The sequence below is a fragment of the Bacteroides sp. 14(A) genome (assembly GCF_000526555.1).
GTDB classification, from domain to species: domain Bacteria; phylum Bacteroidota; class Bacteroidia; order Bacteroidales; family Bacteroidaceae; genus Bacteroides; species Bacteroides cellulosilyticus.
Genome location: NZ_JAGH01000002.1, coordinates 1,384,113 through 1,441,783, shown reverse-complemented (window position 1 = coordinate 1,441,783; position 57,671 = coordinate 1,384,113). Strand labels below are relative to the sequence as shown.

The window sequence follows — 57,671 nt, the reverse complement described above, 5'->3', positions numbered from 1 at the left end:
GTACCATCAATCTGGCTCTGAACAACCGGAACGTTCCGGAACTGCGTATGAGCCGTGATTTCACCGAGATGGTGGAAGAGCATACCAAAAACAGGGCTAACCAGTCGAAAGAGTCGAAAGAAGCCATGATGTTCCTGAAGCAGAAGATGGATGCAGCACAAGGCTTTATTGATGCCGTGAAGCAACGCCAGAATACATTAATGACTACCATGCAAGCCATTATCGACCTGCAACGCCCGTTCTTCCTCGAAGGAGACGAATCATTGTTGCGCCCTATGATATTGAAGGATGTTGCCGAACGTACCGGATTAGACATTTCAACCATCTCCCGCGTCAGCAACAGCAAATATGTGCAAACCAACTATGGCATCTATTCACTGAAATTCTTCTTCAGTGATGGATACGTCACCGAAGACGGTGAGGAAATGTCTGTACGTGAGATTCGTAAGATATTGAAAGAATGCATTGACAATGAAGATAAAAAGAAACCTTATACAGATGATGAACTGACGGATATACTGAAAGAAAAAGGATATCCTATAGCACGCCGCACGGTAGCCAAGTACAGGCAACAGTTGAACATACCGGTGGCAAGACTGAGGAAGTAATTATTAATTTGAGAACTCTATTCATGGAAGAACAACATATTGTAGCAGACAGGACCTTAATCCGGACAGCCCGGGTGATATCGGCTATATTCACGCCGTTTTCCATTCCATTCCTGGCGTTTCTGATTCTGTTCCTTTTCTCGTACCTGCGCATCATGCCTATACAGTATAAGCTGATTGTGCTTGGAGTAGTGTACTGCTTCACTATTCTTATGCCTACGCTCACCATCTTCCTGTTCCGTAAAATCAATGGTTTCAGTCCCGAAGACTTGGGTGAACGTAAGCGGCGCTTTATGCCATTCTTGCTTACTATTACTTCATACGTATTCTGCCTGGTGATGATGCACCGCCTGAATATCCCTTGGTACATGACGGGGATTATTCTTGCTGCATTGATCATGATGGTTATCTGCATTGTTGTCAATCTGAAATGGAAGTTAAGCGAGCACATGGCAGGTGTAGGGGCTATTGTAGGAGGGCTGGTATCTTTCAGTGCCTTGTTCGGATACAATCCGGTATGGTGGCTATGCCTGTTCATCCTGATTGCAGGTGTCCTGGGCACAGCACGTATTATTTTACAGCATCATACATTGGGAGAGGTACTGGTAGGTTTTGCCGTAGGATTAATTTGCTCTTTATTAGTGCTTCATCCACTGAGTAATATCCTGTTCCGTATTTTCCTCTTTTAAGAGAAGTAAAAAGGGCTCACATTGTAATTTATAATTAGTAATTTGTAATTATATAAGTATTAACCTTTAAAAATAATGATCATGAATTTCCCAGAAAATGTAAAGTACACCAAAGAACACGAGTGGATACGCCTTGAAGGCGATGTAGCTTATGTAGGTATCACCGATTACGCCCAGGCACAATTGGGCGATATCGTATTCGTAGATATCCAAGCAGAGGGTGAAACATTGGCAGCCGACGAAGTATTCGGGACCATTGAAGTAGTGAAAACCATTTCTGATCTTTTCTTGCCCGTAGGCGGAGAAATCCTGGAACAAAACGAGGCTCTTGCTGACCAACCGGAACTGGTTAACAAAGATCCGTACGGTGAAGGCTGGCTCATCAAAATGAAACCGGATGCTGATGCAGATTTCGATTCATTACTGGATGCTGCTGCCTACAAAGCGTTGATTAACGATTAACTATTAGTGGTTAGTGATTAGCATTGATATTGAGAAGTTTGCTAATCACTAATCACTAAACACTAATAACTAAATAATTATGTCTCCATTAGTAAGCATCATCATGGGCAGCACCTCCGACCTTCCTGTTATGGAAAAGGCCGCTCAACTGCTGAATGATTTACATGTACCGTTCGAAATGAACGCTCTTTCTGCACACCGCACTCCGGAAGCTGTAGAGGATTTTGCAAAGAACGCCCGCGGACGCGGCGTTAAAGTGATAATCGCAGCCGCCGGCATGGCTGCCGCTCTGCCCGGAGTCATCGCTGCTAACACTACACTACCTGTCATCGGAGTTCCCGTTAAAGGTTCTGTGCTGGATGGCGTAGATGCTCTCTACTCTATCATTCAGATGCCTCCCGGAATCCCTGTAGCCACAGTTGCCATCAATGGCGCCATGAACGCTGCCATTCTTGCTATACAAATGCTAGCTTTAAGCGATGCCGATCTCGCTGAAACTTTTGCAGCCTACAAAGAAGGGCTGAAAAAGAAAATCGTAAAGGCGAACGAGGAGCTGAAAGAAGTAAAGTACGAGTATAAAACGAATTAAAAAGGAGTAATTAGTGGATTTATTCAACTATTCCCGTCGGGAAACATCAGAAGTAAATATTGGAGCCACCCCTATGGGCGGCTCCAATCCTATACGCATACAGAGTATGACAAACACCGCCACACAGGATACAGAAGCCAGCGTGGCACAGGCTAAACGTATTGTAGATGCCGGAGGTGAATATGTACGTCTGACAGCACAAGGCATTAAAGAAGCGGAAAACCTGATGAACATCAATGCCGGTTTGCGCCGGGACGGATATATGGTTCCACTGGTTGCCGACATCCACTTCAACCCAAAGGTAGCAGATGTAGCAGCACAGTATGTCGAGAAAGTGCGTATCAATCCGGGAAACTATGTAGATGCCGCACGCACCTTCAAGCATCTGGAATATACAGACGAAGAGTATGCACAAGAGTTGCAGAAGATACATGACCGATTCGTTCCTTTCCTGAATATCTGCAAGGAGAATCATACAGCTATCCGCATCGGTGTAAATCATGGCTCACTGTCCGACCGCATTATGTCTCGCTACGGCGATACACCGGAAGGTATGGTGGAATCATGCATGGAGTTCCTGCGCATCTGTGTAAAAGAAGACTTTACAGATGTTGTTATCTCCATCAAAGCCTCCAATACAGTAGTAATGGTAAAAACGGTTCGCTTGTTAGCTGCTGTAATGGAAAAGGAAGGAATGCAATTCCCGTTGCACCTTGGCGTTACAGAAGCCGGGGATGGTGAGGACGGACGTATCAAGTCTGCATTGGGCATCGGTGCATTGCTAGCCGACGGCCTGGGTGATACCATCCGCGTTTCTTTGAGCGAAGCTCCGGAAGCAGAAATACCTGTAGCACGAAAGTTGGTGGATTACATCATGCAGCACCAGGATCACCCTTACATACCCGGAGTGGAAGCAGAAGGTTTCAACTATCTTTCTCCGGTACGACGTGAGACAACTGCCGTACGCAACATAGGTGGGAATCACCTGCCTGTAGTCATTGCCGAACGCATGGACGGAAAATTTGATACGAACCCGCAATTCATTCCGGATTATATCTACGCCGGACGTGCCTTACCGGAAACTCGTGAAGAAGGAGTGGAATACATCCTGGATGCGGATGTATGGGAAGAAGAGCCTGGAACCTATCCGGCTTTCAATTACCAGCAGATGCCACTTATGGGCAATTGCCAAGCCGATTTGAAATTCATGTTTATGCCTTACATGGCACAAACGGAAGAAGTGATTGCTTGTCTGAAATATCATCCTGAAGTAGTCATTATATCACAGAGCAACCATCCTAACCGACTTGGGGAACATCGTGCTTTAGTTCACCAGTTGATGCAGGAAGGACTGAAAAATCCGGTTGTATTCTTCCAGCACTATGCTGAAAATGAAGCAGAGGACTTGCAGATAAAATCTGCTGCCGACATGGGAGCACTTATCTTCGACGGTCTTTGCGATGGTATTTTCCTGTTCAACCAGGGAAATCTCACTCATGCCGTAGTAGATGCCACAGCCTTTGGTATTCTGCAAGCAGGACGTATACGCACCAGCAAAACGGAATATATCTCCTGCCCCGGATGCGGACGTACCCTGTTCGACCTTCAAAGCACCATAGCACGTGTAAAAGCCGCTACTTCACACCTGAAAGGATTGAAAATAGGTATTATGGGCTGCATCGTCAATGGTCCCGGAGAAATGGCTGATGCTGACTATGGCTACGTAGGTGCCGGACGTGGGAAAATCAGTCTGTATAAGAAGAAAGAATGCATTGAAAAGAATATTCCCGAAGAAGAAGCTGTAGAAAAGCTGATTGAGCTGATTAAAGCTAACGGGGATTATGAAGAAAAATAGTTTAAAGAAAAATGGCAAGCAGGATAAATCTACTTGCCATTTTTCTTTAAACTATTTCTTCTGACTGAACAGCCAACTCATAAAGTCGGGATAATTGAAAGCCGGATTCCAGCTACCATGATTACATCCCGGAAACTCAATGTATTCCACATCAGCACCTTCCTTCTTCAAAGTCCTGTATGCCGCACGCGAACCTTCAGGTGTAACCACATTGTCAGCATCACCGTGGAAAATACGAAACTTTACAGACTTGACAGCTTTCAGGCGCGCCACATTTACTGTACCGCAAATAGGCACAGCAGCAGCAAATATCTCCGGGAAACGGACAACCATGTCAAAGGTTCCCATTCCTCCCATAGAAAGTCCAATGATATAAATACGCGATTTATCAACCTGAGGCATTGCCAGATAAGTATCCAGCAAATCCTTCACTGTCTGAAAAATCGGAGTTATCGGTTCGTTCAACGGCATCTCATTCGGCAAAAATGATTCAGGACGTGCCGAGTATGCCCAATAGCCCGTTTCGGGACACTGTGGTGCGAGCACGAATGCCGGGTATTTCTCCCGGTTCACCGGATTCAAAAACATCTGTCCACCATGGGTCAATTGCCTCTCATTATCATTACCACGCTCCCCTGCACCATGCAGAAAGAGCACCAAAGGATACTTCTCACTCTTTTTCATGTTCTCCGGTTGCAGCAAGCGATACTGCAAGGTATCTCCCCGGGAGGAGATAAAGGTTTCTTTCTGGTAGGTTTCCTGAGCAGACAAAGGTAACAGGAAGAAAAGAACACAAATTGCACTGATTAATCGTTTCATAGCATTGTTATTTTACATGTTTCACTTCTGAACGTAAAGATACACCATTCTCATTAAATGCTTCCACACAGAAGTAATAATCCTGATCGGTGGTAAGAGATTTCATAAGTAATTCATTATTTCCATATACCATCCAAGAGCTATAAAGTTTATCGGGAGCAATACCCCATAACACATTATATCCCTGTGCACCTTTGACCGGTTCCCAACTGATAGTAATATCACGACGGTCCGCGTGGCGATCAAGGGTTAATTTCTTCGGCTGTTGCGGTGTTTTCCCCATATCCAATCCAAATACCCGAAGTTCAGAAATTGCCAAGTTCGGGGTCGGTACATCTATGTTCTTATAGCGGATATAACGCGCAGATTGGGATTGTCCGAGTTCAACATAATCATTCGGGGTATCTTTATAACTTTCTTTGCGGTCAACCAATATTTCCCAATTCTGTCCATCCAGTGAACCCTCAATCACATAGCGGTGGCGAAGCCCTTCATAACGACCATACATATCACTTTGGTAATCATGATAGTTGATCTGAATAGCAGATACAGCAGCCGGTTTTTCCAGATCAATCATTACCCATTGGCGTTCATCGTTAGCCTCAGCCAACCAGAATGTCTTAGTCAGTTCATCAGTCAATGCAGAAGGTTGGAACTCTCCTTTTACAGTAGAGGCGGTAACCGGCTTGCCGTAAGAGAGCAACATCCACCCTCGGAACTGTCCTGCCTTACCCGGCACGGCAGGAGCATAACGGGGATAATCTCCAAAACGGGTATCCACATACATAACACCATCTTTATCGAATCCGGCAGGAAACATACAGAGACGACGTTCCCAGTTCACATTGATGGAAAGAGACATCGAAGCAAAATGCCAATACCGTCCGCCGGGACCAAGCACAGTGCTTCCATGCCCGGCACCATTCATATAACCACCCGGTTTATAAGATACCGGATTATGTTTCTGATAGGTATAAGGTCCCATCGGATGATTTGCTATGTATACTCCGTCTGCATAAACATTGAATTCCGTACCCGGCGCACCATATTGCATATAGTATTTACCATTATATTTTGTCAACCAGGGTCCTTCAATGTAACCGCCCAATACTGTATCCGTATGATTCTCACCAAAACGCTCCCAACCATGTTTAGTCATATCCAGATTGAAAAGTTCTTTCGTCTCCCCTTTCTTTGTGAAACGGTGATTTTTATCCAATTCCATACCCCGGATAGGGTAAACATTGGAAGATCCCCAGAACATATAAGCTTTCCCATCGTCATCAATAAACAAATCAGGATCTTGCAGATTATGCAGAATGGCAGGCGTAGCTTCCCAATCACCGGAAGCAGGATCATCGGTATAAAGGATGCTCATAGAACCTGAAGGATCGCCTGCAACATAAAGCACAGAGTCCTTATAATTGTGTGCAGCCGGAGCATTGCATCCTTGAGGATACCAATTCTTACCGGGACTTACAAACTCCCAGTTCAATAAATCCCTGGAACGCCAATAGCCGTGCGAGCGCGTTACGAACATATAATATTCCCCGCGAAATTCCACTACTGCCGGATCGGCCCCCGAACGGTAAGAAATATCCCGGTCGGAATTATAAATCATATAGGTATAATCTATATTCAAGGGATTACAATATGTATCCTGACGCATATCCTGCGCCGGAAGAGTAGTCCACGCAATCAGGCAGACTATAGTCAATAACAGATGTTTCATTCTTTCGTTCTTTATATTACTTGCACAAATTCTGAGGAACTTCATATTGTTTTTGTAAACGTGCAAGTTCTGCCATTAGTTCAGCAGTTACTTTCTCCATTCCTTGCTTTCCGTACAGATTGTGCATTTCTGTCGGATCAGTTTTCAGATCATACAGTTCCCATTTGTCTTCCACATAGAAGTGCATTAATTTGTAGCGTTCCATCTTTACACCATAATGGGCACGGACACTATGAAATCCGGGAAATTCATAATAATGATAATAGAGCGATTTACGCCAATCACGCGGTTTCTTTCCCGTCTCTACCAACTTCCGGAACGATACGCCCTGCATATCCCGTGGCACTTCGATACCGCACATATCCAGAAAAGTAGGAGCAAAGTCTATGTTCTGCGTCAGTCCTGTTACCTGAGTTTCCGGCTTGATATGTCCGGGCCAGCGCATAACCATCGGCATGCCGAAAGATTCTTCGTACATGAAACGCTTATCAAACCAACCATGTTCTCCCAAGTAGAAGCCTTGATCAGTAGTATAGACTACAATCGTATTTTTATCCAGTCCGGTACGTTTCAGATAATCGAGAATTTCTCCCACACTTTCGTCTACACTCGCTACAACTCCCATATAATCTTGCAGGTAACGCTGATATTTCCATTCCGCGATTTCTTTGAATGAACGTTTTCTGGAGTGGAATTCATTATTTCTATCACGGTATGCATCAAGAAAGCGACGGCGTTCATCCGGTTCCATTGTCCCCAGAAAAGCATGCGGCCAAGGGTCGAACAGTAAACTGTCACTATCCATACCGGTAACCATCTTCAGATCGTGTCCTTCGTACATGTCACAATAGATATTCATCTTTTGCATCTGTGCCGCATAACGGCCCTCATAAACATCAAAATAATTATCAGGAAGTGGAAAAGTAGTATGCTCATACAGATGGTAATGTCTTTCTGCAGGTACCCAGTTTCTATGAACAGCTTTGTGATGCATCATCAGAAAGAAAGGTTTGTTCTTGTCTTTCCGTCCGTCGAGCCATTCTTCCGTGAATTTAGTAATCAAATCCGTCACATACCCCAAATGACGTGTGGTATCATTTTCAGTAATAAAATGCGGATTACAATATTCTCCCTGATCATCCAGAATCATCCAATGATCGAAACCTGTAGGCTTAGAAATAAGATGCCACTTACCAATAACAGCTGTCTCGTAACCATTTGCCTGCAATATCTTCGGAAGGGTTTGTTGCGTACCGTCAAAACCTTTCGCCCAGTTCTTCATGAAACCATTTTTATGGCTATGTTTACCCGTAAGTATGGCAGCACGGCTCGGCCCGGAAATAGAATTGCAACAATAGTTATTCTGGAAAACCGCTCCTTCATGCCCGATACGGTCAATATTCGGAGTCGGTGCCACTTTCCCTATAGGATGACCATAAATACTCATAGCCTGACGGGCATGGTCATCACTCATAATAAAAATGATATTGGGGCGTTCGTTACGGACTTCCTGCCCTTGACCTTGCACAATGGAGGAAGGCACAAAAGGTAAGGCGAAAAGCCCCAAGGATAATTTAGAAGTCATGGCACTATCGAATTGTCAGATTAGCCAGAATAGGTGCATGGTCGGATAAATAGCCATTGTCCAGCTTGTCTGCTATCACTCTGAATTTATTGGCTACCACCTGTCCATTGACAAAAATAAAGTCGATCAACTGGCGTTCTTCAACCGGGATGCGCCCAAAATTATGGAAACTCCACGCAGGACCATAAACTACGTCAGATGTGGAATAAGTATTCTGCATCCCCCCTTCCGTAAGAACAGAAATCGGGTCTGAATCAACAGTACCATTAAAATCTCCCATAATAACTACCGGTAAATCCGAAGCTATCTCACGTATCTTTGCAAGCAACAAAACTGCACTTTCACGACGGGCAACCTTACCAATATGGTCGAAATGTGTATTAAAAGCAGCCAATTCTTTACCACTGACTTTATCTTTAAGAACAGCCCACGTCACAATCCGTTCGCAAGCAGCATCCCAGCCTTTTATTCCAATAGAATCGGGTGTTTCACTCAAACCGAAATTTCCACTCTTCACAAGATCGAAACGATCGGTCTTATAGAACAGGGAACAGTATTCCCCTTTTTCTTTTCCATTGGCACGCCCCACACCTAAAGCCGTATATTGTGGAAGACGGTTCTTCAGGTCGTCCAACTGGTTCTTTAATACTTCCTGCATACCTACTACATCCGGAGCATAATAAGTGATCATTTGTGCCGCAGCATCTTTACGATACTTCCAGTTGTTCAAACTATCCGCTACATGGTCCAGACGAATATTGAATGACATCACATCAACCTTAGCTTCCGGCTGCTTGCTGCACGAAGCAACAAGCAGAACGAAAGCAACTAATACACTATTAAAAAACATGTTTTTCATAATTATGTAACCTTTTTAATTTAAGTATGGTGTTTTAAATCCTAACTTCTTCAATCCTTTTTGTACATCCGGATGACTCATAAACAATTTCCATATTAAACCTGTACGATAATTTTCTATCATAACAATAATAGGTCCCTGATCTATAGCCAGATAAGATGGCGCAAACCAGTCAGCAGTCAGGTTAAATGCATCCTTGAAACCATATTCTCCCCAAAGCTTATCGCCAAGCTCTTCATAGAAATAGCGCATGGCTTGCAACGAATATTCCGGTGCATAAGGAATAGACGACAAGGCAGCTGTTGGGGTAATAACACCGCGGTCATTACCAGGACAATGCGCAGAGTAACCTTTATCACCATCACTGGCTGTCAGTCCCCAGCACTGTTCTCCATACCCTTTATACCCCTTCGGATTATCTATGCAATAAGCACGATTAATCAGGGTATGTGCTTTCATCTGTTCTTCATAATCAGCATAATAATCTTTCAAACCACGCGGATCAAGTCCCATATAAGAATAATGGGTAAAGAACAAAGGTCCGCCATAATCACTTCCCAATGGCAAGGTTATGTCGTAATACTTCTTACCATTCTTGAAAACGATAGAATTAGCCCACCCTTTATGATATACCGACTCTGCAATGGGATAAGTGGGTGAAGAAGCAGCAAGTATATACGTAATATGACACTCATTATGCCCTTTTATCTGATGGTTCATCGACCAACCGTTATTGGGTGACCAATGCCAATAGAGTACATCCTCACCACCTTTAGTAAACCAATTCCATTCAGCCTGACGCCACAGGTCATTAATAAGAGCACGGATACGTCTTTCCACCTGATTATCTTTGTTGAAATACTGATGTGCAGCCAGCAACCCTTCGAACATGAAAGCAGACTCTACCAGATCGGCACCATCATCTTTCCGGCTGAAAGAAATGGTTTCTCCATTCTGCCCATTTATCCAGTGCGCCCAAATGCCATGGTAACTGTCCGTATTCTTATCATTCAGAAAGCTGACTATTTTCAGCATACGCTCTGCCGCTTGTTCACGCGTTACAAATCCACGTTCTGCACCGACAATAATAGCCATTACCCCAAAACCGGAACCACCAATGGTAACAATATCGTCATTACCGTTACTACGTTCGCGTGCCAAGCCCGAAACCGGATGTCCATAATCCCAGAAATAACGGAAAGTCTGTTTCTGCACGAGGGTCATCAGTTCTTCATCAGACAAGTTCTTCTCCTTCTTAGCACCAGAAGCTGCCGGCAGCAGGCTAAACGGGTAAAGCAGAAGCATCACATATATTATAAGTCTCATCATATATTCTATTTATCAGTTTAGTGCAGGGCTTTCAAAGCCTAACTTTTTCATTCCCTGCTGAATTTCCGGAATAGCCATGAATAAATTCCAAAGCATTCCTGTCCTATAATTTTCTATCATACAAATGATTGGTCCCTGGTCGATAGCTATACACTGGTTATCATACCAATTAGCTGTCAGGTTGAAAGCATCTACGAAACCATAATCTCTCCAGAGTTTATCACCCATCTTATAATAGTAGAAGTGCAATGCAGACATCGACTCTTCCGGAGTATAAGGAAATGCAGACAATGCAGCCGTAGGAGCAATCACTCCTTTATCATTTGTAGGTGAATGTGCCGAATAACCATTATCACCATCACTAGCTGTCAGCCCCCAACAAGAGGCTCCATAACCAGCATATCCCTTAGGATTCTCCTTACAATAATTATAATTGATCAGAGTATGGTTTTGATTCTGTTCCCAATAATCAGCATATTGATCTTTCAGTCCTTTCGGATTAATGCCCAAGAAGGAATATTGAGATAAAAATAACGGTCCACCCTTATCAGCTCCCAGCGGAAGCTTGTATCCATAGTAGGTATTACCATTCTTCAAACCGCCATTCCTTGCCCATCCAGCTTCATAAACCGCCTTATCGATAGGATGAGTAGGAGAAGAAGCTGCAAGCACATAAGTTATCAGGCACTCATTCCAACCTCTGATCGGAAGATTCTTCTCAAATCCATAGTTCGGGCTCCAATGCCAATACAGAACAGACTCTCCACTTTTCTGAAACCAAGTCCATTCAATAGCTTCCCACAGGCGGGTTATATCAGAACACAATTTACTCTCAGCTTCCGAACCGTCCTTGAAGTATGCACGTGCTGCAAGTAGTCCCTGGAAAAGTAAAGAGGTTTCTACCAGATCCGCACCATCATCTTTATCACCAAATGGCTTTGTCTCACCAGTTGCACCGTTAATCCAGTGTGCATAGGCTCCATGATAACTCGTACACTCTTTATCCAGGAAAGTTACAATCTTCTGCACTCTTTCAAGAGCTTCCTGTCGGGTTACAAATCCTCTTTCAGCCGCTACCAGCATCGCCATCACTCCAAATCCTGTTCCTCCGGTAGTAACAACATCACCGGAAGTTGTTCTTTCGCATGCCATACCGGAATGTGCATGACCGAAGTTCCAGAAATACTTAAAAGTTTGTTTCTGCACCAAAGTTAATAAATCCTCGTCAGGAATGCGATCAAACTTATCCGAATCATCCATCCCTGTACGGATTTCATAGACTTTGCCATTGGTAAGAGATACTCCGGAAGTGGATTTCACCCCCGGATTGATCACCAGTTTATATGAGGAAAAACTTTTAAAGCCACCTGTTGGAGTCAATGAGAGTTTATCCTTTCCCTGTAGTTTTGAATCATACGCCACCGCCTGATCATTCAGTTTCAATATGATATTACTCTGAATCGTAGCTTCATCCACTGCATCTGTGAATGTAAGCACAATACTGGCATTGGGAGCTACATTTTCAAAGGAACTCTGATCCTGTTTCTCACCAATGGATATACTTTGCAGTTCAAATTTTCCGGGTGCTTCCGAAGCATCATCTTTACTGCAAGAAATCAGCAATAAGGACAGTATGAAATAAACAGCTCTCATATTCACTCTATTTCTAACGGTCATCATTCTTTACCTGAATAAAGTTGCTTGATATCAGAAGCAGATATAGCTCTGTCATAGAAACGGAACTGGTCTAACTGTCCCGGAAAATTGGATGCCCAACTCTGTGCTCCTGCACCTTCTGTCAAACTGGGTTTTGTGCTAAACTGAAATGCTCCGATAGCAAATGTACCCAAATCTTTAAATTTAAGCTTTCCATAACCGGGCAGCTCTTTTGTAAATGCACTTTCACCATTCCGGTAAACTGTTACTGTCGAATTACTACCATCATAAACAAATGCCATATGAACCCATTCGGTACCAAAAACATTGTCTATCTTAGCTTCTACCCATCTCTCATCATTGTCCTTCACGGATGTACAGTTATACAGATGCATCTTGAAGAAAGCCTGGGTCTCACTACTTGTATTTTCCAGATAGATATCAAAGTTACCCCAGAAAGTCTTGGTATTAGGAATACTGAAGACACCATATGCGGAAGTATTTCTCGTTGTTTTCATCCAGAAAGCCACCGTACAACTTCCTAAATCGGGTATAGAATCGGTCAGATAAGAAGGAACACGGGCTAACAGATACGTATCTTTTGTACCTTGATAAGCTTGTCCGTTGATTCCATCAGTATAAGTAATATCCCCTCCGGCACTCATGAGGAAGGTGTAATTACCCTTATCACGCATATCATTCTCAAAAGGCAAGAACAATTTCATTGGTGAGAACACTTTGGGAGCAGAACTATCCGGATAATCAAAAGCCGGATGATCCATATCCTGAAAACAAGATTGCAAAGTGAGTGCTGACACACAAAATGCCAACAATAAATTAATATATCTTTTCATGGTCATTACTATATGAATTAATAATTAGGGTTTTGAACTAACACGCCATTTGATTTGTCAATTTCGTCCTGAGGCAAAGGCAACAATGCATGCTTATCCTGGTAACCGGTCTTTCCGGCTGCATGCAGTACTTCCTTCGCTATTCCCCAACGTACAAGATCATAGAAGCGATCGAATTCCATACCCAACTCAACACGGCGTTCATGACGAATAGCTTCCCGCAATTCACTCTGATTATCAGTGGTAACCTCCGGCAAGATATTAGCATTCGTACCACGGGCACGGGCACGTACCATCTCAAGATATCTTCTTGCACTTGTATTATCACCCAGTTCGCAAGCAGCTTCCGCAGCCATCAGTACGACATCCGAATAACGGATCAGACGAATATTCACCCAATACCCACTCTTCGTATACTTTTCACGCAAAGCCGGATCTGTATACACTTTCTTATTAAAGTACTTTGCTATCACATCGGCATTGGCAACCGGTTTTTCTCCATAAGGCTTATTTGCAGGAATGGTCGAAGGATCTTCTCCTGTTCTAATAAAATACAATAAAGTCTCATCCTTTCTCGGGTCACCTTCTTCGAATGCATCAGCCAATAATTGAGTAGGAGTATGTTGGCCCCAACCTAAATTCCATTCACCGGCCCCACGGCAGCCCTGTACCTGAGCATACTGGCTACCAATTTCGTTGGATCCCGGAAGAGCAGCAGTAGCAGTACATTGAAGTTCCAAAACAGACTCACCACAGTTTTCACCTTTCTCACGGAAAATATCTTCATAAGGTGTATTCAAATTATATAAACCGGAAGAAATAACGTCCTCTGCTGCCGCACGCATATTGTTCCAATCATTACGCATCATATAAGTACGGGCATGTAAGGCACGAGCCGCTCCCCAGCTAAGACGACCGACATATTGTGCTTCCCAAGTCCTCGGCAAGTAAGATTCTGCATTTGTCAGATCTTCATCAATCAAAGTATATATCTGATCTACAGAAGATTTGGGAATATTGGCATCTGCTACACTCCCTACTTTAAAATCAATCAAGGGCACTTCGCCAAAAGCACGTACCAAATTGAAATAACAGAAAGCACGCATCAATAAAGCCTCTCCCTTATTAACTAAGTCACCGCCTGTCAATGAAGGATTCGACTTCATCTCCTCCAATACATCATTTGCTTTATGAATCAAGGTATAATTAGCATTCCAGTAACTTTTTATCATGCCGTCACTTGCAGCATATTCAAAATCATCAAACATTTTTCCTGTTGCAGATCCGTCAGATAGTGTACTACCCTTTTCCGCATCTTCCGAACGCATACCATGAATAGCCAACGCCGTATTTCCGGAAACAATATGATAACCACGAAGCAAGGCATACATGTTAAAAATCTGTGTTTCATAAGTACCACCAGTCAGGTCATCTTCAGTCAATACTCCTTGCGGTTTCTGATCTAACAGGTCACTGCATGACATCTGGGAACATCCCAGTGCCAAAGCCATCACATAATAAAATATCTTTTTCATACTGATCGTTTTTCTTTTATTAGATTTCATGTTTAGAATGATAAGTTAAAGCCTAATGTATAAACTACAGGCATCGGATAACCTCCACCATCTACACCAAACGCTGTTGCACTACCACCAACTTCAGGAGTATATCCGGTATTGCGGCTCCATGTTTTAGGATTCTGCACATTACCATAGATACGTAAAGATTGCAGTTTAATGCGGTTCAACAAACGGGGATCAAAGGTATATCCCAACTCTATGTTACGGATACGGAAGAAACTTCCGTCTTCTACATAGTAAGAAGAAGCCTCCAGATTTACAGAACGGGATGGATCAAGAATCGGATCCCAGTTGGATGTTCCTTCACCATGCCAACGGTTCAAATGCCCTGTACGATAGTTGAATTGTGCATAAGCACTACTATCCCAGTTACGATAAACCTCATTTCCATAAACACCCATCATATCTACACTCAAATCAAAATTCTTGTAACCCAGATTTACGCTAAAACCATAAGTAAAATCCGGAGTAGGATTACCAATCATAGTACGGTCTTTCTCTGAGATAATACCGTCACCATTTACATCGGCAAACTTCAAATCGCCCGGCTTCACAGAAGCTACCTGGTTAGGTGCTGAAGTTTCGATATCGGTTTCATTCTGATAAACACCTGCCACTTTGTATCCATAGAAGTAGCCGATAGGATATCCTTCAGATACACGGGAAACGCCATTAATTATTGAATAATCCTTGCTTATCAATGATACGACCTCATTATCAATAGTCGTTAGATTGGCTGAAACACCATAACGCCAGTTTTCACCGATTTTATCGCTCCAGGATGCTGCCAACTCAAAACCACGGTTACGAATCTCTCCTGTATTCTGCAATGCAGGAACCGTACCTGAAAGACCGGGAACACTTGTCAGCAAGTCTTTGGTTGTCTTATTGTAATAAACAGGAGAAATCTGCATGCGACCATCCAACAGATGCATATCAAAACCAACTTCCCATGAATAGTTACGCTCCCAACCCAATGTCTGTGAAATCAGTTTATCCGGTCCCTTACCTGCAATAACATTATCACCAAAGACAGCAGAACCCGAACTTGTTATATTAGGGTAGGCCGGATAGTGGGAACCTCCTGTATTCTGGCTTCCCAAAACACCCCATGAACCTTTCAGCTTCAGATAATCGATTACATTCTGTTTCTTCATGAATGCCTCTTCACTCATAACCCAACCGGCACCGAATGAATAGAAATTATCCCATGTATTTCCTGTTCTCTTAAATACGGAAGAACCGTCACGACGATAAGAAGCATTCAGCAAATAACGATTTTTATAGTTATACAATGCACGGAACAGATAAGACATTGTAAAACGTTTGTATTGGGATCCACCATTAGTAGCTGATGTAGCATCATCAATCATAGTAATCCACCACTTATCTATATCTTCGCCAATGGAAACACCATAACCCGGCAATTGACTGCGGCCACCCGATAAATCGGAATATTCATTATAATTCGTAGTAAGACCGGCAGTCAGAGTTAAACCATGATCACCAAACTGATTAATATAAGTCAATACATAATCGGACTGTGCTGCCATTGATGTAGACTTCGACTGACTGATACTTTCTTTATCCGTCAATCTTTCTTTACCACCTTCTACATCCGGGTTATACACATAAATAAGCGGAGAATAAGAACGTGACTGGCTGGAAGCATAATCCAGGGAGAAAGTAGCCTTAAAGGTTAGATTCTTCATCAAATCAAGTTCTCCGTAGATATTTCCTGCCATACGATAATTTGCAGATTTATTATGAGCACCTCTCAACACGGGCTCAATCATAGGATTCCAAACCTGAGCACGCTGAAAATCAGGAAGAGTATGTAGAAGACCGCTTTCCGTATCATAAACAGGAGCAATCGGAGCTGCTTTCAAAGCAGAGCCTACACCTTTTGCATCAGGATATAATGCACGTACACCGTTCACCTGGAAACCAAAACGTAAGAAGTCGGTCACTTTATGTTCACTATGCAAATTCACAGTAAACTTATTCAGCTTTTCACTCTTGATGGAACCTTCTTCCATTACATATCCCAAGCCCAGATAAAACTTACTTCTATCTCCCGAAGCTGTAATGCTAACCGTATTGTTAGTAAGGAAACCTGTTTGGAACATCTCATCCTGCCAGTCAGTATCTGCATTCCATACGGTATAATCGTACGGATCGCCACCCTGATTCATGCGTTGTTCATTATAAAGCATTTTGAACTGCTCTGCATTAGTCAGGCTAACGCGGTCTGTAACCTTTTTCCAACCCACCGAACCATTAATACTGACCTGAGTCTTACCTTCTTTCGCCTTCTTAGTAGTAATGATAATAACACCATTAGCACCACGCACACCAAAAATAGCCAAGGAAGAAGGGTCTTTCAGGATTTCCATAGATTCAATATCCGCTGTATTCAGATAGTTGATGTTATCCGTAAACAGTCCGTCCACTACATATAAAGGAGTATAACCATTGATAGAGTTTGTACCGCGAACACGAATTTCCGGATCCTGCCCGGCACGTCCTGTATTGATAACCTGCACACCAGCGACCTTACCTTGAATAGAAGCCAAAGGATTGGTAGATGGTTTTGAAGCAATCTCGGCAGCTTTCACCGTTACAATAGAACCGGTCAAATCACGCTTCTTGGCGCTACCATAACCTACTACTACAACTTCTTCAATGAGCTGACTATCCTCTTCCATCATAAGATTCACTGTAGAACGCCCATTAAGCGCCACTTCCTGTTCCTTCATACCAATATAGCTGAATATTAAAGTGGCATTCGCCGGTACGCCAGGAATCTGGTATTTTCCGTCGATATCCGTAATAGTTCCCATATTCTCCTGTCCTTTTACCCGAACAGAAGCACCTATAACAGTTTCGCCTGTCTTATCTGTAACGACACCCGAAACTGTAATCTTGTTCTGCGCCATCGAAACGACAGCAAACAGTAACATCACACATGTAATTAATAGATTTCTTTTCATTTTGTATTGATTTAAAATTACTCTGCAAACGTATAGCAATAATTGATTTAAGTCAAAAAACAGACTACCACAAGAGTACCACGCCTAAACATGGTACTACTTTATAACTACTACATACTCGCAGAACTAATTAGTTATCAGACATTTATTTTTAATAAAGTTTCTGTATTCGTTCTTTATCTATCTACTACCAAGCAGATACTTATTGAAGCGAAAATAGGGCCTTATTCACATCACGGCTATCACCACCTATCATTACTTCAAAGTCGCCCGGTTCGCACACAAAATCCAGATTGTAATTGTAGAACTTCAACATATCAGCTGTTAACTTGAAAGACACTTGTTTGGATTCACCGGCTTTCAGGAAGATTTTTTCAAAGCCTTTCAGTTCTTTCACCGGACGTGTTACACTGCCTATAAGATCGCGGATATATAGCTGCACTACTTCCGAACCGTCATACTTACCTGTATTGGTTACCGTTACAGTTGCCGTAATCTCTCCATTGATATTCATGGACGATTTATCCAATGTAATATCGCTATAAGAGAAAGTAGTATAGCTCAAGCCATATCCAAACGGATAAAGCGGTTCGTTATCTACATCCAGATAATTGCTACGGAACTTCTGGAACCAAGCTCCTTGAGGCAAAGGACGACCGGTATTCTTATGATTATAGAACAAAGGAATCTGTCCTACACTCTTCGGGAAAGTAGCAGTAAGTTTACCACTCGGATTTACATTTCCAAACAGTACATCACCAATGGCAAGAGCAGCTTCACTACCACCAAACCACACATTCAGAATAGCAGGTACATTTTCCTGCTCCCAATTCAATACTAACGGACGACCGGTAAACAACACCAATACCACCGGTTTGCCGGTTTTCAACAATTCCTGCAAAAGTGCACGTTGCGTATCCGGCATTTCGAGATCTGTACGACAACTACTTTCACCGCTCATCTCGGAAGACTCACCCAAAGCAGCAACAATCACGTCAGACTTGGCAGCTACAGCAAGCGCCTCATCCAGCAGTTCCTTATCTGTACGATTGTCACGATGCAGGGTACGGCCAAACATAGTAGCACGTTCTTCGTATTCGGCATCACTCATCAGATTACTCCCTTTAGCCGTAAGAATTTTAGCCTTGCCTCCCACTACTTCTTTCAGACCTTCAATCAAAGAAGGATATTTGTTCATCACAGCAGCCACACTCCACGTGCCCGGCATATTGCTACGGCTATCAGCCAAAGGACCTACTACAGCAATGGTACCTTTCTTTGCCAGAGGGAGTACACTATTCTCATTCTTCAAGAGAACAAAGCTTTCCGAAGCTGTCTTACGGGCTATAGCACGGTGTTCTTTCGTAAAGATTTGTTTTTTAGGACGGGTTATATCACAATATTTATAGGGATTATCAAAAAGACCCAGCTTATACTTAGCTTCCAGAATACGGCGACAAGCAGCATCAACAGCCTTTACTGAAACTTTTCCTTCTTCCAAAGATTTCTTAAGTGTGCTTGTAAAAGCATCGCTTACCATATCCATATCAACACCTGCATTCAGAGCCAAGGCTGCAACTGTTTGTGTATCCCCCATACCATGATCGGTCATTTCAGTGATACCGGTATAGTCTGTCACAACAAACCCATCAAAGTTCCACTGCTTACGAAGTACATCGGTCATCAGCCACTTATTTCCGGTAGCCGGTACACCATCCACTTCATTGAATGAAGCCATCACACTACCCACACCTTCTTCCACGGCTGCTTGATAAGGTAACATATATTCGTTGAACATACGTTGATGACTCATATCCACTGTATTATAGTCGCGTCCTGCTTCTGATGCCCCATATAAAGCAAAGTGCTTTACGCAAGCCATAATCTCATCATTACTACTCATATCCTTCCCTTGATAACCACGTACCATAGCACGCGCAATCTCCGCTCCCAAGAAAGGATCTTCACCATTCCCTTCGGAAACTCGTCCCCAACGGGGATCACGGGAAACATCCACCATCGGACTGAATGTCCAGCAAATACCATCAGCACTGGCTTCGATAGCAGCAATACGTGCAGATTCTTCAATAGCTTTCATGTTCCAGGTACAGGATAATCCCAGAGGAATAGGGAATACAGTTTCGTATCCATGAATTACATCCATACCAAATAAAAGAGGAATACCCAGACGACTTTCTTCTACTGCCTGTTTCTGAACGTCACGAATACGCTCCACGCCTTTCAAGTTAAAGAGTCCGCCCACTTCACCGGCACGGATACGCTTAGCCACATTACTACTCTTGGCTTGCCCGGTGGTTATTTCACCCGTAACAGGTAAGTTCAACTGGCCGATTTTCTCTTCCAGCGTCATTCTCTTCATCAGATCATCAATAAAGCGATCCATATCGACAGGAGATTTTTGTGCTTGCACATTGGCAGATACCAGCACCAATAAAATTAAAAACGATTGTACCTTAAGGATTAATTGTCTCATGCTTTTCATTCTTTATTATTTTTGGAGAAAAATGATTTCGCTGCAAATAAAGAGAAAGCACCTTAAACTGCCACAATACAGAGCTACAACAAAAGTACCTTTAGTGCAAAACACAAAAAAAGGAGGTACTATTTTAGTACTTCCTTTCACATTATAACGTTAATAATCAACTATTTAAAATTAATCATAAAATCCGTCAGACTATCTTCCTGAGATAGATTAAATTTCTTACGCAAGCGATATCTTGCCGCATCTACGCCCCTCACCGATATATTCAGCAGCTTGGCAATTTCTTTTGTCGGCATATTCAAGCGGAGTAAAGCACAGAAACGTAAATCACCCGCCGTCAGATCCGGGTACTGTTGTTTCAGGTTTCGGAAGAAGTTCTCATGTATCCGGTCAAAATTCGCCTGGAACATATTCCAGTTTTCCTCATCCGAAACGATACTTTGATTAATCAATACCAAGAGCTTATCCAGATTCTTCCGCGTATACTGCCCTGATAACTTCTGTTGTTGTATTTCTTCTTTCAACGAATTCAAAAACTCCTGATGGGCAATATTGGTCATCACAACTCCGGACAGTTCTTTACTCTTAAAACGTAAATCAGCTTCCAGTTGCTCTTTCTCCAATTCGATAATCTTCTTTTCCTGTATTTCTATCTCAGCTTGATGGGTAATGCGTTGCTGTTCAATCACCCTGTCTTTCTTCTTCTTCACAGACTGATAAACGATGTATTGCAACAACAATAACAACAACAGCCCAATCAGAACATAACCGGTGATAGCCCAATATGATAGAAACCAAGGTCTCAAGACTTCAAAAGGTAGCGTTACCAATGCCAATACTTCATTCTCATTATAAATCTCAGCTTTAAAAACATACGACCCAAATGGCAAACGGGTATATTTCTTCTGCAGACTGCGGTCACCTTCCACCCACTGATCGGACAGTCCTTCCAATTTATACCTTACCTTGTAAGTATAGTCATTATAAACCGGATAGCATAAAGAGAAGCATACGGTATTCAAATCTGCATCAATCTTATTCTCTTTTTGCACCGACAATCTTTTTATTTTTCCCGTCCACTCCGACTCAGTCGTTATAGCCGATATCCACAAAGAGCGCCTAATAGAGGACTTGTACAAAAGAGAACTATCTGAATCAATCCGGGCAACAGCATTATTCAAACAGAGATAAGAACTGCCACTCGCCTTGTCATAAACCATCGCTGCTCTCTCCTCTATAGACAAACCATCAAACAAAGAAAACGGAATTCTATGTTCAATCCGGAAAACATTCATTTCACATTTCACCAAATATGCCATCTTGCTGTTTACAAACCAGTACAAATTGCCTTTTGCATGACTCACACTATGTATTCCTTTCAAATCCGCCAATTGCTCATTCATCGATTCATAAGGAATAATAGAATCATTCATATCTTCGTAAGTGTAAAACATTTCCCCATTTGAAAAAACAACCCGTCCATTGATCTTAAACAAAGAGAAGTCCCCATCTTTCACATCACCCAGTTCCATATAGGTTCTGACATCTTCTACCCGTTTCAGATCCGGATTAATCCGAAAACGGAATAATCCTTTCCGTAAATGCTTCACCCAGATATTCCCCTGGGGATCCATCTCGATCTCCCGCACCATGTGGGTAAACCCGCCTAACGACCGCAGAAACCTCCAGATGCCCGAAGACTCCTCATTGTATAAATTCAGAAACGTATAGGTACCTTGCAATAGGAACGAACGTCCTTCCAGATTGACTTCTTTCATGCACATCGCTCCTCTCACATCCGAAATCAGCGATGCCTGCGAACCCGATATCTGAAAAGTTCCTTTATTATGTCCACATAAAATCTGTTTTCCCCATTCACCAACAAACCATGCCTGCTCTTCCAGTCCCGGAACAAGTTCGGGGACTCTGTTCCTAATCCGGTAAAGTCCTTGATTGGAAGCGATATAAGCCTCATCCTCTTTCACCAGCACATCATAGACCATTCCTATTTTCCGGTAAGGAGGCTCATAATAATATACCAAGGAGTTATTTTGTATATAGGCTATACCTTCATCCAAAGCTGCCCAAACATTGTTATCGGCATCACAATACAGTCCTAATACGGTATTATTCTGTAAGCGACTGTCCGTATTCTCCTTCCAAAGTAAACGTCCTTCTTTATCTATTGCATAAATCCCATTAGAAAGCGTACCGATAATATAGCAACTGTCTTTGGTCATTACAGCCCGGTTCACAGAGTATTTTTCAAGCTCGGCATCACATTCTGTATGCCACTTCAGTATCTTTCCGCTTTGATAAACAAAACCGCCACTCTTTTGTGTCAGGAATAAAACGCCATCATTATACGGAAGTCCTGCCACCACATCACTGTTGCCCAATGATTTTCGTTCAATCAGATTTTCCAGCCCATTCTTTGCAAGAACAAAAAGCCCTCCGTTTATCTGTTGAGAATAAACCGTATCACCTACCTGAAATAAATTCAAAGGAAGAGTTTTTGTACGAATCCCCTTCACAGTATGCCCGTCATAAAAGAACAGAGAACCGAAAGATTGAAATACAATCTCCCCATGTGCCGACGTAATCGTCCAGATTTCATCATTATGGAACCGGAAATCTTTCGCTTCATCTTTTAAAGAGTGGTACACAAGGCTATCCAATGAATTACGTTCGAAATATCCGAACTCTTCGAAAGAGCCCACAAATATCTTGCCGTCTTTACCGATATATACAGAGCGTACTATGTTCCTGGAAGGTAATTCATGAAGTTCCCAGCTATTTCCATCAAACTCCAACAGACCTTTGTTATTTCCAATATACATAACTCCCCTATCATCTTGAGCGATAGACCAATTCTGAATACCTGCATTATAATCTGATACGGAATAGCTCCTCACGATGGGAGAAAAAGGAATAGAGGAACCACGTGATAAGCTACTAAAAAGAGAAAATATACAAAATAGCAACAGAGATACTCTCATATATATTGATTTACAAGTAACCTGCCAGCAAAGGTAATTGTTTTCCACCAAAAAACCGGATAACTTTATGGATTATCTTTTCCGGAAAGGTAAAGATAGGCCGTAAAATTATCCGGTTACTTATTTTAAGAAGCTACAAACTATAACCTACACTACATAGTCAAAAATCATCAGACTGCTTTTTCGGTATGAATTAAAATTCACCAAGCTTGTTTCTTTCCCCTTCTCTTTTATGACCGTAGTTTCCGGTACGCTCAGCATTTTCTTATACTCCTCCGAGTTACCCAGCACTTTCACGGCTTCATTTAAATCATCATCATCTTTCAACTGCTGTATGATACCACCACGTTGGAAATAATAACGCTTAATGATATCCTGAGCAATCATATTCTTGATATCTTTTGCAAAGTAATCCAAGTCACGGTCCAGATTATGACTAAGTTTCTGCTCAAGAGCCTTGAATTCTTCGGAAGCATCTTTCATATAACCTTCAAATTCTGCCATTTCTTTCAAATTCTTCAGAATCTTCTCGCTCTGCTGGTCATATTTAAAATCTGCCTTCTTCACCATTTCCTTAAACTCTGCATAATCAGCATCCGTCACTTCGAAATTCTCGGGAGAAGCAATTGTCGGGTGCTTCAGGCAATATTGAGTAGCATAATTAAAGATCAGATTATCATTTACCAGATAAAACAAAATATTAGGTAACTTTTCTTGTTCCACTGCAACGTCCGGCGTCACACCACCGCCATCACGCACTTCACGTCCGACAGCTGTATGGAATACTGTAGTCAAACTATCAGGAATACGCCCTACACTACCATCCGGGTTACGATGTTTGTAATCTATTGCCTGTACGCAACGACCACTGGGAATATAATATTTGGAAGTAGTCACCTTCATCGTACCGCCATAAGGCAATGTACGCGGCACCTGCACCAAACCTTTCCCAAACGTGCGGTTACCTACAATCACTGCACGGTCATAATCCTGCAATGCACCCGCCAGGATTTCCGAAGCGGAAGCAGTACCGCTATTTACCAATACAGCAATAGGAATATCTGTATCCAACGGTTCGCGCAAGGTCTTATACGTATTACTTGCTTGTTTTATCTTGCCTTTCGTTGTTACAATCGTCTTACCACGGGGCAGAAAGTAGTTGGCTATCTCTACAGCCTCTTCCAGCAACCCACCGCCATTGTTGCGCAAATCAATTACCAATGAAGTGATGCCCTGCTTCTTCAAATCAAGAAAAGCCTTCTTAAACTCTTTGGAAGGATTTCCTGAGAAAGTACTCAGGTTGATGTAACCGATATTGTTATCCAACTTACTGTAATAAGGAATAAACGGCAACTGGATGTTTTTACGGACAATTGTAAAATCCAATGGCTTTGCCTCACCGGGACGCTCAACCTTCAGTTGGAAACTTGTCCCTACCTGTCCACGAAGTATTTTGCTCACATCCGTATTTCCGGTCAAATCTTTTCCATCTATTTCAAGCAAGATATCACCTGCTTTCAATCCCACTTCGGCAGCAGGCATATTTTCGTAAGGCTCCACAATTACTGTACGCTTCAATTTAGGCTCATATCGGATGATGGAACCTATACCTCCATAAGAAGCCTTAAGCATTTGTTCCAACTCACTCCGATCCTCTTCCGGATAAAATTCCGTATAAGGGTCCAGAGAATACAACATCGCATCGATACCCTCTCGTATTGTCTTATTCGGGTCCAATGTATCTACATAGAACATATCCAATTCCTTCACGATGGAATTGAATATATCCAGGTTCTTTGCAATCTGGAAACTGCGGCTATCACCACTCTTGAAACTAAAAAAGACAACTACACCTACTACTAACAGTAAGGTAGTTATCCAGCGTACTTTCAGTATTTTCTTCATATCCTATTTATTATAGTTCACTGATTCTCGTTTTAATATCTTCCCACCACTCGGCAGGCATTTCTGCACCAATCACCCGGATGATGCTTCCTGAAAGGATAGAACCTATCTTGCCACATTTCTCCAATGAATATCCACAAGTCAGTCCATACAAAAAACCGGCTGCAAAATAATCACCCGCACCGGTCGTATCTATCACTCTATCCACAGTGACAGCATGAACATGCACTTCCTCTGTCCCTTTACGAATGAGCGATCCTCTGGCACCCAACTTCACAATAGCGATGCTGCACATTTTAGCAATCACATCCAATGCTTCTTCCGGTTCTTTACCCGTAAATGCTTTTGCTTCCTCCTCATTGGCAAACACAATATCCACATACTTGTTTATCAATAAAGAGAAGAAATCGTGATCTTGCTCCACAATATTATAGCTTGCCATATCCAGGCAGATTTGTAATCCGGCTTCTTTTGCCAGTTCAATGGCACGAAGTATCATATCATGATCCTGCACCAGATAACCTTCTATGAACAAATAAGTATACCCCTTAAACATCTCCCGCGAAAGATCTTCAGCCTTTAATGTAGCGGCGGCACCCAAATAAGTACCAAAAGTACGTTCCCCGTCAGGTGATATAAAAGTAGAAGCTACCCCCGAAGGTAACTCAGAAGAAACTAATAAATTTGCTTCCGTTCCCCGTTCCAACAAACTTTGCCGATAAAATTTTCCATAAGCATCATTACCAACCTTACCAATGAATCCTGTTCCCGCACCAAGGCATGCCATACCACGAATTGCATTTCCGGCAGAGCCTCCAGTAGCCAATTCTGTTTCCATTTCACTGAAACATTCATTGATTATCAGCAGTTTCATTTCATCAATCAGGGTCATGCTTCCCTTGGGCAATTCCATTTCAGTAAGAATATGGTCGTCGTTGAGAGTAGCAAGAACGTCAACAAGGGCATTGCCCATTCCAATTATTTTGTCCATTTCGATATTTTTTTTGCAAAGATATTGCATATTTCAAAATATCCTATTACTTTTGCAGCGCATTTGAGAAAAAACAACATTCTTCCTTAGCTCAGTCGGTTAGAGCATCTGACTGTTAATCAGAGGGTCCTTGGTTCAAGTCCAAGAGGAAGAGCGAAAAACTTAAATGCAAATTCTTCCTTAGCTCAGTCGGTTAGAGCATCTGACTGTTAATCAGAGGGTCCTTGGTTCAAGTCCAAGAGGAAGAGCAAAAAGGTTCGTCATTATGGCGAACCTTTTTTGTTTTCATTATTTAGTTATCTTCATCAAGCTTCCGCAACCGCCAATGTCAATACACTGATACGTATCCCTCCTATCTCACGAAATACATCAGCACAGGCAGTAGTTGTAGCTCCTGTAGTCAAAACATCATCCACAATCAGAATATGCTTCCCTACTAATCGTTCCGGATGGCGGAGTTTAAAAATACCTTCCACATTCTCCCATCTCTCATAAATCGATTTACGGGTCTGTGTATTGGTATGTTTCTCGCGGATCACGGAAGAAGTATCTACAGGTATCCCTGTCACTTGAAACACGCCACGGGCAATCCACTCACTTTGATTATATCCACGAGCTCTCTGTTTACGGGGATGCAAAGGTACGGGAATGACAACATCTACATCTTCAAAAAAGCCGGTCGGCAGTAATTCCGCCGCCATGCAACGTCCCATCACCGCTCCCAGTTCTTTCCTTCCACCATACTTCAATTGATGCAGAATCCTGCGGAAATCACTTCCTTTCCGATAAAAGAAATAAGAGGTGGCACGTTCCAGAGGAAACTTTCCCCAAAACATACGCTCTACAGGATTATCCTTCATTTTATGGTAATTCGTACGCGGCATATCTATATTGCAACGAGTACAAATAGTATCCTCACCCTCTATAAGTGATGCTCCGCAAACTGCGCAGCAGCGTGGAAAAAAAAGATGGAACAAAGGACCGAACCAATATTTCACAGTATTTTTCATCAGGCTGTTTCTTTATGTCACATCCCCAACGGAGGGACTTCTTGTATCAGTTGTTGCAATATAGGATGCAGATATCCATTCGTGGCAATAATATGATGCCCTTCTATAAAATTCTCATTCCCATAAAAGTCAGTCACCCGGCCGCCGGCTTCCAGCACCAGCAATGCGGCAGCCGAATAATCCCATTTGCCGATGAAAGCTTCCGCCCAGGCATCAAAACGTCCGGCGGCTACATAGCATATTGCCAAAGCTGCAGAACCAGTCATACGGATACCACCAACCTTACCATACAAATTATGTATCAGATGTTCTCCCGTACGGGCATATTGACATGAGTTATAAGGCAATTCAACTACCAGAAAAGCATCTTCCATCTGCTGCACATTGGAAACCTGTATCCGCTGGCCATCCACATACGCACCTCCACCTTTCCAGCCATAGAAACACTCATCCCTACAGGGATCATACACTACTCCGATCAAGAGTTCCTCTTTAGACCGAAGAGCTATACATACACAATAAGGCGCGTTGTCATGGATATAATTTGTAGTCCCGTCCAACGGATCCACTACCCAACAATAAGGTTCATCCTGATACACTGCCGAACCTTCTTCCGTAATAAAACCGGCTTCCGGCAACAAAACGGAAAGTTCAGCAACAATCTGTTTTTCCGACTCTTTATCTACATAAGACACATAGTCATGCGCATGTTTCTTCTCCACGCTTTCACTGCGGAAAGTTTTTCTCTCTTCTTTCAAGAAACTTCCTGCATCCATAGCAATGCGGCAAACTTTTGCGGTAAGTGATGCTAAATCCATATTCGTATTCTTTTTCTTTGTTATTCTATTATTTCCCGGGCAATCCAGGCGCAGGCCTCAGCGTCGGCTAATGCATGGTGATGCTGCTCCAACTCATAACCAAAGTAGGCAGCTACCGTATGCAGCTGATAGTTGGGCAAACCTTTGATCCGTCTTCGTGCCGTACTCAAGGTACAATGAAATTCATAATCGGGATAATCTAGGCTATAAGTTCTGAAAACGGCTTTCAGACAACTCTCATCAAAACCTTTATTATGGGCTATGAGCGGTAATCCTTCAATAAGTGGCGCTATCTCCTGCCATACGGTGGGAAATATCGGAGCTTTTGCCGTATCCGCCAGTGTCAATCCATGCACACGCGTGTTCCAATAGGTATAATATTCCGGTTCGGGACGGATCAGACTATAATAAGTATCTACAATCTCTCCTTCCCGCACAATTACTATGCCGACACTGCACACGCTGGTACGCTGTTCGTTGGCTGTTTCAAAGTCTATGGCAGCAAAGTTTTCCATAATTCAGAAATTCCAAAGGTCCTATTACGGTTCCTCCACCTGCTGATAAATCAGATTTCCCCGTTGACTAATAGTCCATTTATCGTTCTCCAGACGGACATTCTTCGTATCATCATCCTCTACATTCCATGCGTATCCCCCCGAAGGTAAAGAGCGGCGATCCAGTATTTCGCTCGGGCGGTCGTCAGAAAAGAAGAGTTCTACTTGCAGCGAATCGGGCGAAAAAACAATATAGGCGGCTTTTTCTTTATCTGCCACATCGGCTACACGTACTCCTTTCTCCCAAAGACGGATGCAGTCTTTCAGAACCTCACTCCAGGTATACCCTGCGGAAGCTATACAACCGTGAGCATCCTTATCATCACCCACCTTATTCTCTTCACCCTTTTTACTCTGAGAGTTTCCACAACTTGTAAACAGGAGGCTTACACACATCAATAGCAAAAAACAAGCATTTCCAGTTTTCATAAGAATCATCTATTTATATTTTGCACCCCAAAAGTACGAATAAATATGAAGCGGGGAAAGTTATCACATTTATTTCATGCGGGGAAAAGAAGTTCAGCTTCAATAAAGTATTCCAATAAGTTGTCAGCACTCCAGCATTGATAACGTTCATCCTTCTGCCAGTCACAGTTTAACGGCAGTATATAACAGGTGAGAAATTAAAAGAAATTTCATTGGGATGTGGTTACCCTGTAACCAAACAGAAATATTTTCCGAAAACATAAAAAAAAGATAAGTTGCCCAAATAGAGGATAAACATAGAAAAGTAGAAACTAAATGGAAATATAAGATATTTTAGTATAACAATTCATTCCTTTTGCCTCCCAAATACCCACTCAAAGAATTTGTTTCTTTAAATATATTTTATAATATTTGTAGCAAAATCATTCAAAATGGGAGCGAAAACGGCAGACCTGAATGATTAATTAATAAGCATATACAACATTTTACTTCAACATCATAAATTAAATGGCTTATGAAAAAAATTACTACTCTATTAACGGCCATTATCGGAATGGCGCTCATGAACCAAGTATCAGCAACCCATGTCACAGTAGAAGTACCTACTGCCGGGCAACTGAATTCTTTAATACAAGATGCAAACTGTGACAGTATCACCATTTCGGGAAACCTGAATGGAAACGATTTTAGATTTATCCAGAACAATATGCCCAACTTAATATACCTAAACATAGCAAAAGTAATCATACCGGACAATAAAATTCCAAGTTCGGGACTTCAGAGCAAAACAACTTTACAGCAAATCATTCTTCCGGATAACGTAGAAACCATAGGGGAATATGCTTTTGACCGATGTTCGAATCTGAAAAAGGTCACTTTTCCAAAAACATTGACAACAATACTAACACAGGCATTTTCAGAATGTGCCCTTTCGGGAGAGCTAAAGTTGCCAACCATAACTACCCATATAGGTGAGTTAGCATTCGATTATAATCAGATTACCAAAGCCGTCTTACCAGACAGTTTAAAAACAATCGGCTCCGAAGCATTCAGGGGATGCCAATTGTTGCAGGAAGTCGTATTCCCAGAAAAACTGACCACCATCGGCCAATACGCCTTTTACGACTGTATCCGTCTGCATACCGGTACGTTAAAAAGCAAAACCCCTCCGGAAATATTCAACCAGACATTCAACTATACGAAAACATTTTATGTGCCGGAAGGTAGCGGAGATGTTTACTCCAAAAGCCCTAATTGGTCAAATTTAATAGTAATCAATGGGAATACTCCGAGAAAAGTAACTGTAACCTTGACCGCAGCCGGAACTTTAGGAGAAGAAATCCTTAAACAGGTGGATTATGTAACCGATGTAAACGAATTAGTGATAAACGGCCCACTAAATGACGACGACTTTTATCAAATAAAACAACGAACCACCCATTTGATTTCTATTGACATGACGGGAGCCACCATAGAATCATTGCCCGAGAGTTTCTTCTACGAGAGAGCCGCATTACTTGACATAAAACTCCCTGCTACTCTAAAAAGTATCGGAAGATATGCTTTTTACCGATGCTACGGATTGACTCAAATAACTATACCAGAAGGGGTCACGAGTATTAAAGATCATTCTTTTGAGCAATGCCTCTCGCTGAAAGAAATTAAATTGCCGACAAGTCTGACGGAAATTCAGGAGTATGCTTTCCAGGATTGTAAAAGTCTGGAAAATATTGAATTTCCCGCTAATGTAACCAATATCTCCCCCGGAACTTTTTACAATTGCACCGCACTGCAACGAGTAAAATTCCCGGCCAATCTGAATAACATCTCACACTATGCATTTTATCAATGTTCAGTATTAGAGAAGGCAAACTTATCCGAAGGACTCATAAATATAGATTACAATGCGTTCTATCAATGTACTGCATTAAAAGAAGTATCTTTTCCCTCAACTCTGGCAACATTAAAAGATCAAGCCTTTCGTCGTTGCACAAGTCTGACAGAAATCACTTTGCCCGCTTCACTGACTTATTGCTATCATCCATTTTATGAATGTCACAATATCAAGAAAGTTACCTGCCTGGCATCCGTACCGCCTACATTAGAAAACGACTATGATATTCTCTATGGTGTAGATAAATCCAATACAGAACTCTTGGTGCCTTTCTGGTCCGTAAACAGCTATAAACTGGCCCCAGGTTGGGATGCATTTCCTACAATCAATCCGCTGAATTATGAAACAGACCTCATCAACGTGCCCGGCGAACTGGTTATAGCGGCAGACATCCGCTTCAAAAACAATCCAACTGTATCGGTATTTGATAACGGCCAACTGACCGTCAGAGGCACCGATGCACTCTCCATGAAGAAGTACACCCAAAGCCACACTCTTAGTGGATATGACGACAATAATTGGTCCTACCGCAACCCCGTTTATACGAACTTGCTCAGCGAGTCCGGAGCCATGCGTGCCGACAGTGTCATCTACAAGTTGAATCTGAAAAGAGAGTACTGGCAGTTTATCACGCTTCCTTTCGATGTGAACAGGGCAGATATGCAAGTGGACAACGATGCCCTCTTTGTCATCCGCTACTATGACGGTAAAGCACGAGCCAACGGTGAAACCGGCAACTGGAAAGACGTACCCGCTGACGGAACGTTACAAGCTGGAACCGGCTATATCATCCAAGCCAACAAACAAACCCAACTCACTCTGAAAGCCATCAACAATGACAACAAGAACCGGCTCTTCTCTGGCAATGCCTTAAAACGAACACTGAATGAGTACGCCTCCGAGTTCGCTCACAATGCCAGCTGGAACTTCATAGGCAACCCCTATCCATGCTTCTATGACATTTATTACATGGACTACACCTCTCCCATTACAATATGGGACACCCGTAACCGGACTTACACCGCTGTCTCAACCGAAGACGATAACTACATACTCAGTCCGATGCAGGCATTCTTCATTCAGAAGCCGGTGGAAATGAAAGAAATCAGTTTCTCTGCCGAAGGCCGCCAACTGAATGCCACTGTACGCCAACGCACCACGACCCGTTCCACCGTTTCGCCGAACCGTACCGTCTTCAATTTCACTTTGAACGATGACACTTATACCGACCGTACCCGTGTAGTTATCAATCCCGAAGCAAGCATGGATTATGAAATGTCCCGCGACGCCGCCAAATTCATGAGCGACGACAAAGACGTGCCACAACTCTTCACATTGGACGCTACTGGCAGATATTACGCCATCAACGAACGACCGTTGAGCAACGGAACTGTCTCCGTAGGCATTTACGCAGGAAAAGCCGGCACATATACCCTGAGTCTGGCAGACGCCACGGTTACAGCCGACGAAGTGATATTAACAGATAAGCTGACAGGAAGCAAAACGCGTCTCGACCTCGACAGCTATACCTTTACGACAGAAGCCGGCTTCTGCACCGACCGCTTCGAACTGCGTCTGACTACCCGTACCATTACCGGAGTAGAAGAAACTCAGGACACGAATACCGCCCAAGTGACGGCAGGAGCCGGACAAATCTTAATATCTGCGCAACCGGGAGATGAAATGAGGGTCTGCAATGTCACCGGACAAGTCATTGAGCATCGGATATTGACACAGTCATCAATCTCCCTCCCCGTCGCACCGGGCTTCTACATCGTAACCATCGGTAAAGAGACATTTAAAATTATGGTAACCAAATAAAAACAGAACATCCATGAAATATATACTCAGCCTATTCATTGCTCTCTGGAGCATCGCGGCGTGGGGACAAGAAGGAGGGGATGGGTTCAACCCCTCCAACCCCGGCGAACCGGGCCAGAGATACAATTTGACGGTCAACGTCACCCCCGACGAGGCAGGCAGTACCTCACCTTCGGGGAAGCAGCAATACGCTTTGGGAGAATCTGTTTATCTCAGCGCCAATGCCAACAACTATTACCAGTTTGTCGGTTGGATACAGGACGGAGATACAATTTCCCGCAACCGCTCTTTCAATTATACCATGCCGGCAAAGAATACGGCCATAACCGCTGTGTTCAAAGCTACAGATAGCTTCAACCCCGACAATCCCGACGATCCGTCGCAGGAAGTCATCAAATACAAACTGGTGCTGACGGCCTCTCCGGCCGAAGGAGGAAGTTTCAATATCACTTCAGGAGAACGTTTCAGTGAAGGAGCTTCGATTTCAGTCTATGCCTATCCGAACAGCAACTATCAGTTTGAGGGGTGGAAACAGGGAGATAAATTACTGTCTACGGAAGGAGTATATTCGTTCGTAATGGGGAAAGAAGACGTTTCCATCACCGGTTTATTCCACTTTAATCCGGCAAACCCGGGAAATCCGGGAGCCAATCACTGGGATGCGGAAACAGGCGAACTGATTATTGACGACTTCACTCCGGGAAGCATCATGAATGCCGTAGACCAAGTAACCGGTGGTTCAAACAACTATGGCAAAGTTTCGATGGTCATTATCAGCGGTCAGATGAATAGTCATGACTTCGGCATCGTAGATAGGTTGAACAACTGTACATTGATTGACCTAAGCCGAACAGGCGGATATACGGAAATTCCCCCATATGCATTCGACAATACTAATTTATCAACGGCTATCCTACCTGCCTGTACAGAAAAAATAGGCTACCATGCTTTCGGAAATTGCAAAAATCTGACAGACATCAGTTGTTACGCCATCACCCCGCCGATAGCGGATGAACGTGCCTTTGAAGGAATTGCCGAAAATGCCGTCATTCGTGTTCTGTCCTCTTCCATTCCACTCTATGCAGAGGCTGCGGTTTGGAAAGACTTTACCATTCTACCACTGACTGAAGATGTCAGAACGTTGGAGGTGAACCTCCCTGTCGGAAGTGAGAGCACTTACAAGAACATGACTATAGAATTACAAAACTTGCAGAACGGCCAGAAACAACGCTACGTTGTATCCGACCGCATCACTTACACTTTCAACGGACTACTGAAAAACTGCACTTATAATGTTTATCTGAAAACTCCTGCAGATGTAGTGTTGGGACAAATAGAGAAGATTGAAATAAAAGAGGAGAACCAGTCCGTTACTTTCAGTTCACTGCTAACCCTGCTCGACGTAAACTTGAAAGTGCAAACGCCAGATGGAACAGATGTTACCGATCAGACACAAGTCACATGGTTGAATGACCAACAGACATATTTATCACAAGGCAGTTCGCTGAAAGCACAAACAGCAGGGACGAAGTTGAACTACCGAATCGTATTAAATCAGAATTTAGGGATGCAATACGTAACACCGGAGAATCAAACTTATAGTGTAAAAGAAGAAGAGAACCAGCTGGTTTACACTCTAATTCCCATCGAAATGCTGACTGTTTCGGGACTTGTCAAAAATGCCAATAGTGATGCATTATCGGGAGCTGTTATCTCCATCTCCCAAAAGTTAAACGGCAAGTACTCAAAATCTTTTATAACACAAACCGATACCAAAGGGAAGTTCGAACTGGATGTCTTTAATGATGAAAGTACGATTTCGGTTTCTGCTACTGACTATATCAGCCAGACACTGACGAAAGCAAACTTCAACGCGGGAGCAGATTTGGGAACGGTTGAACTGAAAGCCATATCCGGCACAACAATCAACCTGAACCTCACCTATACCCCCAGCGTAGCAACTGATGAGGAAGCCAGAACAGAGAATTGGTATTCCGATTATGCCAATATAGCTTATACTATATATAATGAGACACAAGAAAAAGAAATCACCAATTTCTCAGTACAATATCCTTCCATTGTGCTTTTGGAAGAAGTGGCAGCGGGTGACCGGCTCCGCATCATCGCTAGCAGTAAAAACGGAGCTTTCCGTTCCGTAACAGCCACCGCAACAGTGGACGAGAATGCAGAGAAAGCAAACGTTTTGCTCAACATTATAGCATTGGGCGGTATTAGCGCTTCCTACACCGATACTGACAATACCGATATAGTAGGGATCCTCTACGACAGTAAAGGAGAATTACTAAAGAAATATACTTACTTCAATCAATGCCTTTCCATCAGCAATCTCTCTGACGGGAAATATACCCTGGTCAGTATGGTCAACAGCGCTTTCTTCAATTCTATTTTGAAGATATCCCAACTGGCCGCATCCGGACTGACGGAAGGAACAGATTATGTACAAAACACCGTAACCGTAAAAAGCGGCATTCTCTCTTCCATTACTAACAGTCATATTCCAATGCTGGATGAAAGTAAGCTTTATTACACGGGAGATAATACGTCATTTACTGCCAACAAAGCCTCCATCGTAGCCGGTAATTATCTGACGTTAAAAGGGAAAATTGATTTTAAAGAAGAGTACACCGCTTCGGTCAGCAACGTACAGCTGATAGTTGACCTACCTGAAACGTCTTTATATGTGGAAAACTCAGCCATGACAGGCAGCAACATAGCGAGTTATACTTTGGACAATAATCGACTAACAATTCCATTACACAACTACACCGAGTTGGTTCGTTTCTGTGTAATCCCAACTGCCTCCGGTGAGTACATCCCCAATGCTTTTGTACAGTTTACGCTGAACGGGAAAGAAATATTGCAACCTATTGGAGCCGCCACCTGTACAATAAAGGACTTGTCCATCTCCATACCATCAACTGTAGCTAAGAAAACTTTTTCAATCAATGGCACAGCTATTGGAAAATCAGAAGTCGAGATTTACGATAACGGCATATTAATAGGCCAAACAACCTCATTAGCTAATGGACTATGGTACACCACATGCGAACTTTATAACGCAAAGAATCTATCTTCGCACGATATCTACGCTAAGATTAGAACCAAAGACGGAGCAGAGTTACAAACAGAAACTTGTCCTGTGCTCTATAATGAGAACGCAATAGAGGTATCTAAAGTAACGATGATTAATATTGCCCACGGAGCCTCTTCGCTGGATCTATTAGAATATGTGACGACTTTTGACTTCATTAATCCGATAACCTCTGCCCAAACATATTGGTATTGGCCTAATTATCCGGATTTTACCTTCAAGATTGATTTCACCAATAATAGTCCGGAAATAATAACAAATGTTGCACTTCATGTGAAAACCTCTTCCAATAATATCGTCCGCATACCCGCAAGCTATAATCAGACTAAGGATATTTGGGTTGCAACTCATCCATTCCAGTCAGAAGCATTGCCTGTAAACCTGAGCGTAACCTACGATTACATCGATTATAGTATGTGCGACTCATTGGCTTACATCAACACGTTAGAAAAGAATATAGGGATTCCTGTAATAGAAGATTATGACGATACAGACGACATATTTACCTACTCTATGAAGTCAAAATCCAGCGACATCGCCCTTAAATGCTTTTTTATTAAAACGGATATAAAGAATAAAGAGGCAATAACAAAGAAAATAGCAAATTCAACATTCAAATTATGCATAGAAAAAGGTCCGTTCAAGTATTATGTGAATGATACAGATGCTTATCAGATAACAAGAGAAACAAGCGACAGCCTGTTCGTTTATGCATATTTCGGCTATGATGATGTCCAATCATACAAGGATTATGTGACTCTATTCGGAAAGAATATAAACACCACAACAAGGATAGCCGGCTTTGATCCCGGAAGTGATCGGATTGCTCCCTCAACGGACCGGTTAAACCAATGGCGGGATCATATCATTCAAGGGGCAATAGACGAAGCTAACAGAAAATTGAAATGCGCAGACGATATCACAAACATAAATCTGCACTCAGATATCATGCATTTAAGGCAATGCGTAGGTTTCTCTTTAGGTAGTTTCTTAGCACATTCAGCAAATCTCATCAGTTCATCAAGCGGACGTCCTGAGAATGTTATTGATGCAGGAAATACCCTTTGGGGTGCCGCCGACGCTGCAAGTAGTTTTGGGGATGGAATGCAGGATTTAACAAGGGCAGGACATGCCTACCTACAACGGATTCATGATGCCCCCGATTGTCCAGATGACAACGGTGGAAAAGGAAGCGATTCCGGAGAATCAGGCAACCCAAATCCCAATTACGTAATGGACCCATCCGGCTATGTCTACGAAGCTGTTGCCAGTAACCGCCTGCAAGGCGTAACCGCCACTTGTTACTACAAAGAAATGGTGGAAGACATGTATGGCGACCTGCACGAGAATATTGTACTTTGGGATGCTGCCGAGTATGCTCAGGAGAATCCACTATTCACAGACGAAAACGGTATGTATGCCTGGGACGTCCCCCAAGGTCTCTGGCAAGTGAAATTTGAAAAAGAAGGCTACCAGACAACTTACAGTGAATGGCTCCCCGTTCCTCCCCCGCAGTTGGAAGTGAACATTGGCATGGTACAAACCGCACAGCCTACCGTAACAGCCATACGTGGTTATGAGACAGGCATAGAAATTGATTTTAGCAAGTTCATGCTGCCCGAAACCATGACTGCCGAGTTCATCACCCTTACTCGCAACGGAGAAGCGGTAGCAGGAGAAGTGACTTTCAAGAACGCCGAAGCAAACCCACAAAACAAGAATGAGCAATTCGTTTCGAAAGTGCGCTTTGTCCCTGCCGATGCTCTGGCTACCACCGACAAAGTGATACTGACTGTCAGCAAACGTGTGAAGAGCTATGCCGGCATACAAATGGAAAGTGATTATAGCCAAGAGATAGCCATTGAAAAAGAGCCCAAGGCAGTGGTCGCTTCCGAGATTGAAGTGGTGTACAATGAAACGGCTGAAATTACAGTAACCGTAGAACCGGCAGAAGCCTCAACAGGCAAGAAAGTGACCGCAACTTCCGTTTCCTCCACCATTGCTGCCATAGAACCGGCAGAAGCCACATTGAATAAAGAAGGCAAAGCCACCTTCACTATATCAGGCGAGCTCCCGGGACAAACTATGATACAGTTTGCCGTCGAAGGTATGGACATGAAACCGGAAGTAAAAGTGAGTGTTGTGGAAGCCGGAGAAAAAGAAATCACTCGCAACTACACCCTCTCTATGGGCTGGAACTGGTTCTCTATCAACGTGCAGGATCAGAATCTAAACGATATACCAGCTCTACTCGCTCCCATCAAAGAATCCGTCCTCATCCTAAAAGGACAAAACGGAGAACTGACGAACAAAAATGAAAATGATTGGGAAGGTTCATTGAACAGTCTGAGCACTACTCAAGCTTACAAGATAAAGATGAAGAAAGAGGCAACTCTTGAACTGACCGGAAAGGGGGCAGATCCGACAAGCAACACCATTACCCTAAACCAGGGCTGGAACTGGATAGGTTATATTCCTACCGTCACTTTACCATTGGAGCAAGCCTTGCAAAATCTGCAAGCTGAAGAGAATGACCTTATCAAAGGCTTGGACAGCTTTGCCATATACGATGGAAGTACATGGACAGGCAGCCTACCCCACCTGCTTCCCGGTGAAGGTTATATGTACTATTCTCAATCAGTGAAGTCTTTCAACTATACTGCGAATGGTACAGAATCAGAACCATCCACTCCATCAGCACAATGGAGTTATGACATTCACCAGTCCGAAGACAACATGATTGCCATAGCCGAGCTTTACAACGGAGAGCAAAAAGCTGAAATAGGGAAATTCCTTGTCGGTGTATTTGTGGGCGATGAATGTAGAGGTATAGCCGTTGAAAAAGACGGTTATCTATTTATCACTGCACATGGAGAGCAAACCGATGGCAAACTGACCCTACGTGCCTTCGACACCGCCGACCAGCAGGAATACAACGTCAAGGAAGAAATAGAATGGAGCGGTACACTGACGGGCAGTTTAACCACTCCTGTCAGCCTGCATATAGGCGAAGCAACCGGAATTACTCCTATTTCGGAAGGACTGTTGGTTTATCCAAGTCCCGTACGCCACCGCTTATATATTCGGGGAGATATTGGCAACATTGAAGAAGTACGCATCTCTGATACTGCGGGGCAAACACTGATATTGGACAAACAGGTGATTCCCAACGAAGGAATCAATGTTTCTTCACTGAGTAAAGGGATTTACTTCATAATCATAAAAACCGGTAATGAGGTTATACAACAGAAATTTATGAAGATAGATTAAGCCTGTCTCTCTTTATTACACTTCTCTTAAAAGTCTCCCTCCGATACATAATCCGAAGGGAGACTTTTTTGTACCGACCTTTAAAAGTCATAAACCGGCAAGCATATGTTACATAGATTCTAATGATAAACAAATCAGCGGGAGTGGTCATTAAATGACAGTTTATTTATATACAAAGAGTTTATACACGCTTTTACTTGCACGCTTACACTATCCGCCATAAACGACTGATAAACAGCCCAAAATCAGTGGTGGCAGCAACTTTTATTTAAGTGCAGGCAATTTTGCTTGCACTACGCACGTCGTCCTGACACGATACTCTCACCGCAATCGCATTACAGTCACCAATATCTTAACCTACATAATTCATACGCAGGAGTTAGAGGAGTTAAAGAAATTATCAGCCAACAAGTTGGCTTAGGAGTTAAAGCCAATAGTATTGACATCGGTAAAAAGAACTATCGGCTTTAACTCCTACTATGAACGAATCATATTAAATCTTTTCTTGATTCAAAATAATAATTTGAACATGACAGTAACCTGCTATCATGAAATGAGATAAGATAAAAAATAAGGATTTTACTTTTTCAGATGAACTCCGGGTTTATGAAAAAGCATCACAATCATAGATATAATCATAACCACAACTCCTATCAAAGAACCTGCATAATTAAATTCCGTTTCTCCAAAAGACAATTTCAATAACATCCCGTCATCACGAATATCCAAAACACAAAGAGTAAAACCCAAGAGAGCAAATACGAGCAATATAATCTTAGTAAATAAGTTATTGTTGTATTCACTCTTTATTCCTAATTCATTTACTTCAGGTGGCTGACCCTCAGAAATAAATACACTTTTCTTCTTTTTCTTTTTAAAAATTCGCATTGCCTGTCAAGCCTTTCAATTCTCTCTGTCTCATAAGTTTTACAGAATTCAATTGCTTTACGGTCGCAGTTTTTTGAGCAGAAGAAAAAGCCTTAGATATTCTCGTATCAATGCGGACAGTTGCCTCATGCGACAAAGATGTTACAGCACCCTTCTTTTCCTGCGCCGCAACATAAGTTGAATAAGTACTTTTTAATCTTGCCATTTAGTATGTTCTCCTTTCAAATTGCGGTCAAAGGTATAAAAAATATCTTTGTTTCCCATAAATTGCTTGTATATTTTTCTGTGATACTGACTATTATCTACTGTTCTAACAATTATTCTGTCTGAAAGTTTAGCCATAATGAAGTAATTCAACGATGCATTTCCTTCTGTCGCATCAAAAAGCATAATGTTACTCACAGGAGTTCTCTTGGGGTCTTTTATCACCGTATCTTCAGTGTCTATCATTTCGCATACCCATACAAAACGAGGCATTGCCATGCAGACGAAATGCTCCCGTGAATCTTTATTGTTGGCTTGCGTAATATATTCCTTATAGGAACGGGAAGTAGTTAGAAAACATCGATAAATATATTTAGTGTCTTCCTTTTTTATTTTCAAACCAGGGATTCCCTCTTCCAGACTTTTTATGACTTCGTCTATTTGAATCATTTCAGCATCCAAATATATTTTTTCATATAATGGTACAATGAAAGAAGTTATTTCTTCATTATAACCAATAAGTTTATATGGTCTTTCATTATCGTTTATTGTTACCAATTTAACATTATCTTCACCAATCTTATTTTCTTTCCCGATAACAAGATAAGTATGATCACTGGTACAAGTTATAATAGGGAAACCTGATTCTATGTATATATACAATAACCTTTTAAATTCATCGTTACTGTAAACCTCATAGTCTGCATCTTCTTTTTGACGTGTATAAGTGCGTATGCCAAAACCTATTTTTCTCAGAACAAATGAAATCATGTCGGATGGTAGTCCTCGTGATGGAAGCTGCCTCTCATTGCTGTATCTTGACAAAATTTTAATTATTTGAGATGGAAGGAGTTGACTGTATTTATTGTACTTATGAGAAAAATAATCCATCATCATCATTAAAGAAATTTCCGCACATGACACAGCTTCACCGTCCTGACCACAAAACGGGAATCCGGTAACAGACAACTTTCGCCCATAGACAGAAACATCTTTCTTGCATAAGCAACAAACAAATTCACGCTCCTCAAAAAGAGCAGGAGATAAAAACGTATAACCTACAACGCGACGTACAGTCGGTCTCAAAACCATATATCCATAAAATTTATCGGAAAGATTCAGATCGTAAAAGTTGTGTTCGTTTACATCATCCGAAAAGAATGATATTCTGAAACAATAGCGACTATAATCACAGTGCTTTTTAGAATAAAAAGAGTAATAAGTATCTCTATAGTAAACATCAATGTACGGATATTCAATGCAGCAAATGATATCTTGCCGCATATCTTTAATCATCCTTCTTATACCTATGCCAACCTTATCGTCAGGAACTTTTAATTCATCAGAAACCAACGAAATAAAAGCTTCATCCTGTAGATAATTTATATTGCAAAATGAGAATGTTATATTTTCTGTTGACAAAGGCTGTTCTTCAACAACGCTTTCGTCATACATTTCAAGTTTGCAGCCATGTCTGTTTTTCATAAAATGCATTATAGTAGCTTTCGCTTTTTGAAAAAGATTCATATAAGAGATACGTTTAACAAATTACAAATTTAATTATTTTCTTATTTATCGACTATTATTTATTCAAAAATATTGTAAGATTTCTTGTTTCAGTTTTTTCATCCATTATTAGAATACCCTGTTTATCAGCTTTTAGGCTAAAGACAGCAAAAAACACTATATATGGGTACCATTGGATATATAGATACAACGCGTCCGATATATAGACGCAACATGCCCATAGTTAACAAACAAGAACAATGACACTAATATCCCTATTTCACAAGCATAAAGATGTCATTATGCGAATTCCGCTAACACACGCTTGAATTAAAAAGACTCTTCCAGCACAATGAATCCTCATTTTCCTTGAAATAGACCATCTGTTTGCCTAAAACTAATGATGTAATTGGGCAAAACTAACCATGTAATTGGATAAAACTAATAATGTAATGGAGTAAAACTAACGATGTAATTTACAAGATGGCTACACCATTCGGTGCAAAAGGTGTAGTCATCTTGCTAAAAGGGTGACACCATCCGGGGAAAAGGGTGTAGCCCTCCTCCAAAGCCGATTTATTCTGTCTATTTGAATACGAAGCCGGATCATTCGGCATCTTCCTTTTTGCTGCAATTACATCAAAGATGAAGATTATTTGGAATAAAATAGAGCATAAGAAGAACATTGCGACTCCTTTTCTTTACAGACAATACTCATCGTGCACTTTCACCAAACGTTATCCTTGCGTTTTTTCTTCTTTCCCTCCGGTAGGGCTTGAAAGAAAACATTCTCACGCATTAGGATTATCACTTTGTCAATCTGTCAGATTGATAAAGTATGGCATCACTGAGTGATTTTTGGATGATTCAGCTCATACACCGGAAGTTTCAGCCGTAAAGCCGTCAAATGAGGCGATTCGGGAAAATCTGAAAGAACTGTAAGAAGAAAAGTAGATTTATAGAAAGACAAATCAAAGCGCAGATTCAGAGGGACAGTCGCCATACCCGGACATTACCGAATACGGTTTCATAGACAAACAGCATTATATCCATACTAAGTGGTCGATATAACAGATTATACAGAAAAAATACAGCAGACATTAACAGAAGTTCCACTATTTATAATAAAAAATTATCCAAAGGGAGTTCTTTATTAAGAAAATTTATCCTACATTTGTACCAAGTCTTGCTGCTTATAGAGATAGGTGACGCATAAGACTATAAAATGTGAGTTTACGAACGCAAGAAGCGAAAGTTATTGTTCCACCCTTAGAATCTGGAAAATTCAACCTCGGAGCAATAGCAACAGTTTCTTCACGTCTACGTTATATTATATAACATAGGCGTGAGGGCTGTTGTTCATCCGGGGTAAGGTATTCCAGAACCTTAAGGGTAGATGAACAGAAACGGTCCTCACGCTTTTTTATATAGTAACCTCCGCCGGAGAGGATAGACGGAAGAAACAGAAAAACACGCTATGACAAACAGGAAAGTCACAAAATGGTTGTCGATAAAATTACTTTTAGTGATAAGTTTGTTCTTCGCTGCAACTGCTACGGAAGCACAAAACAAAATCCAGGTGACTTCATTCAACCGGATGGAAACAGATGTCACCGCCCGGATCACCGCTCCTCAACGAGATCAGAACGGAGAAGTATGTGCACTAATCCGTATCGTTACAATCGAAAAAGACCTAATGTTCGAACCGGATGCACTCGGAATCGTTTCCCGTGAAAACAAGCCCGGAGAAATCTGGCTGTACATTCCTCGCGGAGCACGACGTATTTCCATTATGCACGATAAGTTCGGTGTACTCCGCAATTACTTCTATCCTGACATTATTGAGAAAGCCACTGTCTATGAAATGGAAATACAAGTAGGAGACGGAACGCAGCAAACACCCGCAAACACGAATACCCAACTAATTGTGATGCGTCCCGATCCGGCAACTGCCGATATTTATATCGATGACGAAAAAGTACCGACCGAAAACGGACTGTTCACCGCTACCATGAAAAAAGGCACCCATACCTACAGGGTAGAATCACCCATGTACGCTCCCGAAGCCGGTATTATCGATCTGGGTAGCGAGCAGAAGATCATGAGCGTAACACTGAAACCCCGTTTCGGATATCTGGAAATCTTCTCCCTACCTGAACAGGACGCCAAAGTTTATATAAACAATGAGCTTGCCGGACAGACACCCTACAAGAGTGACCGAATGCCATTACAAGAGTACCGGATACGCATCGAAAAAGATTTTTTCTTCCCGATGGACAGTACTGTCACCATTTTCGCTGGCAAGACGAGCAGCCTTACCTTTAAAATGAAGTCCACCATCAAGCCTAAAGAGCCACGACGCACGCTGGTAATGGCGGAAGTCGGCTATCATCCTTCACAGATTTCTTTTGGCGCCATGGTCGGCATTGTCAGTAAGAACGGAGCATATCTACGCTTCCGCAGCGACTTCGGTTCGGCATCCACCGAACTGGAATGCGATGATACAGGGGCATTGGCCAATGGCACGGGTACACCTTATTATAAAGAAGGTGTCACTAACAAAGCACGCATGTCTATCACCGCAGGCTATTTACGTCAAATCATCAAACCGCTATACGCCTACATTGGCGCAGGATACGGCAACCGGGTTCTGGCATGGGAAACGATAGACGGTGAACTAGTAAAGAACACCGACCACTCCGCCACAGGCGTAGCCGCTGAACTTGGCGCCATCGGACGACTGGGACAATTTGCGGTATCCGTGGGATTCCAAACCGTCAACTTCAAATACCACGAACTCAGCGCAGGCATTGGCTTCTTCTTCTAATTCTTAATTTAACATCCATTTAAACGATGAAAAGATTACAATGTATCATTTGGTGCAGCCTGTTGCTATTCGTGGCAAGCTGTGAAAAAGACACTGAACCTACAAGTTTCGCACCCGCCGTGACGACCGGAAGTGCAGAAGACTTGGACAAACCTGGCATAGATATAACCCTTTCAGGAGAAGTGATAGCCAACCCTAAAAGTACAACCCAAAATGAAGTAGGATTCCTAATCGCTACTTCTGAGGAAATCATTACTTCCGGTAGCGAAAAGGTCATTAAAAAAGCTTCCTCCTCGAATACAGGCAACAAATACCTCTGCGATTTAAAAGAGATGTCACCGGGAACCTATTATTTCTGCATTTACGCCTCCAGCGGATATAACGTAAAACGGGGAGAAATTATATCATTCAGCATCACAGAAAAAACGCCACGTTTAAGCATGGGCAGTATCACAGACAAAGACCTGACCGCCACCAGCGTGAAAGTATCTGCAACCATCACCGACAAACGAGGGTTCGACATCCTCGGACGGGGATTTTGCTGGAGTGCGGAAACCACCGAACCTTCCGTAAACGGAAACAAAGTAGAAATAAAAAAAACAACGGATGCTTTCGACGCTCTTATAGAAGAATTGGAACCGGAAAAGAAATATTATATTCGCGCGTATGCTCTCAATGAAAAAGGAATCGGCTACAGCAATACCATAGAGTGTACTACCCCTGTCAAGCAAACCGTCTCTCTTTCAGTACCGGATTATAGTGACTTGGATGTATCATCCGTACATATTAAATCTATCATCACGGCAGCTGCCGATTTCAATATAATCGAAAAAGGGGCTTGTTACAGCAAAACGGTTACTTCACCGACAATTAATGACGCATCGGTAAAAGATAAATCAGAAGGTAACGCCGTAGATTTCACAGTAACAGGACTTGAAGAAGGTGCAACTTATTATATTAGCGCTTACGCACGTACCCGCGATGGTATGTTCTACAGCACCAGTATTACAGTGAAAACTCAACAAACCTTTAAGCCAACACTCGGCAATCTTCAGGAAATGCAGGTAAATGATGACAATGCGGTCATAAAAGCATCCGTCACAGACGATGGTGGTCTTGCCATCACTAAAAAAGGATTCTGCTGGAGTACAAGTAATTCCGAACCGACCATAGATAATGACTCTGTCATCTCGCCCTCTACCGGCAATAATTTTGAAGCTGTATTGACTAAACTGAAGTATAATACGGAATATTATGTACGAGCTTATGCCATAAACTCAAAAGGAGTAGGATACAGCAGCGCGTTTATTAAGATAAAGACGGGAAGTTCAACCATTGCAACATTAAAAGACATGTCGGCCAATAACCCTACCCCATCTACCCTCGACGTATCCGCAACTGTTTCTACTGACGGAGGAGCAGATATCACAGAACGTGGCTTTGTATATAGTTCCGAAGGAACGCCAAGCGTAGAAGAGTGCGAGAAGAAAATTGTGATAGAAGGAACTATCGGAGAAATGAGCACTACGCTTTCTGGACTGATGGGATATACCAATTATTATATCCGGGCTTACGCCATTAATAAAAATGGAATAGCTTATAGCAGTACGGCTACAGCCAAAACAAAAAAAACAGATCCGAGCATTGACGATCCGGCATTCCCGGGAACAAGAACGATAAAAAAGAAATAAAATATTAACTACTAAATTGAAGATTATGAAGAAGGTATTATTTTCGTTAGTTATGGTTTGTGTTGCGATAAGCAGCGCAAAGGCACAGGATGTCCTTTTGGCGACATTACAGAAAGGAGAAACTACACAGTATTTCTACGGATCGGATGCTTTTAAAGAAGCAATGGAAGTAGCTGAAAATGGGAACACCATTACATTAGGAGCGGGTACATATAATGCTACAGACATCACAAAGGCGGTATCTATCTATGGCAATGGATATGAGATGAGAGCGGATACTACATCGCAGAAAGAAGGAAATATGGCATTTCCAACCCAAATAGCGGGAGAATTTGCAATAGCACTTGAAGCTGTAAATGACACACCGGCTAAAGGGTTATATATAGAAGGTATTTATTCAGCAGACCGTGTCAGAATAATCAAACATTTATCTGCGGCATCATTCGTGAAATGCAGATTTCAGAATCTAACTTTTTGGGATACAGAAAATAAAAATATGACAACATCAGATGGGGTATCCATTATGCATTGCCGCATAGCCGCTTGGTTGGAACCGGGAGATTCACAGAATATGGTGGTTAGTAACAGTATCATTAATTACTTAGGTAGCAATACTACAACATCTTCTATATTGTTGCAGAATAATGTTATTATTCACCCAACAGATGGATTAATTGGAATATTTAAGAATAATATAATGCTTGATGGAATTAGCTATAATGGTTTTGAGTTTAGTAATCATACTCAATCTTCATTAAAAGCAGAATGTAATGCATATAACAACATATGTAGAGACACTTATCTCCTCAAATCTGTTATTGCGCAAAGCTCTAATTATCAAGTAATATTGGAAGGTACACCTTTTCGGGAATATAGCGATGAGTCCAAATATCTCCTTCCCAACGATTGGCTCACCAAATACGTCGGCACAGACGGCACTCAAGTCGGAATATATGGTGGTAGCAGCCCTTTCAATACCATCCTCACCATCCCCACCATTGTATCAAAGAACATTGCCCCTAAAACAGAGAATGGAAAACTGAAAGTCAGTATTACTGTAAAAGTAGGAGATAATACACTGTAAAAGACATGAGAAGAATAACTTATATACTATCCTTACTCCTTTTGTCAACACTGACAAAAGGACAAAATCTGGTAGGATATGAGTACTGGTTCGATACAGACTATCCATCGAAAGTGTATACTGCCCATATTCAAGAACAGATATCCTTCGAAGCAGATGTATCCACATTCAGTCAAGGCTTGCACTATATCACCTTCCGTGCAAAAGACAGCGAAGGGAAGTGGAGTCCTCCCTTGACACAGTATTTCTATCGCACCAGCACAGACAACGGAGGAGACAATGCCCTGAATAGTTATGAATACTGGATCGATAAAGACATTACGAATAAAAAAACAACAGAAAGTACCAACGGAACAATCATACTTGATTTAGATGTCACTACTCTAACACAAGGAGTACACTATCTGAATTTCAGAGCGAAAGATAAACCCGGGCACTGGAGCAATCTGTTAACGCAATACTTTTATCGCACCAGCACGGATAACGGAGCAGATAATGCCCTGAATAGTTATGAATACTGGATCGATAAAGACATTACGAATAAAAAAACAACAGAAAGTACCAACGGAACAATCATACTTGATTTAGATGTCACTACTCTAACACAAGGAGTACACTATCTGAATTTCAGAGCGAAAGATAAACTCGGGCACTGGAGCAATCTGTTAACGCAATACTTTTATCGCACCAGCACAGATAACGGAGCAGATAATGCCCTGAGCAGTTATGAATACTGGATTGATAAAGATGTGACCAATAAGAAAACATCAGAAAGTACCAATGGAACAATCATATTCGATTTAGACGTTTCTTCTTTGGAGCGAGGTGTACACTACCTGAACTTCAGAGCAAAAGACAAACTCGGAAATTGGAGTAGCCTGTTGACACAATACTTTGTATGCCCATTAGAAAACATAACAAAAGGCAAGATCAGCAACTATGCTTATTGGCTAAACGATGACTTGAATACGTTGCAGACCGGAAACTTCACACCAACAGAAGTCCTCCAATGGGATGGCTTCCTCCTTGACATACCAGAAGCCATCATCCCGAAAACGATGCCGGAAAGCATTCAACTGACAAGCACAAGCAAAGAGGACGGAACAGCAACATTCTCTTGGACAAACGATGTGCAATTAAATCTTCAGTTTAAGGATGAAGCGGAACGATGGAGTGTAGCTTCTATCGACACCTTTGCACATACCAGTAAACAAACAATTGATGCAAAATTGTTGACTTTAAATAAAGGAAATAGCTTTCAAAAGCCTGTAAGCCGGGCATTAGAAACCATTAGCATTGATATCAACAAAGAAGACTCTGTCTACTGGAAAGCGGATCAACCCTGCATTCTTTCTGTCTTTAACCCGAAAAACGAGCTGGTATACACTCTCAGTGGTAGCGACATATTAACAGGTAAAAAAATTAAAACCGAAGAAAAAGGCACGTACTATGCTTTGTTGCACGATGCAACCCATGACGAGACTTACAATAAGGATGCCATCACCATTGTCTGTATCGGGCAAAACACCTCCGACACCATCCATGTGGAACCCGCCGGAACTTTACCCGAATTAGCAGGCGATCCGGAAGCCATCGTCAACCTGACACTAACCGGTTACCTCAACGGAACAGATATCAAATTCATCCGTAGTTTGAAGAACCTGCAACGACTCGACATCAGCGGAGCACGCATCGTGGAAGGTGGAGATAAATATTATCAGAATTATCTGACTGCCAATGATATTACCGGAGATTATATGTTCTGCAATCTGCCCAACCTGACACGCCTTGTACTCTCCAACCATACAACGAAGATTGCAACCGCAGCTTTAAGCAATTGTACCGGATTGACAGAAATAGAAATCCCCGCCAGCGTGACTTCCATAGAGAAAGCCGTATTCAACGGTTGCAATCAGCTATTACTGATAAACTGGAATGCACAAGCCGCCATCACCGCCGAAAGCTTTGATACGCCTGCCAAGATGGGGAATTTGTTGATCTTCGCTCCTGAAGGAACCGGATGTACTTATGAAGGCAACGTGGTAATTAACGGCATGGCAGAAAAGATTTCTTTGACTCATGGCAAAGGCTTCCGTTCTCCACAGGCATTCAAAGCAAAAGACATTACCTACAAACGTAACTTCAGCATGAAGTCCGGTAACAAAATCAATGCCGCCGGATGGGAAGCAATCGTACTGCCATTTGATGTACAAAGTTTCAGCAACGAGAAGCAAGGAGAACTGGCACCTTTCAACAGCGGAAAGAAAGGAGCCAAACCTTTCTGGCTGGCTCAGATGACAACCGATGGCTTTGAACATACCACTGCCATGAAAGCAAACAAGCCCTACATCATCTCACTGCCAAACAGCGAGTCGTATGAAGACGAATTCAACATCAGCGGAGAAGTACAGTTCCATGCCGAAGATGCCGACGGCGTAGAGGTTAAAGCTACTTCTTACAAAGAACTTGCCCGCATAGAAGGAAGTAATCGAATAATGGTTCCTGCTTATGAAACAGTATTCAAACACGATACGATATATGCCATTAACCCGGCTACGTATGAGAATATCGCCCCGGGTGGCGCATTCGTCCGTAACTTGCGCGATGTGCAACCCTTCGAAGCTTATCTGATTAGTAAAGAGGCGGCAGTCAATGCACCGAAACTTTACAGTATCGGAGGAATAGGAGGAGAAATCACCGGCATAGAAGAACTACCTTCCGACGCATTGGACGGCATAGAAATCTATGTCCGATATGGTGTTCTTTACATCAAGAGCGACCGCGAACGTACGCTTTCCATTTACGACACAGCCGGACACATGGTACGTCAGGTTGAAGTACAGGAAGGCACCACTGCTGTCACCGGATTGGGAAAAGGCATCTATCTGCTGGCAAGAAAAAAGATTCTGGTTCAATAAGTAAATTGTTTGTTAATTTAGAGAAAGGTCCTACACCATGATGAATGAGTGATAGGACCTTTATTATCGAATATACTCGATAATAACATATTCATTTTATCGAATATATTCGATAACTATTCGTATATTTGCCTGTCATCAATTACAAAAAGAGATATGGACAAAGACACCATCAAACGTTTAATCATTGAATATCAGCAATTTGTTGCTAATATTACATTAATAGAGCGTGAAATTCATCTATCTCATCAGTTGAACTATGTCTTCGTGGGACTCCGACGAGCCGGGAAATCCTATCTGATGTACCAACAAATACAAAGCTTGTTGAATGATGGACATCAACCGGAAGAAATTCTCTATTTCAACTTTGAAGACGATCGCCTGGTCAATTTGACTGTAGAAGATTTGGACCTTATCAAAGTTTCTTACGAAGAACTTTATCCGCATAAACCTATCTTTTTTCTGGATGAAATACAGATTGTGGAGCATTGGGAGAAATTTGCACGCCGTCTGGCCGACCAACAGTATCGCGTTTATATTACCGGCAGCAATGCCAAAATGCTGAGTGCCGAAATTGCTACTACACTGGGAGGGCGATATATAGTACAAAATGTATATCCTTTCTCCTTTTCTGAATTTCTGAAAGCTTCTAAAATTGAGATTGGACCAACATGGTATTACAAAAACCGTACAGAGATAGTCCGGACATTCTCCGACTATTTCAGTTATGGAGGTCTACCCGAATTAATGCTCATAGAAACAATAGAAAAACGGCAATGGCTCAGTAATCTATTCAATAAGATTTTCTTCGGTGACCTGATAACCCGTTATTCCATTCGCAATGACCTCGCTATGAAAGTCTTGATTCGTAAACTGGCTGAAAGTGTGAAACAACCTTCTTCTTTCAACCGTCTGACCAATATCGTTTCAACAACAGGCGCCAAAGTTTCAACGGACACCATTATCGATTACCTTAATTTCTTGCAAGCCACATGGCTATTCTTCTCACTTGAAAACTATGCCAGCAAATTAGTAGAGAAAATATCGAACCGGAAATATTATTTCATCGACAATGGGCTGCTGAACTTATTCCTAATAGACCCGGTGACCTCGTTATTGGAAAATATAGTTGCCATCTCATTAAAAAAGAAATATGAAGAGGAACTCTATTTTTATCAACAAAATATAGAAGTAGACTTTTACATCCCTACTGCAAAATTGGCCGTACAAGTATCCTATAGCCTAAAAGAAGAATCCACCCGTAAAAGAGAAACAGACGCTTTATTGAAAATAGCAGAAACACAAGCGGTAGAGACGTTACTCGTCATCACCTACGATGAAGAGGAGACTATTCAAAAAAACGGCATGGAGATAAAAGTTATCCCCATCTGGAAATGGCTGCTGGATACATAATTTTAAAACCTAATATTCAACCATTTATGGAACATCCTTTTTCCCAATTCAAATACTGCCCCAAGTGTGGCTCCGTGCATTTTGAAATCAACAATGAAAAGTCCAAACGTTGTGCCGACTGTGAATTCGTCTATTACTTCAACCCGTCTGCCGCCACCGTGGCACTGATAATGAATGAACGGAACGAATTATTAGTATGCCGCCGTGCCAAGGATCCGGCTAAAGGAACTCTGGATTTGCCGGGTGGCTTTATCGACATGGCGGAAACCGGAGAAGAGGGAGTCAGCCGCGAAGTAAAAGAAGAAACCGGAATGGAAGTGAAAAAGGCGGAATATTTATTCTCTTTGCCCAATATATATGTGTATTCCGGTTTCACCGTCCATACTCTGGATTTATTCTTCCGCTGTACAGTAACTGACACCTTGCATTACCAAGCAATGGATGATGCTGCAGACGTCTTCTTTCTGCCACTGAAAGATATACATACAGAAGATTTCGGACTGAGTTCCATCCGCAAAGGGGTAGGAATATTTCTGAAAGAAATGGGCGAATAATGATTCGCACAGACCACGGTATATCCTAAAAAAGCCAAACAAGTGTAACAAATTCGACTTAAAACCCGTACTTTTGTAAAAACGCGTTGCATTATGAAGAATAAACTCTCCCGAATACTATGCACGGCACTCTGCTGTGCACCTTTGCTCGCTACGGCACAGACCAGCGAGAATATCACTTCCCCTCAACGACTTTACCAGGAAGGACAGTCACTGTTCCAACAAAAAGCGTATGCAGCTGCCATCCCACCGTTGCAAGCATTCGTGCGCCAGATAGATGCAGAAGGCAAGCCCCTGCCTGTCGCAGGCGAACGGATGGAAGCCGAGTATATGCTGGTATGTGCTGCCTACGAACTAAAAGACCTTAAAAGTTTAGACAAATTGCAGGCCTATCTGGATGAATATCCTGATACACCCTATGCCAATCGCATTTATGCACTTATGGCATCCGTGTATTTCTTCGAAGGAAAATATGATGAAGCCATGGCTATGTTCAATTCTGCCCGTCTCGATCTGTTGGGAAATGAAGAACGCGACGATATGACGTACCGTCTGGCAACCTGCTATTTGAAAACAGGTAATGTGAAAGAAGCTGCCATATGGTTCGAAACTCTCCGTAGCACCAGTAAAAAGTATGCAGCCGATTGCACATACTACATTTCTTATATCCGCTACACCCAGCAACGTTATGACGAAGCAATGACCGGCTTCCTGTCTTTACAGGATAACGCCAAATACAAAGCGCTTGCGCCTTATTATATCGCAGAGATTTACCTGATTAAAAAGAATTATGATAAAGCGGAAATAGTAGCGCAGAATTATCTGTCCGCCTACCCGAATAATGAATATACAGCTGAAATGTACCGTGTTCTCGGTGATGCCGACTATCACTTCGGAAAGTATCACGAAGCCATGGAAGCATTTGAAAAGTATCTGGAAAACAATAAAGAGGCTGCCCCCTGTCGGGATGCACTCTATATGCTGGGACTTTCGTACTACAACTGCGGTGTATATTCCAAAGCGGCCAATACCCTCGGCGAAGTAACCGCTGAAAATGACGCACTGGTACAAAATGCCTATCTGCACATGGGGTTGGCTTATCTGCAAATGTCAGATAAGAACAAGGCACGCATGGCATTTGAACAAGCTGCTGCCTCCAATGCAGATATGCAAGTCAAAGAGCAGGCTGCTTACAATTACGCCCTTTGTATTCACGAGACCTCCTATTCCGCTTTCGGTGAATCTGTTACTGTTTTCGAGAAATTCCTTAATGAATTCCCGAATTCCCAATATGTAGACAAAGTCAGCAGTTATCTGGTAGAGGTATACATGAATACCCGCAGTTACGAAGCCGCCTTGAAATCCATCGAACGAATCGCTCACCCGGGCACTGCAATTCTGGAGGCGAAACAGAAAATCTTGTTCCATCTCGGTACACAGTCTTTTGCCAATGCACAATTCCAGGAAGCTATCGGTTACTTTAACCAGTCTGTAGCCTTGGGACAATATAATCTGCAAAACAAGGCGGATGCTATTTATTGGAGAGGAGAAGCTTATTATCGTCTGAACCGGATGCAGGAAGCAGCAAGTAACTTCAGTGAATATCTGAATCTTACTCCGGACAGAAATACAGAAACTTATGCACTGGCATACTATAATCTGGCCTACATAGCTTTTCATGAGAAAGATTACACACTTGCCCAGAACCGTTTCCTGAAATTCACACAACTGGAAAAAGGAGAAAATCCCACTGCACTCGCAGATGCTTACAATCGCATAGGCGACTGTTATCTGCACGCACGCCGTTTCGATGAAGCCAAGCAATATTATACCAAAGCAGAAAACATGGGAACTCCTGCAGGTGATTATTCTTTCTATCAGTTGGCTTTGGTTGCCGGCTTGCAGAAAGATTATGATGGTAAGGTTGCATTGCTCAACCGCATGGCAAACAAATATCCGTCTTCACCCTATACCATAAATGCTCTTTACGAAAAAGGCCGTTCGTATGTACAGACAAGCAACAGTCGCCAGGCTATCGCAGCATTTAAAGAATTGCTGGATAAATATCCCGAAAGCCCGGTCAGCCGTAAAGCCGCTGCTGAAATCGGCCTGCTTTATTACCAAAACGATGAATATGATCGCGCGATAGATGCTTACAAGCATGTAGTAACCCAGTATCCGGGTAGTGAAGAAGCACGTCTCGCCATGCGTGACCTGAAATCAATCTATGTAGATGCTAACCGCGTAGATGAATTTGCCGCCCTGGCAGCCAAGATGCCGGGAGAAATCCGCTTTGATGCCAGCGAGCAGGATTCTCTGACTTATATCGCCGCAGAAAAGGTATATATGAAGAGAGAGATCGCTCCTGCCAAATCAAGCTTTACCCGTTACCTGCAAAGCTTCCCCAACGGCGCATTCAGTCTGAACGCCCATTACTATCTTTGTGTGATTGGCAAAGAACAGAAAGATGAAGCCGCCGTATTGGAACATGCCGGCAAACTGCTGGAGTATCCGGATAATCCTTATTCACAGGAAGCACTCATTGCACGTGCGGAAATTCTGTTCAACCGTAAGCAGTTCGACCAGGCATTGAATGACTACAGACAGTTGAAAGCAAAAGCTACCACTCCCGAACGCCGCCAGCTTGCAGAAACAGGAATGCTGCGCAGTGCCGCCCTGATGCAGGATGACGTGGAAACAATCGCTGCTGCCACCGACCTGCTTGCCGAAACCAAATTGACACCGGAGCTACGCAACGAAGCCCTGTATTTCCGTGCCAAGGCCTATCTGAACCAACGCGCCGACAAGAAAGCCATGAACGACCTTCAGACACTGGCTAAGGATACACGCACACTTTATGGGGCCGAAGCCAAATACCTGGTTGCTCAACAACTGTATAAGGCAGGTGAATACACTGCTGCTGAAAAGGAAATACTCAACTTCATTGATCAGAGCACACCACACGCTTACTGGCTGGCAAGAAGTTTCGTTCTGCTGTCGGATGTATATGTAGCAATGGATAAAAAACTGGATGCACGCCAATACTTGCTGAGCCTGCAACAGAATTACCATGCCGACGATGACATCGAACAGATGATTAATGAAAGATTAGAAAAACTGAAGTAAAAAACCTAGTCAATTATAAATATGAAAAAGGTACAATATATATTCGGGGCATTGGCACTTATAACCATACCGAACTGGGTGCAAGCCCAAACGCAAGCTAAAGATACTACCCTGAGCCGCACGGTCGTGGTAGAACAAGAATACAATCCGGACATCATAGATGCTTCCAAAGTAAACGTACTGCCCAAGGTAATGCCGCCAACAGTCAGCAAAAAGACTGTGGAATATGATGCCACACTCGCACCTGCGGGAAATATCCCTGCAACTACCATGGAGGCGTATACAGGAGCTGAAAGCCAGGATAAGGCAAAACGCGGCTACGCCCGTCTGGGATATGGCAATTACGGCAACCTGGACGCTCGTGCCAACTATCTGTTCATCCTGCCTAACAGTGACAAACTGAACCTGAATTTCCACATGAACGGCATGGATGGCAAGTTAGATCTGCCTGATTCCAAGGATAAATGGGATGCACGTTATTACCGTACACATGCGGGCATGGATTATGTACATGCTTTCCGGAAAATGGACTTAAATGTAGCCGGAAACTTCGGGCTAAGCAACTTCAACTTCATGCCCGGCAGCACAAATAATAAGCAGAAATTCCTGTCGGGTGATGTACATTTCGGAATAAAATCAACCAGCGAAGAATTACCGCTTCAATTTCATGCCGAAACCAACCTGATGTTCTACGAACGCCAACACGATATACAATATCAGGATGCACAGGAAGTTATGGTACGGACAAAAGCCGGTGCAATGGGAACGATCTCCGAAGAGCAGTTTGTTGGAGTAGATCTCTCCATGGACAATACGTTCTACAAGAACAATCTTTTTGAAGATTATACCTCTGTGGAATTAAATCCCTATTATCTGTATCAGAGCGAAGACTGGAAAATCCGTCTCGGCGCTCACGTGGATTTTGCATTCGGATTTGGCAAGAAATTCCGGGTAGCACCGGACGTGACAGCCCAATATATCTTCTCTGACAGTTACATTCTCTACGCCCAGGCTACAGGCGGACGACAGACCAATGATTTCCGCAAGCTAGAAATGGTTTCACCTTATGGCCAAAGTAGTACACAACTGGATGCCACCTACGAACAGCTGAATGCCGCTCTCGGCTTCAAAACCAGTCCGGTAACAGGTTTATGGTTTAATATTTATGGTGGATATCAGGATTTAAAGAATAACCTTGCTTCTGCAGCAATTGCGAACTATAGCGGTTCATACCTTCAATTGCTCCAAGGAAATATGCATAACATATATGCAGGCGCCGAAGCCAGCTACAGCTATAAGGATATTATTTCCTTCACCGCTTCGGGCATTTACCGTGACTGGAAAACTGCTAAGACAGAAAATAACAGCGGAGACCAGCTACTCTATTACATGCCTTCTTTCGAAGCAAACTTCAAGGTAGACATTCGTCCGGTTTCTTCTGTCCTGATCAACCTCGGTTATCAGCATATCACTCGTGAGAAGATAGGCAACGAGCGTGTAGATCCGGTTGGGAATCTATACCTTGGCGGTAGCTACGAAGTCTTTGAAGGCATATCAATCTATGTCCGTGCAAACAATTTATTGAACAAAGACTACCAATATTACCCGGGATATCCCACAGAAGGTATCAATTTCATGGGTGGAGTGAGTTTTCGTTTTTAACAAATTGCGTGGCAAAAAAAGTCATTTTTGCTAAAAAAGAATATATTCTCCACATATTATAAGGTGGAAACAATTGTTTTTTTCTACTTTTGCGGGCAAATTCAGTGGCAGGAGCCACTATAAAACAGAAATTTATGCCAAAAAACCTTGTCATTGTCGAGTCACCGGCAAAAGCAAAAACAATTGAAAAGTTCCTGGGAAAAGATTTTAAAGTTCTTTCCAGCTATGGTCATATACGCGACTTGAAGAAGAAAGAATTCAGCATTGACGTTGAAAAAAACTTTGAACCGGACTATGAAATTCCGGAAGATAAGAAAGCACTGGTTAAGACACTGAAAGCTGAAGCTAAAGATGCTGATACCGTATGGTTGGCTTCCGATGAGGACCGCGAGGGAGAAGCCATCGCCTGGCACTTGTATGAAGTACTAAAACTGGAACCGGAACATACCAAACGTATCGTATTCCATGAAATTACCAAAACCGCTATACTGAAAGCTATCGAGCAACCACGCAATATTGATATCAATCTTGTCAATGCCCAGCAGGCACGCCGCATTCTTGACCGTATTGTAGGTTTTGAACTTTCTCCCGTATTATGGAAAAAAGTGAAACCCGCACTCTCTGCCGGACGTGTACAATCTGTAGCCGTACGGCTCATTGTAGAGCGTGAACGTGAAATACATGCTTTCCAAAGTGAAGCATCTTATAAAGTCACTGCTGTTTTCCTTGTTCCCGACACTGACGGAAAACTCGTTGAGATGAAGGCGGAACTTGCACACCGCCTTAAGACCAAAGCTGAGGCGCAGAAGCTCCTGGAAAGCTGCCAATCGGCAATATTTACCATTGAAGATATTACAACACGTCCGGTAAAGAAGAGCCCGG

General features: G+C 42.5%; 36 protein-coding genes and 2 tRNA genes (2 of these 38 cut by a window edge). 18 read left to right on the top strand and 20 right to left on the bottom strand.

Features of this window, described 5'->3' with window-relative positions; translation table 11 throughout:
- The 5 genes from rpoN to K429_RS0112720 all read left to right on the top strand — a co-directional run.
- On the top strand, positions 1-608 hold the 3' end of the coding sequence (rpoN, locus tag K429_RS0112740; RefSeq protein WP_007211886.1) for an RNA polymerase factor sigma-54. 883 nt of this gene lie to the left of the window's left edge; the window shows 608 of its 1,491 coding nt (coding positions 884-1,491); its start codon lies off the left edge, out of view; it ends in the stop codon at positions 606-608.
- A 23-nt stretch (positions 609-631) separates the two neighbouring features.
- Positions 632-1,297 (top strand): membrane protein, encoded by a 666-nt coding sequence (locus K429_RS0112735; protein ID WP_007211885.1) that lies wholly within the window; start codon positions 632-634, stop codon positions 1,295-1,297.
- A gap of 81 nt (positions 1,298-1,378) precedes the next feature.
- Positions 1,379-1,759, top strand: coding sequence for a glycine cleavage system protein GcvH (gcvH, locus tag K429_RS0112730; protein ID WP_007219446.1), 381 nt, complete (start codon positions 1,379-1,381; stop codon positions 1,757-1,759).
- A 79-nt stretch (positions 1,760-1,838) separates the two neighbouring features.
- A complete protein-coding gene (gene purE, locus K429_RS0112725) occupies positions 1,839-2,348 on the top strand; it encodes a 5-(carboxyamino)imidazole ribonucleotide mutase (protein ID WP_007219445.1) in 510 nt (169 codons plus the stop codon).
- Positions 2,349-2,361: 13 nt separating this feature from the next.
- A complete protein-coding gene (locus tag K429_RS0112720) occupies positions 2,362-4,203 on the top strand; it encodes a 4-hydroxy-3-methylbut-2-en-1-yl diphosphate synthase (protein WP_007219444.1) in 1,842 nt (613 codons plus the stop codon).
- A gap of 51 nt (positions 4,204-4,254) precedes the next feature.
- On the opposite strand, the gene K429_RS0112715 is transcribed toward K429_RS0112720, so the two are convergent.
- The 13 genes from K429_RS0112715 to K429_RS0112650 all read right to left on the bottom strand — a co-directional run bounded on the left by K429_RS0112715 (position 4,255) and on the right by K429_RS0112650 (position 26,008).
- The gene (locus tag K429_RS0112715; protein WP_026367161.1) at positions 4,255-5,022 is read right to left on the bottom strand and encodes a prolyl oligopeptidase family serine peptidase; all 768 of its coding nucleotides are present in this window, start codon (positions 5,020-5,022) and stop codon (positions 4,255-4,257) included.
- A gap of 7 nt (positions 5,023-5,029) precedes the next feature.
- On the bottom strand, positions 5,030-6,754 hold the full coding sequence (locus tag K429_RS0112710) for a family 43 glycosylhydrolase (protein WP_026367160.1): 1,725 nt from the start codon (positions 6,752-6,754) through the stop codon (positions 5,030-5,032).
- A gap of 16 nt (positions 6,755-6,770) precedes the next feature.
- Positions 6,771-8,339 (bottom strand): sulfatase, encoded by a 1,569-nt coding sequence (locus tag K429_RS0112705; protein WP_026367159.1) that lies wholly within the window; start codon positions 8,337-8,339, stop codon positions 6,771-6,773.
- 4 nt (positions 8,340-8,343) lie between these two features.
- Positions 8,344-9,198, bottom strand: coding sequence for an endonuclease/exonuclease/phosphatase family protein (locus tag K429_RS0112700; RefSeq protein ID WP_026367158.1), 855 nt, complete (start codon positions 9,196-9,198; stop codon positions 8,344-8,346).
- A gap of 15 nt (positions 9,199-9,213) precedes the next feature.
- Entirely contained in the window at positions 9,214-10,527 is a 1,314-nt protein-coding gene (locus K429_RS0112695) for a glucoamylase family protein (protein WP_369796082.1), read from the bottom strand.
- Positions 10,528-10,539: 12 nt separating this feature from the next.
- Positions 10,540-12,207 (bottom strand): glucoamylase family protein, encoded by a 1,668-nt coding sequence (locus K429_RS0112690; protein ID WP_044096647.1) that lies wholly within the window; start codon positions 12,205-12,207, stop codon positions 10,540-10,542.
- Entirely contained in the window at positions 12,204-13,037 is an 834-nt protein-coding gene (locus K429_RS0112685; RefSeq protein WP_026367155.1) for a LamG domain-containing protein, read from the bottom strand. Before K429_RS0112685 ends, K429_RS0112690 begins: the two co-directional genes overlap by 4 nt.
- A gap of 17 nt (positions 13,038-13,054) precedes the next feature.
- On the bottom strand, positions 13,055-14,572 hold the full coding sequence (locus tag K429_RS0112680; protein WP_007219437.1) for a RagB/SusD family nutrient uptake outer membrane protein: 1,518 nt from the start codon (positions 14,570-14,572) through the stop codon (positions 13,055-13,057).
- 32 nt (positions 14,573-14,604) lie between these two features.
- The gene (locus K429_RS0112675; RefSeq protein WP_026367154.1) at positions 14,605-17,610 is read right to left on the bottom strand and encodes a TonB-dependent receptor; all 3,006 of its coding nucleotides are present in this window, start codon (positions 17,608-17,610) and stop codon (positions 14,605-14,607) included.
- A 202-nt stretch (positions 17,611-17,812) separates the two neighbouring features.
- Positions 17,813-20,104, bottom strand: coding sequence for a beta-glucosidase BglX (gene bglX, locus K429_RS0112670; protein ID WP_026367153.1), 2,292 nt, complete (start codon positions 20,102-20,104; stop codon positions 17,813-17,815).
- Positions 20,105-20,274: 170 nt separating this feature from the next.
- On the bottom strand, positions 20,275-23,112 hold the full coding sequence (locus K429_RS0112660; protein WP_026367152.1) for a triple tyrosine motif-containing protein: 2,838 nt from the start codon (positions 23,110-23,112) through the stop codon (positions 20,275-20,277).
- A 147-nt stretch (positions 23,113-23,259) separates the two neighbouring features.
- The gene (locus K429_RS0112655) at positions 23,260-25,017 is read right to left on the bottom strand and encodes a S41 family peptidase (RefSeq protein WP_007211869.1); all 1,758 of its coding nucleotides are present in this window, start codon (positions 25,015-25,017) and stop codon (positions 23,260-23,262) included.
- A gap of 10 nt (positions 25,018-25,027) precedes the next feature.
- On the bottom strand, positions 25,028-26,008 hold the full coding sequence (locus tag K429_RS0112650) for an adenosine kinase (protein ID WP_026367151.1): 981 nt from the start codon (positions 26,006-26,008) through the stop codon (positions 25,028-25,030).
- An 80-nt stretch (positions 26,009-26,088) separates the two neighbouring features.
- On the opposite strand from K429_RS0112650, the gene K429_RS0112645 reads away from it, so the two are divergent.
- Both K429_RS0112645 and K429_RS0112640 read left to right on the top strand, forming a co-directional pair.
- Positions 26,089-26,162 (top strand) — tRNA-Asn (locus K429_RS0112645).
- Positions 26,163-26,182: 20 nt separating this feature from the next.
- Positions 26,183-26,256, top strand: a tRNA-Asn gene (locus K429_RS0112640).
- A gap of 57 nt (positions 26,257-26,313) precedes the next feature.
- Here K429_RS0112640 and K429_RS0112635 read toward each other — a convergent pair.
- From K429_RS0112635 to K429_RS0112620, 4 genes are read right to left on the bottom strand one after another with little or no spacing between them, the layout of a single operon-like run.
- Entirely contained in the window at positions 26,314-27,018 is a 705-nt protein-coding gene (locus K429_RS0112635; protein WP_007219395.1) for a ComF family protein, read from the bottom strand.
- Positions 27,019-27,035: 17 nt separating this feature from the next.
- Entirely contained in the window at positions 27,036-27,836 is an 801-nt protein-coding gene (locus K429_RS0112630; RefSeq protein WP_007211866.1) for an inositol monophosphatase family protein, read from the bottom strand.
- Between the two features lie 20 nt (positions 27,837-27,856).
- Positions 27,857-28,351 (bottom strand): 3'-5' exonuclease, encoded by a 495-nt coding sequence (locus K429_RS0112625; protein WP_007211865.1) that lies wholly within the window; start codon positions 28,349-28,351, stop codon positions 27,857-27,859.
- A gap of 24 nt (positions 28,352-28,375) precedes the next feature.
- On the bottom strand, positions 28,376-28,819 hold the full coding sequence (locus tag K429_RS0112620) for a hypothetical protein (RefSeq protein WP_007219393.1): 444 nt from the start codon (positions 28,817-28,819) through the stop codon (positions 28,376-28,378).
- A gap of 514 nt (positions 28,820-29,333) precedes the next feature.
- Between K429_RS0112620 and K429_RS0112615 the strand changes: the two genes are divergently transcribed.
- The gene (locus tag K429_RS0112615) at positions 29,334-32,534 is read left to right on the top strand and encodes a leucine-rich repeat protein (protein WP_026367150.1); all 3,201 of its coding nucleotides are present in this window, start codon (positions 29,334-29,336) and stop codon (positions 32,532-32,534) included.
- A gap of 13 nt (positions 32,535-32,547) precedes the next feature.
- Positions 32,548-38,916: a T9SS type A sorting domain-containing protein gene (locus K429_RS0112610; protein ID WP_026367149.1), complete on the top strand. Its 6,369-nt coding sequence runs from the start codon at positions 32,548-32,550 to the stop codon at positions 38,914-38,916.
- 579 nt (positions 38,917-39,495) lie between these two features.
- Here K429_RS0112610 and K429_RS0112605 read toward each other — a convergent pair.
- The 3 genes from K429_RS0112605 to K429_RS0112595 are packed head-to-tail and all read right to left on the bottom strand — an operon-like array spanning position 39,496 to position 41,493.
- On the bottom strand, positions 39,496-39,804 hold the full coding sequence (locus tag K429_RS0112605; protein WP_007219389.1) for a hypothetical protein: 309 nt from the start codon (positions 39,802-39,804) through the stop codon (positions 39,496-39,498).
- Positions 39,791-40,009, bottom strand: coding sequence for a hypothetical protein (locus tag K429_RS0112600; RefSeq protein ID WP_007219388.1), 219 nt, complete (start codon positions 40,007-40,009; stop codon positions 39,791-39,793). Before K429_RS0112600 ends, K429_RS0112605 begins: the two co-directional genes overlap by 14 nt.
- Complete coding sequence (locus K429_RS0112595) at positions 39,997-41,493, bottom strand: hypothetical protein (protein WP_197031241.1); 1,497 nt, start codon at positions 41,491-41,493, stop codon at positions 39,997-39,999. The genes K429_RS0112600 and K429_RS0112595 overlap by 13 nt, the downstream gene beginning before the upstream one ends.
- A 1,498-nt stretch (positions 41,494-42,991) precedes the next feature.
- Between K429_RS0112595 and K429_RS0112585 the strand changes: the two genes are divergently transcribed.
- The 9 genes from K429_RS0112585 to topA form a co-directional block, all read left to right on the top strand.
- Positions 42,992-44,341: a PEGA domain-containing protein gene (locus tag K429_RS0112585; protein ID WP_026367146.1), complete on the top strand. Its 1,350-nt coding sequence runs from the start codon at positions 42,992-42,994 to the stop codon at positions 44,339-44,341.
- Positions 44,342-44,367: 26 nt separating this feature from the next.
- A complete protein-coding gene (locus tag K429_RS0112580) occupies positions 44,368-46,032 on the top strand; it encodes a fibronectin type III domain-containing protein (RefSeq protein ID WP_026367145.1) in 1,665 nt (554 codons plus the stop codon).
- A gap of 25 nt (positions 46,033-46,057) precedes the next feature.
- Positions 46,058-47,116: a hypothetical protein gene (locus K429_RS0112575; RefSeq protein ID WP_026367144.1), complete on the top strand. Its 1,059-nt coding sequence runs from the start codon at positions 46,058-46,060 to the stop codon at positions 47,114-47,116.
- Positions 47,117-47,121: 5 nt separating this feature from the next.
- Entirely contained in the window at positions 47,122-50,034 is a 2,913-nt protein-coding gene (locus K429_RS0112570; protein WP_081750877.1) for a leucine-rich repeat protein, read from the top strand.
- 156 nt (positions 50,035-50,190) lie between these two features.
- Entirely contained in the window at positions 50,191-51,447 is a 1,257-nt protein-coding gene (locus K429_RS0112565) for an ATP-binding protein (protein WP_007219380.1), read from the top strand.
- Between the two features lie 26 nt (positions 51,448-51,473).
- Complete coding sequence (locus K429_RS0112560; RefSeq protein WP_007219379.1) at positions 51,474-52,001, top strand: NUDIX domain-containing protein; 528 nt, start codon at positions 51,474-51,476, stop codon at positions 51,999-52,001.
- Positions 52,002-52,094: 93 nt separating this feature from the next.
- The gene (locus K429_RS0112555; RefSeq protein WP_026367142.1) at positions 52,095-55,127 is read left to right on the top strand and encodes a tetratricopeptide repeat protein; all 3,033 of its coding nucleotides are present in this window, start codon (positions 52,095-52,097) and stop codon (positions 55,125-55,127) included.
- A gap of 21 nt (positions 55,128-55,148) precedes the next feature.
- A complete protein-coding gene (locus tag K429_RS0112550) occupies positions 55,149-56,789 on the top strand; it encodes a TonB-dependent receptor (RefSeq protein WP_026367141.1) in 1,641 nt (546 codons plus the stop codon).
- Positions 56,790-56,923: 134 nt separating this feature from the next.
- Positions 56,924-57,671 carry the beginning of a type I DNA topoisomerase gene (gene topA / locus K429_RS0112545; RefSeq protein ID WP_022210546.1) on the top strand. The gene runs 1,610 nt beyond the window's last position, so only the first 748 of its 2,358 coding nucleotides appear in the window; it begins with the start codon at positions 56,924-56,926; its stop codon lies off the right edge, out of view.

Excerpts from the sequence above, each read along its gene's own strand:
- K429_RS0112550 (WP_026367141.1), top strand. The coding sequence starts at position 55,149 with ATGAAAAAGGTACAATATATATTCGGGGCATTGGCACTTATAACCATA.
- K429_RS0112555 (WP_026367142.1), top strand. The coding sequence starts at position 52,095 with ATGAAGAATAAACTCTCCCGAATACTATGCACGGCACTCTGCTGTGCA.
- K429_RS0112710 (WP_026367160.1), bottom strand. The coding sequence starts at position 6,754 with ATGAAACATCTGTTATTGACTATAGTCTGCCTGATTGCGTGGACTACT.
- K429_RS0112675 (WP_026367154.1), bottom strand. The coding sequence starts at position 17,610 with ATGAAAAGAAATCTATTAATTACATGTGTGATGTTACTGTTTGCTGTC.
- K429_RS0112575 (WP_026367144.1), top strand. The coding sequence starts at position 46,058 with ATGAAGAAGGTATTATTTTCGTTAGTTATGGTTTGTGTTGCGATAAGC.
- K429_RS0112635 (WP_007219395.1), bottom strand. The coding sequence starts at position 27,018 with ATGAAAAATACTGTGAAATATTGGTTCGGTCCTTTGTTCCATCTTTTT.
- K429_RS0112620 (WP_007219393.1), bottom strand. The coding sequence starts at position 28,819 with ATGAAAACTGGAAATGCTTGTTTTTTGCTATTGATGTGTGTAAGCCTC.
- K429_RS0112660 (WP_026367152.1), bottom strand. The coding sequence starts at position 23,112 with ATGAGAGTATCTCTGTTGCTATTTTGTATATTTTCTCTTTTTAGTAGC.
- K429_RS0112735 (WP_007211885.1), top strand. The coding sequence starts at position 632 with ATGGAAGAACAACATATTGTAGCAGACAGGACCTTAATCCGGACAGCC.
- K429_RS0112705 (WP_026367159.1), bottom strand. The coding sequence starts at position 8,339 with ATGACTTCTAAATTATCCTTGGGGCTTTTCGCCTTACCTTTTGTGCCT.
- K429_RS0112630 (WP_007211866.1), bottom strand. The coding sequence starts at position 27,836 with ATGGATTTAGCATCACTTACCGCAAAAGTTTGCCGCATTGCTATGGAT.
- K429_RS0112690 (WP_044096647.1), bottom strand. The coding sequence starts at position 12,207 with ATGATGACCGTTAGAAATAGAGTGAATATGAGAGCTGTTTATTTCATA.
- K429_RS0112580 (WP_026367145.1), top strand. The coding sequence starts at position 44,368 with ATGAAAAGATTACAATGTATCATTTGGTGCAGCCTGTTGCTATTCGTG.
- K429_RS0112585 (WP_026367146.1), top strand. The coding sequence starts at position 42,992 with ATGACAAACAGGAAAGTCACAAAATGGTTGTCGATAAAATTACTTTTA.
- K429_RS0112700 (WP_026367158.1), bottom strand. The coding sequence starts at position 9,198 with ATGAAAAACATGTTTTTTAATAGTGTATTAGTTGCTTTCGTTCTGCTT.
- K429_RS0112695 (WP_369796082.1), bottom strand. The coding sequence starts at position 10,527 with ATGATGAGACTTATAATATATGTGATGCTTCTGCTTTACCCGTTTAGC.
- K429_RS0112650 (WP_026367151.1), bottom strand. The coding sequence starts at position 26,008 with ATGGACAAAATAATTGGAATGGGCAATGCCCTTGTTGACGTTCTTGCT.
- bglX (WP_026367153.1), bottom strand. The coding sequence starts at position 20,104 with ATGAGACAATTAATCCTTAAGGTACAATCGTTTTTAATTTTATTGGTG.
- K429_RS0112625 (WP_007211865.1), bottom strand. The coding sequence starts at position 28,351 with ATGGAAAACTTTGCTGCCATAGACTTTGAAACAGCCAACGAACAGCGT.
- K429_RS0112655 (WP_007211869.1), bottom strand. The coding sequence starts at position 25,017 with ATGAAGAAAATACTGAAAGTACGCTGGATAACTACCTTACTGTTAGTA.
- K429_RS0112560 (WP_007219379.1), top strand. The coding sequence starts at position 51,474 with ATGGAACATCCTTTTTCCCAATTCAAATACTGCCCCAAGTGTGGCTCC.
- K429_RS0112600 (WP_007219388.1), bottom strand. The coding sequence starts at position 40,009 with ATGGCAAGATTAAAAAGTACTTATTCAACTTATGTTGCGGCGCAGGAA.
- K429_RS0112595 (WP_197031241.1), bottom strand. The coding sequence starts at position 41,493 with ATGAAAAACAGACATGGCTGCAAACTTGAAATGTATGACGAAAGCGTT.
- K429_RS0112685 (WP_026367155.1), bottom strand. The coding sequence starts at position 13,037 with ATGAAAAGATATATTAATTTATTGTTGGCATTTTGTGTGTCAGCACTC.
- K429_RS0112605 (WP_007219389.1), bottom strand. The coding sequence starts at position 39,804 with ATGCGAATTTTTAAAAAGAAAAAGAAGAAAAGTGTATTTATTTCTGAG.
- K429_RS0112565 (WP_007219380.1), top strand. The coding sequence starts at position 50,191 with ATGGACAAAGACACCATCAAACGTTTAATCATTGAATATCAGCAATTT.
- K429_RS0112615 (WP_026367150.1), top strand. The coding sequence starts at position 29,334 with ATGAAAAAAATTACTACTCTATTAACGGCCATTATCGGAATGGCGCTC.
- K429_RS0112680 (WP_007219437.1), bottom strand. The coding sequence starts at position 14,572 with ATGAAAAAGATATTTTATTATGTGATGGCTTTGGCACTGGGATGTTCC.
- K429_RS0112570 (WP_081750877.1), top strand. The coding sequence starts at position 47,122 with ATGAGAAGAATAACTTATATACTATCCTTACTCCTTTTGTCAACACTG.
- K429_RS0112610 (WP_026367149.1), top strand. The coding sequence starts at position 32,548 with ATGAAATATATACTCAGCCTATTCATTGCTCTCTGGAGCATCGCGGCG.
- K429_RS0112715 (WP_026367161.1), bottom strand. The coding sequence starts at position 5,022 with ATGAAACGATTAATCAGTGCAATTTGTGTTCTTTTCTTCCTGTTACCT.
- purE (WP_007219445.1), top strand. The coding sequence starts at position 1,839 with ATGTCTCCATTAGTAAGCATCATCATGGGCAGCACCTCCGACCTTCCT.
- gcvH (WP_007219446.1), top strand. The coding sequence starts at position 1,379 with ATGAATTTCCCAGAAAATGTAAAGTACACCAAAGAACACGAGTGGATA.